A 57,671-nucleotide genomic window follows, 5' to 3' on the forward strand; every position below is an offset into this window, starting at 1 on the left:
AAAAAACACCAAACGCGAGGTTTCAATTGATTACATACAAAAAGTCGTTTCCGATTATTTTCAAATGGATATTGATACCTTACAGTCAAAAACCCGAAAGCGCCATATTGTTCAGGCACGCCAATTGGCCATGTTCTTTGCAAAAAAATTCACCAAGGCTTCCTTAGCAAGTATTGGTTCACAAATAGGAAAACGCGACCACGCTACGGTACTGCACGCATGCAAAACCGTTGACAACCTTACTTCAACAGACAAACAATTTAAAAAGTACGTTGAAGATATTACAAAAAAACTATCCGTTTAAACTAAATTAAAATGGTTAAAATCCTAATGGTTTGCTTGGGCAATATTTGTCGATCGCCATTAGCCGAGGGCATTTTAAGGTCGAAGCTTAGCACCAATACCATTGTTGTCGATTCTGCGGGCACTGGCAATTATCATATTGGAAAAAAACCCGATTTGCGTGCCATTTCCATAGCAAGAAAACACGCCTTGGATATTTCTAATTTGAAAGCGCGCCAATTTGAAGTGTCGGATTTTGACAACTTCGACCACATTTACGTTATGGACGAATCCAATTACAGAAACCTCATCCAACTTGCAAGAAACGATCAGGACAAACGCAAGATTAAATTTATTATGGACGAGGTATATCCCAACCAAAATTACAACGTTCCCGATCCATATTATGGAGGCAATGATGGGTTTGAAAGCGTTTTTAACATGCTGGATGAAGCCTGTACCCTTATTGCTGCAAAACTGCAATAGTAAATCTTCAGTATTTTTTTTGTAACTTAGGCTAGCGTAACCCCTTAATTATTAGTGAAATGAAAAGAATAATAACACTTATACTTTTTTGCGTGGTTTCTTATTTGCCTGCACAAAGCATCGACATCCAATTAATTGCAAACGGTTTTGATAGGCCTGTTAGCATAAAACACGCCAACGATTCCAAAATGTTTGTGGTTGAACAAAAAGGCATCATAAAAATTTTGAACGACGATAATTCAGTAAACAGCACCCCTTTTTTAGATATTGACAGCAAAGTGAGTAACTCTGGTGGCGAACGCGGACTTCTAGGTTTGGCATTTCACCCAAATTACGCATCAAACGGTTATTTTTATGTAAACTATGTTAATAATGATGGCAACACCGTAATAGCAAGGTACTCCAGAATAAACGAAACGACCGCCAACGCCACCTCTGAACTGGTTTTATTAACCATTACCCAACCCGCGGCAAACCATAATGGTGGCGATATGGCCTTTGGTAGCGATGGTTATTTATACATTGCCAGTGGCGATGGTGGAGGTAGTGGCGACCCCAATAACAATGCCCAAAATTTGAATTCGCTTTTAGGCAAACTATTGCGTATTGATGTTGATAATGCCAGCAACGGAAACAATTATGCCATTCCTGCAACCAACCCCTTTTTAAACGATGGAAATGCCAATACCCTACCTGAAATTTGGGCGTATGGATTAAGAAACCCATGGAAATTTTCGTTTGATAAATCTACTGGCGATTTATGGATTGCCGATGTAGGACAAAATGCCTATGAAGAAATTAATATGGTTAATGCGTCGTTGGCAGGCCTAAATTATGGGTGGCGCTGCTATGAAGGATTAAACCACATTTACAATACGAGCGGCGGATGCCCCAACCAAAACACCATAACCCAACCCATTGCGGAATATTCTCATTCTGGTAGCGGGCTTTCAAAATGTTCAATAACAGGCGGCTATAGATACAGGGGTACGCTATTCCCGAATTTAACGGGTCTCTATTTTTTTGCCGATTATTGTAGCGATGAAATTGGGGTGCTGACACAAAACGGCACGAATTGGAATATGACGTTTCCCAAGCAATACAGCAACAAAGGATGGACTTCCTTTGGCGAAGCAACTAATGGCGAACTCTACATTGCAGCTATAAAATCGGGGGAAATTTTTAAAATTATTGATAGCAGTTTGCATATTGAAGACCACAAGCAATTAAGTATTTCAATGTACCCAAATCCAACAAAAAACACTGTTAATTTTGATGTTTCATATCTTAAAAATCCGTTAGAATCTATTAAAATTTACGATATTCACGGCAAACAAATAAAACACATCACCGCAATAGAGCAACCGCTAACAACATTAAATATCAACACAATGGCAAGTGGCTTGTATTTCATTGAATTAACAGACCAAAAAGGCAATAAAGAACTAAAAAAACTTATAAAACAATAATGGCAAATCCGTTAGGAAAACTATTTTTAATACCAACAACCTTGGGCGACAACGACCCACTAGAAGTGCTTCCAATAAAAGTGAAACAAATAATTGATCAAATCGATACCTTTATTGTTGAAAACGACAAAACGGCACGCCATTTTATAAAACGTATTTCACCCGAAAAATCGCAACCTGCGCTGAAAATGTTCCATTTGAACAAACATACCGATGCTGCAGATCTGCCCACTTTTTTAGAACCCTGCCTTAACGGTGTAAATGTGGGTTTGCTATCGGAAGCTGGTTGCCCCGGCATTGCAGATCCGGGTGCCGATGTTGTTAAAATTGCCCACCAAAAAAACATAAAAGTTGTGCCATTGGTAGGCCCATCATCCATTTTAATGGCTTTGATGGGCTCTGGAATGAACGGACAGCGTTTTGCTTTTAATGGCTATTTACCCATAGATAAAGGCGAACGAAAAAGCGAAATTAAGCGGTTGGAACGGTTATCGTTCGAGCAAGATCAATCACAATTATTTATTGAAACGCCTTACAGAAACAACAAGATGTTAGAAGATTTATGCAGTGTACTAGACCAAAATACCAACATTTGCGTAGCCTGCGATATTACCTTGCCAACCGAATTCATAAAAACACAAACAGCGTCCCAATGGAAAAAAAATAGCGTCGATCTTCATAAAAGACCCACGCTATTTATACTTCATAAAAGCTAAAACTAGATGGCTTTTGCTTTTTTGTTGGCTTTAATAGAAGACGTGTCGTAGCCCGAAAAACGCTTCATATAATATTCGATGTTGGTGCCGAAGCTATCTTCAAAATTATCAATACCATAGCTTCTCAAATAATTTTTTACGCTGCCCGCACCCGCTAAATGTGCCGCTGCCAAAATGCCCGATTCGGTTATAAGAATACCATTAATAGTTTTTCCAACGAAATTTTTAATATCCCTGCGCAAAATCCATTTGTTACGTTCGGTATTTGCAATAAAAGCCTTTTCTTGGAGTTTTGGAGATTTTAAAAACAGCGTAGGATTATGGATACCTATCAATTTTAAGGTTTCGGTTCCAAATTGGTATTTCCCTAAATAGCCCAAGGCGTTCACCGTAAAATAATTGCCCCTGGATTCCTTGAAGGCCAAGGCCTCCTTAAAACCAACAAACGATTTTTCCAAAAAAGGTGAAAAGGTTTTTTTTACTTCATTGGACGCTAAAGCACCGTCCTTAATGCCCGCATCTGGCTTTACGGTGTAGTTTAAGGTAAGTCCATTGGTTGAATACTTACTTAAATCTACGGTTTCTTTAGATGAAAACAACACGAACAATAGAATACATATTGTTACAGTTAGTGTTAGATAACTTGCAATACTTTTTCTCATAGTTTCTAAATTTCTTCAACATTAATACATGGTAAAAACGTTTGAAAATTTGAGCCTGCAAAATTAGATATATTTTTAATTATATCAAAATTAATCGTTTATCTACTTTTTTTAATAGTAGAATAGATGAAATACACAGCCCTTTTTATTGATTTCCAAGGTTGGAAAAGGAATTTTTATCATATTAAAAACATCAAAAAACAACTTTAACACCTTAGAATTGGTTTCAATATTCGACAAATTTACATCGAAACTTAAATAGAATTGGCGCTGCCTGCTTATATTTGTTAACAACTGATTGTCAACATCTTTCAAACCCGTCAACATCCCGTCAGCCCCATATCCTACGGCAACATTCAGCCATTTGGGTAGGTCTTTTTCATTGAAAAAAGCGTGTAAATTTCCACTTAGCCAATACGTTTGTCCGTTGTAGTCCTTCAAAATCTGTTCCAAAAAACCGTTCCCGAGCTTATCAGGACGTTGGGAGGCATATTTTGTTTGATGAAACGAGAATTTCAATGCGATACGTTGTTCCTTCCAAAGTAATTCTTGCCCTATGTACAAACCTGTCCCTGATGCGTTTGCCAACATATCGCCCCACGAAAACCCCCATTCTTTGGAAAAACCATCTAAAACCTCGACGGTTGTTAAAAATGCGAAACCCAGGGTAGCTCCATAAATTAGCTGGTCTTTTTTATCAACACCACTCCAATTTAATAGATGTGCACCATGTTTACCGAGTTGGTAGGAAGAAAAGACATGGCCCATTTTATCCATTTGAAGCCATTCGTTGTTATCGTTAATGGTGTGGAATTTTGAACGCTCAAAATCGGCATACCAAATTTGGTTTAAACCTAGTAACGTTATACCAGCAACGGAAGACTCTGCAATAATTAGGGCTTGTCGCCTTGGTTTATTTAGGGTATCCGAAGGTGTTAAAAACGTATCAACCTTAGATTGGGAAGATGCTGCCAAAGCCCACAACATACAAAATAGCAGGTATTTTGATGAGGCCCACTTCACTTATTTATTAATTCCTTGTGAAGAAAGATATTGCTGATATTCCTGCGCATTGACGTTATGTTGCGACAGTGTTTTTGCAAACTTATGAAACCCGAAACGCTTTGCATCGGCGGCAAAATAAAGATATTGGTGCTTTTCGTAATTTAAAACCGCATCGACCGCCGAAATATCGGGCATGGCAATAAGCCCTGGTGGCAACCCAATATTTTTATAGGTGTTGTAAGGCGACACAATGTCTTTATGGATATTTAAAACGCGTTTAATAACAGTATTTTTATATTCTGGCAATTGATACGCTGCAAATTTCAAGGTTGGGTCTGCTTGCAATGGCATACCAATTTTTATGCGGTTCATATAAACACCGGCAATTCTGGGTTGTTCGGAGACTTGTTTGGATTCCTCATAAACGATGGATGCCAGTGCAATAACCTGGTCGCGCGATAAACCAATGGCTTTTGCTTTGGCGTTTCGTTCGCTGGTCCAGAACCGATTGTATTCCTTTAGCATGCGTGCCCGAAATTGTTGTGCGGATGTGTTCCAGAAAAACTCATAGCTATTGGGTAAGTACATACCTAAAGCAGTAGCATTAGTGAAACTATTCTGATTTAAGAATGATTCATCTTTCATAGCCTGTAACAACGATAAACTATCGGCCTCAATTTGGGCGCTAACCCTTCCTGCCAAACTTTCCAAAGATTCCTGATTGTTAAAAGACAACATGATAGGAAGATTATTACTTCTAATGGAATTGATAATATCGTTATTGTTCATCCCTTTTTTAATGGCATAACGACCGGCTTTAATGTTAGTTACATATTTTTTCTGTTTTGCCAAGGCATCAAAGGTGTTAATATCCTTCAAAAGTGGCTCTAATTGTTGCCTTACGTCGTTATAATCGGCATTGGTGGCAATATATACATAAGCGGTATCATTATTAAAAGCGGTATTTGAATGAATCATGATATTGTAAATATAATAGGCAAAGTAGGCAGCAATGGCCAACCCAATAAACACAATGGCAAGAAGTATTTTTTTTATATACATTTAATTATTTATAAGCTGAAAAAGGTATTCGTTTTTATAAGTGCCGTTGGAAAAAATCCACTCTTTTTTTAGACCGATGTTTTGAAAACCCTGGTTGGTAAAAAGTTTGAGGCTGGCTTCGTTGTCTTCTGAAATATTGCAATACAATTGATGCAATCCTAAATGCGTAAAACTATAATCAACCAATAACTTTAGGGCTTCTTTACCAACGCCCTTCAAACGGTCGGTTGGGTTTTTAACCAAAATGCCCACACCTGCCCTACTGTTCTTAAAATCGAAATCGAACAGATCGATCATGCCCAAGGCCACATGGCTATAACTTGAAATAACCAGCCGTAATTGTTTCACTTCAAAAATATCCTTGTGCGCCTGCTCCAAATATTGTTTGATCAAATATTTAGAATAGGGCGTTGTGGTATTGCTCATTTCCCAAACCGATTCGTCGTTTTCAATAGCGTGAATAAACTCCAAATCTTCAGGTTCCAAAGCGCGTAAATAGATGTAGTCTCCTTTTAGGGTTATCATATTGTTCCACTAAAAACATAAGTTGCTGGCCCTATTAGCCATACATTTTTATAGATGCCATTTTCAACATCAAACGAAACCTGCAGTTCGCCACCCTGTACCTTGAGGGTTATGAGGTTTTTATCGGTTTCTTTAAGGGCATGCATTGCCAAAGCTACTGCTGTTACACCTGTTCCGCAAGATAGGGTTTCATCTTCCACGCCACGTTCGTAAGTTCTAACGGCAAAAATTTGATTGGATAATTTCTTAACAAAATTCACATTGCTTCCCGCTTCATTATAAGGTGAACCATACCTTATTTTTGCACCTTTCGTTTTGATGTCGAAATTTTCAATGCTATCTTCAAATTGCACATGATGCGGCGAACCTGTATTTAAAAATACGTGGTTTTCATGCATTTCAACATGCGTAACATCTTGCATTTGAAGTTTCACGATGCCTTTTTCAATCGTTGCGTGGTGCAAACCATCAATCGCTTCAAAAACCGCTTTATTGCTAATTACGCTCAAGTGTTTCGCAAAGGCCACCAAACAGCGGCCGCCATTGCCGCACATGGTACTTTCATTGCCATCGGCATTGTAGTACACCATTCTAAAATCTAAATCGGGATGGTTTTCAAGCAATATTAACCCATCGGCTCCTATACCAAATCGTCGGTCGCATAAAAATGCAATGTGTTTGGTATCTTTTTTGTTGAACGTTTGCAGACGATTATCAATCATCACAAAATCGTTTCCTGTTCCTTGATATTTATAAAATTCCTGTTGCATCATAAAGCACAAATATATAAATATTAAACCGTTTTATAGAGTGTTAAATGGTCGTTAAAGTTCACGTTAAAAATAGTTAAAACAAAATATCGAATTCAATAAATATATAATTTTAGTCGTTCTTTAAAATAAAAACGTAATTAAAATATGAAGAAGTTATTATCATTAGTATTGGTTTCCGCATTGGGCGGTGCTTTAACCTTAGGTGCTTATAAACTTTTTTTAGAGCCAGAAAACAAATTTACTTTAACAACGTCGGGGGTTAGCGCCCCTTATTTGCCTACCAGCAACACAGGCACCGTATTGGGCACCAATGAAGCCCCAGACTTCACAATTGCTGCCGAAAATGCCGTAAATGCGGTGGTGCACGTAAAAAATGTGTCGATAAGCTCGGGGTCGATGACGTTTGAAGATTTATTTTTTGGCAGAAACCCACAACGTGCCCAAATGGGAACAGGTTCTGGCGTGATTATAAATGCCGATGGTTATATTATTACAAACAATCATGTTATCAATAATTCCGATCAATTAACCGTTACACTTAACAACAACAAAACATTTAATGCCAAAATAATTGGTTCCGACCCCAAAACCGACATTGCCCTTTTAAAAATTGATGCCGATGAGGACTTGCCTTTTGTGGCCTTTGCAGATTCCGATCAAGCAAAAATTGGCGAATGGGTGTTGGCAGTTGGCAACCCGTTCAACTTAACATCAACAGTAACAGCGGGCATCATAAGTGCCAAAGCGCGCGATCTATCTGGCACAAGTTCGCAGTCGTTTATCCAAACCGATGCTGCCGTAAACCCAGGTAACTCTGGAGGTGCCTTGGTAAACACCAGGGGCGAATTGATAGGGATAAACACAGCCATCTCTTCGCAAACAGGCTCCTATATTGGCTACTCTTTTGCGGTGCCCAGTAATATAGCACGTCGCGTTATTGAAGACATCATGGAATTTGGCAACGTACAAAACGGTATTTTGGGCATAAGCGGCGGTTCGTTAAATAGCGAATCGGCAGAGAAATTAGGTATTAACGATACCGAAGGTATTTATGTTGACAGCGTAGTTGAAGAATCGGGTGCTGAAAAAGCCGGTATAAAAAAGGGCGATATTATCAAGGAAATCGACCATGTTAAAGTTTCAAAATTTGCAGATTTAACAGGACATATTGGTGCAAAACGCGTGAACGATGTAGTAAACCTGAAAATTTCAAGAGATGGCACCATAAAGAACATTGCCGTAACCCTTACCCGCAACGAAATGCTTACCTTACCACTGGTAGGAAGAGTGAAAAATGCTAAGCTAGAAGATTTAAAACGGTTGAAAGCCCCTAATGGCATCAAAATTATTGAACTGGATGCCAAATACGCCGATTATTGGAAAAATAATGGTGTGAAAGTGGGCGCTATCATCACTGCCATTAACGACACTAAAATAAACTCGGTCGATGATGCGCAGGAAGCTCTAAAAAACAAATCGGATTACGAACCTTTGCGCATAGAGCTTATCAATTCCAACGGAGAAAAAGAGCGTTATAATTTTAGATAGACCAACTTACATTTAGTGAATTTTGTAAATTAAAAACAGAAATGAATTAAAAAGTCCAATCTATATTTTTAACCGTATATAAATTTAGCCTCACCATGTGAGGCTTTTTGTTAAAATTAAAGTGTTTTATTAACTATATTTTTTAACTTAGTGAGCCAAAAAAACTGAAAACCCATTCTATCATGATTTGCATCAAAAACTTAACCTTATTTTTATTCTTGTTTTCGCTATCAACTTTTTCACAAACACCTAATAATGAAGAAGATAACCTATCGTTAAATAGTGGCACCCTAAACAATCAATTTGAATATGTAATAAAAAAATCGAATGGTTGGAACGATGAGCGTGGACAAAATTACAGACTCATAAAAATTCAGTGGATTACCGAATTAAGAGCCCATACGCTCGATTCCATACAAGCCCTACGCAAAGATTTAGTCGCTACCGAAATTACGGTAAAAGCCCAAGCTAAGGAAATTGACAATTTAAAATCAACCCTCGCCACCACGCAAAACGACTTAAATACCACCAAAAACGAAAAAGAAAACATAGCGTTATTTGGTATTCAAATGAGCAAAGGCGGTTACAGCTTACTTTTGTGGAGCATCATCATTGTTTTATTGGCATTTTTGGCCTATTTCATTTATAAATTTAAAAATAGCCACGTTGTTACCAAAGATGCCAAACGTGCACTTGCAGAACTTGAGGAAGAGTTTGAGGAACACCGAAAAACCGCCGTAGAGCGCGAGCAAAAGGTAAGGCGCCAATTGCAGGATGAAATCAATAAACAGAAAATGACCAAAGGCAACCAATAGATTAACGTATTGCCCTAGTAGCGGTTTGAGGTATGTTTATAACCTTGGTGCTTCGTGCTTAACCCATTTTTCATGCACTTGAAAACATTTGTAATGGTAACGCTTAATTTTCAATAAGAAAAAACAGTGAAAACTTCCCAATCAAATCCATTATCTTTGCAAACTATTCCAAGACACCATGCGCATCGATATTATTACCGTTTTACCGGAATTACTTAAAAGCCCTTTTGAAGCCTCCATTTTAAAACGTGCCATTGAAGCCAATTTGGTGGAAGTGCATTTCCATAATTTACGCGATTACACCAGCGATAATTACAAATCGGTTGACGATACACAATTTGGTGGTGGCGCGGGCATGGTCATGATGATTGAACCCATAGACAAATGTATTTCGGCCCTTAAAAAAGAACGTACATACGACGAGATTATCTATATGACGCCCGATGGTGAAACCTTAAAACAAGGCATAGCAAACCAATTATCATTAAAGGAAAATATCATGATCCTTTGTGGCCATTATAAAGGGGTGGACCAACGTGTGCGCGACCATTTTATAACCCGCGAAATATCGATAGGAGACTATGTGCTTTCTGGTGGCGAACTGGGAGCAGCCGTACTTTGCGATGCCATAATCCGATTAATTCCAGGCGTTTTGGGAAACGAAACCTCTGCCCTAACCGATTCTTTTCAAGATAATTTATTGGCACCACCCATTTACACAAAACCCCGCGACTATAAAGGCTGGAAAGTACCCGAATTGCTGTTTAGCGGCAACTTGCCCAAAATTGAGCTATGGCGCGAAGAACAGGCCTATTTGCGAACCAAAGAACGCCGACCCGATTTGTTGGACGAATAAAGTAAGACATTCTTCTTTTTTAAACTAAATCTATTAAATGAATGTGGCAACTTTAATTAGTTAAGGCTTTGAACGATTTTAAGATGCTGAAAACCGAAGCCCTCAACAAAAGTGACCATTTTTAAATTTAGTGTCCTAAAAAACAAATCGAGCCCATTAATTTTTTTTTTGCACCATATTTTGTAACATATTTTGATGTGTGTGCGTATAACCAATGAATAACAAAAGTCATTTTAAAACTTACAGGAGACACTTTAGATGAGACAACTTAAAATTACGAAACAGGTTACCAACAGAGAAACCGCTTCGTTAGACAAATATCTTCAAGAAATTGGAAAAGTTGACTTAATTACCGCAGATGAAGAAGTAGAATTAGCACAACGCATCAAGGCAGGCGACCAAGCAGCTTTGGAAAAGTTGACAAAGGCCAATTTACGTTTCGTGGTATCGGTAGCTAAGCAATACCAAAACCAAGGCTTAACCCTGCCCGATTTAATCAACGAAGGCAATTTAGGCTTGATTAAGGCCGCACAACGTTTTGATGAAACACGTGGCTTTAAATTTATATCGTATGCCGTTTGGTGGATTCGTCAATCGATTCTACAAGCACTAGCCGAACAATCGCGTATTGTTCGCTTGCCGTTGAACAAAATTGGTTCTATCAACAAAATCAATAAAACCTTTGCTTTTTTAGAGCAAAGCCACGAGCGTCCGCCTTCAGCAGAAGAAATCGCCAAAGAACTGGACATGACCATTAACGATGTAAAAGAGTCTATGAAAAACTCGGGACGCCACGTAAGCATGGATGCCCCCTTAGTTGAAGGTGAAGACTCCAACTTATACGACGTTTTGAACAGTGGCGAATCGCCAAACCCAGACAGGGAGCTTTTACACGAATCATTGCGCACCGAAATTGAGCGTGCCCTAGAAACCTTAACACCTCGTGAAGCAGACGTCATCCGATTGTATTTTGGCTTGGGAAACCAACACCCCATGACCTTAGAAGAAATTGGTGAGACCTTCGACTTAACCCGTGAGCGCGTGCGCCAAATAAAGGAAAAAGCGATTAGAAGATTAAAACATACTTCTAGAAGTAAAATATTAAAAACGTATTTAGGCTAGTTTTTTTATAAATTACCACTAAATTACAGCAACAAACAGTTACGCATAACTGTTCGTTTTTTGATTGATGAAAGAACCCTCGGCTGATTACCGAGGGTTTATTTCTTGTTAAAAATCGCGCGTTTTCCTTCCAAAACCATCCTTTCTATATTTTTTTCATAACTTAGTAAACTTGAACAACCACAAAAAAACCCTAATGCTAAAAACTATTTGCTATATAAGTGATTCCATGCACAATGAATCGCTTAAAAATATTGAAGATTTATATTTAAAAGCCAGAACCAACAACGCAAAAAACAATATAACAGGAATTTTAATGTACACCGACCGAAATTTTTTACAGGTTCTGGAAGGTGAAGAAACCATAGTTGACGCAACCTTTAAAAAGATTTGTGCCGATATACGGCATAAAAACATTTTCAACATCATCGACTCACCTATTGAACAGCGCATATTTGAAGATTATAACTTTGGCTTTACCACCATAAACAACAAACAAGAACTTAACAATCTATTTGAGTATTTGAATTGGTTAAAAAATGCCGATTGCGATTGTGCCAACAAAGTGATTGCAATGGTGGAAAACTTTATTATGAAGAACAAACAATCGTAAACCAAAACCCTTATTTTTGCACAAAATCAATACTTAAAAATGAGTTCTAAACTAATTGCACCTTCATTGCTTGCGGCAGATTTTGCCAATTTACAACGTGACATTGAAATGGTTAACCAAAGTGAAGCAGATTGGTTCCATATTGATATTATGGATGGTGTTTTTGTGCCCAACATTTCTTTTGGAATGCCCGTGCTTCAAGCCATTACAAAACACACAAAAAAGCCCATTGATGTGCATTTGATGATTGTCGAACCAGACCGCTATATTAAAACCTTTGTAGATTTAGGAAGCGACATATTAACCGTTCATTATGAAGCCTGTACCCATTTGCACCGTACCCTACAAGCCATAAAGGCTGAAGGCATGAAGGCCGGCGTATCATTAAACCCGCATACCAACATAAACCTATTGGAAGACACTATCAATGATATTGATTTGGTTCTTATAATGAGCGTAAACCCTGGTTTTGGCGGACAAAGTTTTATAAACAACACCTATAATAAAATAGCACAATTAAAAGAATTGATTGTTCGCAAAGGCGCCTCAACACTTATTGAAATTGATGGTGGCGTTAACACCGAAAACGCCAAGGCACTTATTGATGCCGGTGCCGATGTTTTGGTTGCTGGCAGTTTTGTTTTTAAAAACAACAACCCGCTAGAAATTATTAAGGAACTAAAAACAGCTGCAAATTCTTAGTATTGCCGTATAAAGTAGTTTAGTAAATCGGTAGTGGTTACTATTCCTATTAGAACCCCGTCATCTACAATGGGTAGGGCATGAAATTCTTGTTTCGCGATAATTTCAGCAGCCTCCTTTATGGTTGTTTTACTAGAAACGCTTATCACGTTTTTGGTCATAACCTGTTCAATAGTAAACATATTATAGACTATTGAATCTACACTTTGTTCATCATCGTTTAGGTCGGATAGACTGATACGCAACAAATCGGAATAACTTAGCATGCCAATAACGTTTTCCGCACTTACCACAGGTATATGTCTTATTTTGTGTTTTTTGAAAAGTTTTTCGGCATATTCTAAATTGTCCGATCTGGTTAGTGCAATGATATTCTTTGTCATTATGGCTGAAATGGGCGTTATTTTTCTCATGGCAAGTTTTAAATTTTAATTAAAAAAGGCTTGTTTTTTTATAAATACCATTAAATCCAAAATAATTTTTTTTGAACCTAGAACTGCTTCAGCAAATATTTTATAAGGTCGGTAGTGGTTACAATTCCCACCAATTTATTATTGTCAACCACTGGCAAAGCATGAAACTCTTTCGATGCTAGAATTTCTGCCACTTCCTTTATGGAGTTTGATGAAGACACCGTAATAATGTTTCGTTTCATGACCTGTTTAATACTGAACATATTGTAAACCATGGCATCGGCATCGGTATCAACACTATCGGTTATATCGGCAAAACTAAGTCGAAGTAAATCGGTATAACTCAACATTCCTACCACCACATCATCAGAAACAACGGGGATATGCCTTATATGGTGCTTTTTAAAAAGTCGTTCAGCCTTCTCTAAGCTATCGTGTTTTTTTAATGTAATAACTGGTGCAGTCATTATCATTGATATAGGCGCTTTTCGTATCATGGCACATAGGTTTTAAACTTAACTTCACTAAAGTTACGAAACTAAAAGTCGAAAAAGCATGACAAAAATCATGGAGCAGTTCAATAATGCGCCAATAAGGTTTAAACCTATATTTTAAAGCAAATTCTGGCCGTAGCTTTTTTTATGCCAATTAATAAGTATCCTTTATCCAATTGTATGGTTTCCTTTTTACCCATAAACCACTTGGGCACCTTAGGAACGAAAACAGTAACGGAAGAAGATTTTTTTAAGGTTTAAAATATTTGATACAAATACAACATGATGGTTGTCAATTATTTATTTGCTTCCAGATTTTAGATGAAAAATCGTCTTCATACATTAATCTGTTAGTACGCGATGGATTTACGCGATTGGTAAGAATAATTAAAAACCTATCCGTAACCGGGTTCAGAAAGAAAAACGTTCCGGTAAAACCTGTATGTCCGAAATCATTTTTTTTATAATAGGCATTTGGTTTTCGCTTATCAAAACCTATACCCCGAAAAATACCTTTTTTTGCCAATGGCGATTTTGTAAACTTTTTAACAACCCGAGGCTTAAGAATCTGTTCGCCCCTGTAATACCCTTTGTTAAGTAACATTTGGCATATCACCGAAATGGATTCAGCATTTGCAAATAAACCCGCATTTCCAGAAACACCCCCTAAAATAGCAGCAGTTTCATCGTGTACAAACCCCCTTATGGTATCTTTTCTAAAAAAATTATCAATCTCGGTTGGAATAACATGCTCAATTGCGGTCCAATTTAACGGATTGTAACCAATGTTTGAAATACCTAATTTGTTGAAATTGCTATCAGCCAGTTTGTCCAATTTCATACCTGTTTTAGCCTCCATCATTTGTTGTACTAAAATCAAATTTAAGTCGCTGTACAAATAATTTCCACGAATATTGGTTTTGGCCATTGGTATTTGTCCATACATTTCTTGATAGAATTCAGGATTCAACCACATGTTTTTATAAATTTGAACATAGTTTTCCTTTGGTTCAAAAGAAAGGTATTTGGCGTTATATACTATATCTTTATGCACGTACATTGTGTTGAACTTTGTTGGATATTCTTCGGATGGTTGACTGCTTAACAACGGTGAACCATCGGGTGTTGAAAGCAAGCTTTGGTAGAACAAGATACTCGGTTTTAATCCCGTGGTGTGGGTAAGTAATTCAAAAAGCGTTATATCGCCAATGGGCGTATTTTTATATGCTGAAACAACATCGCCCAATTGCGCCTTTAATTGTAATTTCTTCTCTCCAACCAAACTCATGGCCACAAGGGTTGCCCCTAAAACCTTGGACATGGAAGCCACATCATACACGTCGCTTGTAGTTACTTTGCTTTTCTTTCTGCTGTCCTGAAAGCCATAATTTTTCAGTAAATAAATAGAATCCTTACTGCCCACCACGATTTGTGCTCCTGGAAAAAACCCTTTATCGAGTGCATTATTCATCATTGAATCGATGTACTTGCTGTTTTCGTTAGTATTAAAAGACTTTTTGGAATTTTTTAAAGTGCCACAACTTGCCGCTGAGAACATTAAAAAAATAATTGCTATGATAAGTACCGTTTTACTCATTTGTATTAAGTATAAATTTGTGTAAGCAGATCAAACATCGCCTCCTAAATTGGTAATTTGGATAATCAAAGCATCCATTACCAATTTGGAACTATAAGAATCCATCTAACATAAATATTGTCCCTTCAATAAGCGAAGTCCAAACATTCCCTTTAGCATCAACAGTAAAACCGTTGATACCTGAACTTCCTAATTTAATTTTATTTATTATCTCAAAAGTTTCGGCATCTACAATAACCACTTCGCCTTTACGGCTACCAATATAAATTTTACTTTTTTGCTCTAAAATAGGCGCAGGATTGTGCTCATAACCAATTTTTAAATCTAAAACACGGCTATTTTCAACCAAGTGCTCCTCGGTTAATTCTAGTGTATCGCTTAGCGGTAACCTTAAAAGTTCACCATCCATTGTTTTTGCATACAACCACTTCCCATCCCGACTCTTCCCCATCGATTCCCTAACTTTCCATTTAGAAGTCCTAAAAAGTGTTTCGCCTGTTTTAATGTTTAAAATGGTTAAAAAACGCTGAGGAGAAACAAAGTAGAGCCTATTTTTGGAAGCTGCCATATTTACGTTTCCTGCCGAATATAGAACCTGTTTGCTATTGCCGTTGTTCCATTTCCAAACAAGTGCGCCTGTACTTTTGTTTAAACAATACACGTAGGTATCCCATGCACCAAAAATAATATGGTCGCCATGAATGAGCGGCATGCCCTGTGAATAGGACGTTGGCAAGTTGTTCTCCCAAATTATACGGCCAGTAATGGCATCGATACAAATAAATTTTGTAGAACTTGCCATATAAACTTTATCTTTTTCAACAACTGGAGAACCTACCAGAACGCCTCCAACGGGCGTGTTCCACTTGATTTCACCAGAATTGGCATCATACCCCATAACATGGCCTTCAATGGTACCAACAACAAGGGTGTTTTTTACAGCTATTGGCGCAAAATAAATTGAATTTCCGGTTTCAATTTTCCATTTCAAGATGTTATTTTTCAAATTAACCGCCTGTATTTGGCCAATGGAATTTGCAAAATAAATGGTGTTTTTATGAATAGTAAGAACGCTATAAATGGACGCACTATCTTTAATTGAAGGATTTGAATTAATTTCGGTTTTTTCTAAATTAATTTTTGAAGGTTCAGATGGCACTGAAAACCTAAATACGCTAGGTTTTTCAATTTCTTTTTGATAAATACGGATACTATCGGCACTAACAACAACCTCGTTATAGCTTTTTGTTTTCCTGTCCAAAGAAGTAATGGAAATGCCCATGATGCCACTTAAGCCCGAAAAATCGTATTTTTTTAAAGTATGCCCATGACCACAAAAACTGGCGACCGTTGGGTATTTTTGCAAAACCGACAGTACTTCTTTATAATTGCTAACACTATTATCCAGCGGATAATGGGCAAAATTTAAAACTTTTTTTGTAGGGTCGTTAAGACGCTCGTTTAGTGTTTTATCCAACCAAAGCACATCCTCATGCTTTACAAAACCATCGCCCATTTTCATATAGGGCCCACAAGGAAAACCTATAAAGAGATAGTCGCCTTTTGAAAACACAAAGCGATCGGCTCCCCACAGTTTTTTATAGGTTAAACCGGCACTTTCGCTCCAATTGGTTTCATGGTTTCCAGAAATTACATGATAGGGAATTTTTAAGTTAGCTAGTATGGAGTGAACTTGTTTCAGTTCATCATCGGCACCTCGATTTGTTAAATCTCCTGTGATGATTACAAAATCGTGATCTGAATTGTTAATCTCCGTCACTATATTTTGCAATAAAAAATCATTTTCATTTCCTACGGATACGTGTAAATCGGTGAGATGGACAAACTTAATAGGGCCCGATTTTTCATTGTTTTGAGAAAAACCAAGTGCCATTAAAAAACCAAAGAAAATAAAAGTATATAGCTTTTGCATCATGAATAATTTAGCCCAATGGGTATTGATTTATATTAAAATTCCAATTTTTATTTCTCAGTTAACAGGAATTGCCGTTTTAAAGAACAACAAATTCCTTTTTCATTTTAGAAGCTAAAATTTAAAAAAAAATTATTTTAAGCATCCTTTCAAAATGGTTACGGGATGTTGCGATACCCTATGGGTGCCATCAAAAATTTGATGACGGCAACTGGTTCCCGCTGCCGCTATGATGGTAGTGGCTTCGGTGGAACGAATTTTAGGAAATAGGGTATCTTCCCCCATTTGCATGCTAATATCGTAGTGTTCCTTTTCATAGCCAAACGAACCCGCCATTCCGCAACATCCTGAATTAAAAATAGTTACAACATTATTTTTTGGGATATTTAACATGGTGAAAGTCGCTTCGGTGGTGCTTAAAGACTTTTGATGACAATGACCATGAATTTTTATGGTTTTTTTCTCCTCTGAAAATTGTTCGGCGCGAATGTTTCCTTTCTCTATTTCACGTTTGAAAAATTCTTCAATAGTAAAACAGTTTTTTGATAATGTGATGGCACTTTCCTTATCATCCGCCAATCGAAGATATTCATCCCGAAAGGTCAATATGGCAGACGGTTCGATACCAATCAATGGGGTGCTTTCGGAAATTAAATGCTTAAAAATGGCAATGTTTTTATTGGCTACCACCTGAGCTTCTTCAAGAAATCCTTTTGAGATAAACGCCCTTCCGCTTTCTTCATGTGCTACCAAAATAACCTCGTAACCTATGCTGGTCAATAATTCAAACGCATCAATTCCTACTGAAACATCATAAAAATTGGTAAATTCATCACAAAAAAGATACACCTTGCCATTTTGAAAAGCCTTAGTATGTGCACGGTTTTTGTTTTTTTCGTACCAATGCCTAAAGGTAGTTGCAGCCAGCAAAGGAACTTGGCGTTTATGGGCAATTCCCATAATTTTTTTAACCACCGATAGATTTGAGACAACATTGGTAACCGAGGGCACCATGCTTCCCAGCTTATTTAATCTGGCATTAAAAGCAAAAATCCTGTTGCGGACAGAAAAACGGTTTGCTTTTTGGTACTGATACAAAAATTCTGCCTTTAAGGCCGCCACATCCACATTGCTCGGGCACTCGCTCGCGCATGCCTTACAGCTCACGCACAGTTCAAAAACCTTGTATAGCTCGTCGTGGTTGAATTTATTAGCTTTATCGGAATGTGTTAAATATTCCCTTAGTGCATTGGCCCTGGCGCGGGTGGTATCTTTTTCGTTTCGGGTGGCACGGTAACTGGGGCATAATGTACCGCCTGCCGATGGCAGTTTCCTGCAATCGCCCGAGCCGTTGCATTTTTCGGCTGCCCGTAAAATGCCCATACTATCGGAAAAATCCTGTATTGTTTTTATGTCTGGTTCCATCCTTCCTGCTTCAAACCTTAGGTTTTCATCCATTTTTGAAGCGTTCACAATCTTGCCAACATTTAAAATTGCATTGGGGTCGAAAGCATTTTTAATCCGTTTCAACAACCCGTAATTTTTCTCCCCAATCATAAAAGGCAAAAATTCACCACGAACAATACCATCGCCATGTTCACCACTTAAAGAGCCTTTGTATTTTTTAACCAAAATGGCAACTTCGGTAGCAATGGTTCTAAATTGGCGCAATCCTTGAGTTGTCTTTAAATTTAAAACGGGACGCAAATGCAATTCGCCAGCCCCGGCATGCGCGTAATAAATGGCATTTTGGCCGTGGCGTTCCATCATGGCGGTAAAATCGGCTATGTAATTGGGCAAGTCGCTCAATTCCACTGCAGTGTCCTCAATGGAATCTGCTGCTTTATCATCGCCTACAATACTGCCCAGAAGCCCCAAACCTGCTTTTCGCAATTCGTTTATTTTATCAATATCGGCCCCATAAATTTTTGGCAATGCATAACCAAAATTGTTTGCCCGTAAGTCGTTAATCAATGCATCTGCCTGTAATTCGGCATCTTGCATACTTATATGCGATGCCACTTCAAACATCATTACAACTTTAGGGTTTCCTTGGATAAAAAACCTGTTTTTGGCCTGTTCCCTGTTCGTTTTGGTACAATTTAAAATGGTATCATCCATCATCTCACAAGTGTATAAATGATGGTTCATGGCGGTAACTACGGCTTCTAAACTTTCCTGAATGGTATGGAAATGCGCCACTACCATGATATTGTTTACGGGTGGCACATCATCAAGCCTTAAAGTAACTTCGGTTGTAAAAGCAAGGGTGCCTTCGCTGCCACAAAGCAGTTTTCCTATATTTATGGTTGGCTCGGTACCGCCAAAAAGCTCGGATTTTAACAATAAATCGACTGCATATCCTGTATTTCGCCTATGGATTTCAGGTTTTGGGAACTCCTTTAAAATTTCCTTTTGGTTATCTGTATCCGATAGTTCTTGATAAATTGTTCTGTAAATTTTATTTTCAAGCGTGTCGCCTTTGGTTTTTTCTATAAATGCTTCAGAAGTAAGGTCGTTAAAAATCGCTATGCTGCCATCGCTTAAAACAGCTTTAATTTCCACAATTTTGTCGCGGGTAACACCATATCTTATGGAAGTGGTACCCGATGAATTATTGCCCACCATACCACCAATCATGCAGCGATTGGATGTTGAGGTATTAGGGCCAAAAAACAAGCCATGGGGTTTGAGATACAAATTAAGTTCGTCGCGTATAACCCCTGGTTGCACTTTTACCGTTTTATTGATGGGATCGAAATCTAAAATTTTGGTGAAATGTTTTGAAACATCGACGATGATACCGTTTCCAACCGTTTGGCCTGCCAACGATGTACCTGCGGTTCTGGGGGTAATTGAAATTTTATGCTTTTCGGCAAATCGAATAATAGCAACAATATCTGCTTCCGATTTAGGAATTGCCACCGCCAGAGGCATCATTCTGTAAGCCGAAGCATCTGTGGCGTATAATTTTTTATGAAGTTCGTCAAAAAAAAGAGTGCCTTCTAATGATTGGGATAATTGTTTTAGTGGTAATAATTCAGACATCTCTCATTTATTGATATTGCTTATTTTTAGGGTTAAACCAATTTCTGTCCCTACTAAAGTTAAGTTACAACTGCTTTAGTTTTAATGTATAATGTTTACTTTTTATGCGGCTTTTTTATTTTGAAATAACATTATCAAACCAAACAACCCCAATTCTTATGAAACCCTAACTATGTTATTATCATAATTTATTTTGCGTTTTTTAAACAATCAAAATACAAATAACGCACAAAAACGCAAAAATACTGTCTGCTTAATTTCAAAAAAAAACTAAACAACGTTTACCCCTAACTTTTTATATTCTTCCAACCTTGGGTCATCGGTTTCCAATTCGGTAACGATAGTATCCAATTGACTTAGCTCACAAACAACATGAGGCATCCTGGTGTTCAACTTATTAGAAGAAAACATGGAAACCACTTTGTCTGACGCTTCAATCATTGCTTTTTTGACAATTGAAACCTCATATCCAATTTCCGTTAAACCTTGATTTATATTAATACTGCTGGCTCCTATAAAACAAATGTCTGCTTTAATTTTGGACAAAACCTGAACCACGTCCATCCCTATGGTAACCATTGCATTTTTTTGCATTTTTCCACCTATAAATATTAAATCGATATTTGGGTGCTGCGAAAGCTGCATGGCAATTGGCAAACTATACGTGTAAATGGTAACCTTCAAATCTTCTGGTATTAACCTTGCAAAGACGAGGTTTGTTGTTCCTCCGCTCATTATAATAACCTGCCCATCATGCAACAAAGGCAATGCCTTAGTAACAATTTTCTTCTTTTGTTCTTCAGCATTTATGTTTATACTGAAAATATTATCGGTTTTTTCCTGAATTGAAATAGCGCCACCATAAACTTTTTTGAGCAGTTTTTTGCTATCCAGTTCATTCAAATCCCTTCTTACGGTATCTTCGGATAAATCAAGAGCCAAAGCCAAATCGCTTGTAACCACTTTTTGTTCTTCAAGTAGTTTATCCATAATATATTGGTGTCGTTCAGCCTTTAACATTTTCAATAATTAATAATTCCAAACAAATATATTAAATAATTTAATTCAAAACCTGTTAGCACCATTAAAATTGCAATAGTTTGCGTTTTTTATTTTTCAAGACCCTGTTAAACATTTCAAAATATTAATTAACAAGCATCATTCTGCATTTTTTTGTATAATTTCAAAAAATAATTTTATAAAAAACGCATTATTAGGCATAAATTAAATATATTTGTTAGATAACTAAATAAAGATTTTAAATTATGAAGAAATTTCTCCTCTTTTCACTATTGGTTTTGTTCTTCCAAATAACGTTTGGGCAAACAAAAACAATTACTGGAACTGTAAAAAACAAAGCCGACGGAATTCCAATACCCGGAGTAAACGTAGTTATTAAAGGCACAACCAAGGGCAGTACGACCAATTTTGATGGAAATTACAGTATTGCCGCATCCTCGGGCGAAACGTTGGTTTTTAGCTACATAGGATATGAAACAGTACAAATCAAGCTTGAAGGTCAACAACTAATTAATGTAGATTTGGCTGAAGACACTTCAAAATTAGACGAAGTGGTAGTGGTTGGTTTCGCATCACAAAGAAAAGCCAACTTAACAGGTGCTGTGGCCAAAGTTGATGTAGAAAGAGCACTTGGAAGCAAACCCCTAACCGACTTAAGCAAAGGGCTGCAAGGCACCACGGCTGGATTAAACATAACATTTAACTCTGGAAACATTGGAAGATCTTCGAATATAAACATTCGAGGTGCTGGAACGATTGTAAATGGCGTTGCAACCGGCTCGCCATTGGTGCTGGTTGACGGCGTACCATCGGACATGTCGCTTATTAACCCCGAAGATGTTGCTTCAATGTCAGTGCTTAAAGATGCAGCTTCAGCTTCTATTTATGGGGCTCGTGCCGCTTTTGGCGTTATTTTAATAACCACTAAAAATGGAAAAAACGCCAAAGGAAAAGTATCGTTTTCATATAGCCACAATTATGGCTGGAGCAACCCAATTTCGTTAGTAGATTTCCTCGACCCTACCATTGAACTTCCTGCGATGATAGAGGCACAGGCCCGTGCGGGAAATGCAAATCCTGAATCGTTTGGAATGAATTACAAAACATTGCTCCCCGGCATCATAAATTGGAAGGCAAATTATGCCGCTACAAGGAGTAAAAATGACAAGAACATGATTTTAGGAGAGGATTTTGATGTCATTGGAGGAAAAGAATATTTTTATAGAATTTGGGACCCACACCAAGAAATGTTGAAGAAAAATGCTGTTCAATCCTATCATAATTTTTCAGCACAAGGTTCCTTGGGCGATAAAAGCTCGTTTATAGTTTCTCTGGGTGTTTCAAATCAAGAGGGCATAATGAATATAAGTACCGAAAGCAATGAAAGAATAAATTTAAACATGGGCATGACCACCCAGTTAACCAATTGGCTATCAGGCGATTTTAAAGTACTTTCTTCAGCTCAAGAATACAAATCGCCCTTTAACTATTACAATAGTGGTTTGGATACCGCTGGCAACGGTTATTTTGGTTATTACATGCGCTGGGGCTCGTATTTCCCTTACGGAACTTATAATGGCATCTCGTTCCGCCATGCACCTGGCTACATGAATAATGCATCCATGAACAAAAGAACGGAAAACGATATGCGCTTAAGTGCCAAGTTAACAGCGCAGATTACCCAAGACCTAAACATAATAGGCGAATATAGCATAAACAACAATTATTCTAGCTATAAAATGAATGGTGGCCAAATTCCATTGTGGGATTGGTGGACTGGTGCAGCCGATTTAGTTGCAGGAAAACCTACAATGATGGAATCTGGTAATGATTTTGTAGCGCAAGCAAAATCATCATACATAACAAATGTTGCTAACATATATGCCAACTATTCCAAAACCTTCAACAACATCCATAATTTCAAGGCCTTGGCTGGATTAAACTCTGAATGGCAATCTTTTGAAAGAACTTATGCACGCAGAAACACGCTTTTGGACAAAAACAAACCTGAATTTAATTTAGCTATTGGCGATCAATTTACATCACCTCTTTCCTCAAACTCTGTATTGAACCCTGGTTTATCAGAGTATGCCATTGCTGGATTTTTTGCACGTGTAAATTATGATTACAACGACACCTATTTATTGGAATTAAACGCACGTTATGATGGGTCCTCAAAATTTCCGTCGCAAGAGCAATGGGGATTTTTCCCATCGGCTTCAGCAGGTTATAGAATTTCAAATGAAAAATTCATGGAAGGCACCCGCAATTGGTTAAATGATTTAAAATTACGTGCGTCGATTGGTTCCATAGGAAATCAGAACATTGCAAACAATGCATTTTTATCGGTAATGAACAGGTCCAATCCTTGGTGGTTAGGAAGCGGCGCGTCCATACCTCCTTCAGTTTCTTTACCTAGCAATGTTGATGAAAATTTAACCTGGGAAAAGGTAACCACACAGGATATTGGGTTAGACTTAAGGATTTTTAATATGTTAGGAGTGACATTTGACTACTACCAACGCGACACCAAAGGAATGTTATCTCCGGGTAAAACACTTCCCGGGTCTTTTGGGCAATCTGCGGCAAACACAAACTCCGGTAATCTTAGAACCAAAGGCTGGGAGCTTGCCATTAATTTCAACAAAGAAATAAATAGCAACATTGCTGTATATGCAGATCTTACCTTGTCTGACTATACCACAGAGGTTACAGAATGGAACAACACCTCTAAATTATTAGGTTCATTTTATGCAGGCCAAAAAATTGGCGAGATTTGGGGATTAACTACCGAAAGACTTATTCAAGCAACAGACAATATTGATGCCACTGGGTTAATTGTTAATGGTGTCGATTTTAAAAATGTACGCTCAGGTGTTTTTAAATATGGCCCCGGCGATGTTCTGTACAAGGACTTGAATGACGACAAACAAATTTCTAGAGGCGCAGGAACAGCCGATGATTCGGGGGATTTAAGCGTAATAGGCAATACAACTCCTAGATATCAATATGGAATACGTCTTGGAGGAACTTTTTATGGGTTCGACCTTGATGCCTTTTTCCAAGGTGTTGGTGAGCGCCAATATTGGGCAACTTCCGATTTAATTTTACCATTTTACAACAGAACCGATGCCATGTACGCACACATGAACGATTACTGGACACCTGATAACACCGATGCCTATTACCCAAATCCGTATCCAAACCATGCAGGAAATGCTTTTGGTTCTTACGCACCAGGTTCAAATAATTTTGTAGCACAGTCAAGATATTTACAAAATATGGCCTATTTAAGATTAAAAAGCTTAACCGTGGGCTATACGGTACCTAAAAACTTCGTTGAAAAAATAGGCGTGGATAAAATACGGGCCTATATATCTGGTATCAATCTCTTAACCATTAAAGATGACAATTTACCGGTAGATCCTGAAATTAACGATTCTGAAGCAGCATGGGGAAGAACCTTCCCGTACTCAAAAACATGGTCTGTGGGTCTTCAACTTGCATTTTAATAATAATAAAAAATTTAAGAAAATGAGAAAATCAATAAAAAACTCCAAGATACAGCTAGTGGTACTTGTACTTACAATGGCAGGTCTGTCTTTTAGCTGCTCTGATTTTTTGGACACGCCTCCTAAAGACATCTTCACAGATGATAACTTCTGGACTTCTGAAAACAATGTTAGAACCTTTTCATGGTTGAATTACGATACTTTTTACGGATATGGAAACAATGCAGGAACAACTGCCGACTTCTATTTCCATAATTCATCAAATTTTGATGATAATTTAAGCATGAACGTTTTCACCACCTTCAGTACTACTGCCAATGCCACAAATTCAAACTGGAACGAATATTACACATTAATCCGTCGTTGTAATTTGATGCTGGAAAGGGTGCCCACAGTACCAATGGATGAAACAAAAAAGAATCATTTTATAGGGGTTGCCAAATTTTTCCGGGCCTTTACTTATTTCCGTTTAGCACAGCAATTCGGAGATGTTCCTTACACCGATGCCTATTTAAACCAAAACGACGTGAATGTTTATAAACCAGCTTTAAGCAGATCTGAAGTTATAAATAATGTTATTAAGGATTTAGAAGAAGCAACTACATTGCTGTTAACAATTGACGACAAGAATGTTACAGTTAATAAGTTTACAGCTTATGCGCTATTAAGCAGAGTGTGCCTATATGAAGGAACCCATAGAAAATACAATCTTTCACAACCAGCAAACGAATACCTTCAAAAAGCGAAAGATGCTTCACTAGCCGTTATGAATAATGCGGCCTATAAATTAAATCCTGATTGGAAATCACTTTACAACTCAGTTGAATTATTAGGCAATACCGAGGTTATATTGGCCAAAAGATATATTAGGGGTGTACTTGGAAACTCCATACAAGCATATACCAATACGTCAACCGTACAAAGTGGTTTAACAAAATTTGCGGCAGAAAGTTATACTACAATTAACGGATTACCCATTAAACAAGTTGGTGGTAATGGTCAATATTTAGGAGACAATACAATTACCAATGTTTTTGCCAATAGAGACCCGCGTTTTGCAAAAGCCTTTGGCAATGTTGACTATGCGTATTCTGATAAACCATTAAATGGATTGACCTCCATAACAGGATATGTATTTCAATTGTTTAACAACCCTGCAACCGTGGGCACAGAAGTAACCACAATAGGGCAAAATCAAATAGATACGCCCCTATTCACGCTAAGCGAGGTTTATTTGAATTATGCAGAAGCTTGTGCAGAACTTGGAACGATAACCAATGCAGATCTGGATCTATCCATAAACAAAGTACGGGCACGTGCAGGTATAGCAACACTTACCACTAACGGAACCAATGCCCTAGCTGGCGGCATACAAATTGACGACCCTCAAAGAGTTTCTAGCTTAGAACAGATTTCTGGAGTGGTTAGCCCAATTATTTGGGAAATACGTCGCGAACGTAGAATTGAGTTTATGAGTTGGACAACAATGCGTAAAGCAGATATTTACCGTTGGAAAAAAGGCGATTACTTAGATAGTACCAGCAATCCAGATGTTTTACTTGGCGCTAGAATTCCTTCATTAATTGGAACCAATTCGAAAACAAAGGTCAATGCAGATGGTTATGTTATTCCCTATACCGTTTCAAGAACCTTCATATCGCCTAAACATTATCTAACCGCTATTCCAACAAACGATATTAGCCTGTATTTGGTTGAAGGAGTGGAATTAAAACAAAACCCAGGGTGGTAATTAAAGTTTAGCAAAATTAATTAGATTACCTAAAAAAAACTGGCTCTGGGATAAAAAACACCCAGGGCCAGTATTTTAAAACTAGCTTTTATTATAAGAAGCTTTAAAATTGGATATTGATAGGGAATAATGTTGAAAACACAAAGAAAACCTATCTATTGTACAGTAAAAAAGTAACAGATAACGGTTATTATTTTGAATACTTTATAATGCTATTTATCAAATATTCATCAAAAAATTTCCGATTCCCCAAATGATTCCATTGTAACAATAAGTTTTACATCCATGTTATAAAAATTCTTAGAAATTTTTATTAAATAAGTGAACAAGATTGTCTCAAAATGTTCATAAACAAAAGAATCTACATGAAATTAAGTTCAAACTAATATCTAATTTATAATGAAAAAAAAATACATAAAAACTACATGCACTGGACTATTACTTTTCAGTATAGTCTTTATAAACGCTCAATGTTTAACTGATGCCGAATTTAGCAAAACAACCCCAAAACGTGATTTACGCGGTGTATTTGTGGCTTCTGTTTACAACTTAAATTGGCCTTCAAATCGTTTAGCGACTCCCGCAGTGCAACAATCAGAACTGATAACCATTTTAGATAATTTACAAGCCAATGGCTATAATAGTGTATTTTTTCAAGTGCGTTCAGAGTGTGATGCCATGTACAACTCTACTATTGAACCTTGGTCGCAATGGCTTACAGGAACCCAAGGATTAGCACCATCGCCATCATGGGACCCGCTTAGTTTTGTTATTAACGAGGCGCACCAAAGGGGCCTGGACCTACACGCTTGGTTAAATCCATATAGAGCCCAAACTTCAGCAACCGCAACCTATCCAAAAGCAACAAATCATGTAATGAATACAAACCCAAATTGGATAATCGACCCTGTTTTTTCACCAGACAGTCAACCGAATTTGAGAATTTTAAATCCAGGCTTACCAGCTGTAAAGGATTATATTATTTCAATTGTACAAGATATAGCAACACGCTATGATGTTGATGGTATTCATTTTGATGATTATTTTTATCCTAGTGGTGGCATGGTAACCAACCCCGACAACCAAACATTTATAGATAACAATCCAAATAATATTGCAAATATAGCAGACTGGCGACGCGATAACGTAAACCAAATGATTTCTGGAACTTATGATGCTATTCAAACTATCAATACAAATCTAAATAAAAACATTGTGTTTGGTGTAAGTCCAGCTGGAATTTGGAAAAGCGGAACACCTGCGGGTATTTCAGGAAATTCATCCTACTCAGCATTATATTGTGATCCAATAGCATGGTTAGATGCAGGAAAAGTAGATTATTTAGCACCTCAATTATATTGGAAAATAACCGGAGCTCAAGATTATGTAGCCCTATCACAATGGTGGAACGACCAAGCAAAACTTAAAAACAAACAGTTGTATTTAAGTCAGGCTTATTATAAAATGGAGGATAGTAATAATTGGGCTGTAACTGAAATACAAAGTCAAATAAATCAAAATAGAGCTACCACAATGGATGCAACTTTTGGGCAAATAGCTTATAGTTATGCTGCATTAAAAAATAATGCAAAAAATATAAATACTACGCTTACTGCAAACCAATTCAAGTACAAGTCCTTTGCTCCACCCATTGCGGGAAAAGACCCTATTTGCCCCAACCCTCCAATTAATATTCGATTTGTTGCCAACACCCTAACATGGGATATTCCAGCGGCGGCGGCAGATGGCGACCTACCCGTAAAATATGTTGTATATGCCTTTGATAATCCTGCTGAAGCAATTTCGAATAAAGATGATGGATCAAAAATAATAGATATTGTTTCAGGAAATCAATTGATTGTGGCCCAATCATTAATTGATACCAAATATTTTGTAGTAACATCCTTAGATAAAAACAATAATGAAGCTGGGGATTTCAATACCACATTAGAAAATCCTACATTCAAAATGCTTGCTAACAGCCCATTTAAAGTATATCCAAATCCATTTACTAACCAGTTTGAAGTTGATTTTAAAAACTCACTTTCAAACCACGCCATTGTTTCAATGTATGACGCTACAGGAAAGCAAGTTTGGAAACAGAAATATCTCGTTCAAAATTCAAAAATCTTAATAACTCCTGTTAAATTAACGAAAGGTTTGTATTATGTAAACGTCAATTTTGAAAATGGCAGCTGTGAACGTTTTAAAATGATTAAAAATTAGTCAATTCCAAAAATCAAATTAAATATGCAATGGTAAAATTAATAACAAAAATCACGTTTCTAATTTTTCTTTTATCGTACATCCCAACCAATATATATGCTTTCCAAAAAATTGCGCAAAATAAAGGGACTAAATACAATAGAAATGCTATAAAAACTGGAGCTGATAATTACGAAATGTATTTGCCGTTATTAAAAAACAAAAAGGTTGGAATCATTACAAATCAAACGGGAATTCTATCAAATAAAACACATCTGGTTGATTTTCTGTTAGAAAAAAAAATAGCACTACAAACTATTTTTGCTCCCGAACATGGGTTTAGGGGTACTGCAGATGCCGGCGAACGTATTGTTGATGGCAAGGATCCAAGAACAGGATTGCCTATCGTTTCTTTGTACGGAGACAATAAAAAGCCCAAAAACGAACAATTAGCAGGTATTGACATGTTGGTATTCGACCTGCAAGATGTTGGAGCACGTTTCTACACCTACATTTCTTCGTTGCATTATGTAATGGAAGCCTGTGCCGATAACAACATCCCGCTCTTAATACTCGATCGTCCTAACCCTAATGGCAGCATCGTTGATGGGCCGCTTTTAGAAACAGAATTTACCAGTTTTGTTGGCATGCACCCCATTCCGTTGCTTCATGGCATGACCATTGGCGAGTATGGCAAAATGATTAATGGCGAAAAATGGCTAAAAAACAGTATAAAATGTAAGTTAACCGTTATTCCATGCTCAAACTATACCCGCAACCTGCCCTATAGCTTGCCTGTAAAGCCTTCGCCAAATTTACCCAACGACCAGTCTATTAATCTGTACGCCAGTTTGTGCCTTTTTGAGGGCACAAACGTAAGTATGGGAAGAGGCACCGATAAGCAGTTTCAAATTTATGGTTCACCTTTTTTAGCCCAAACTCATTTTAATTTTAAGTTTACTCCCAAGCCTAATTTTGGTGCCAAAAACCCACTTTATAATGGAGAGGTATGTTTTGGTGAAGATTTAACAAATTACCCCAAATTAACAAAGTTAGAACTAAAATGGCTAATTAAAGCATACCAAAACACGAGCGATAAAACCAAATTTTTCAATCAGTTTTTCACAAAACTTGCAGGCACAAAAAAATTACAACAGCAAATAGAGAACGGAATTCCTGAAAGCAAAATCAGGGAAAGTTGGCAAAAAGATTTAGATGCATTTAAAAAAATGCGCTTAAAATACCTCATTTATTGATGCAATATCAGCGTGCCCTATTTTACACAGTACGTTATACCGAAAACCAACTATTTACCAATAAAATAGCAAAAAATTAAAAAATGGCAAAGAAAAATCCAGATACAGAACGAGAATCACTGTATTCCAATCTTGATAAAATGAGTACCAATGAATTACTTTCCAACATTAACAAAGAAGATAAGAAAGTAGCGGATATTATTGAAAAGCAAATTCCTAACATTGAAAAATTGGTGGACGTTATCGTTTCCAAAATGAAACTGGGCGGTCGATTATTTTACATTGGCGCGGGAACGTCGGGGCGTATTGGGATTCTTGACGCTTCGGAGTGCCCACCCACTTTTGGGGTACCCGACAATTGGATCATCGGTCTTATTGCAGGCGGCGACTCGGCCATTAGAAAAGCTGTTGAAAATGCCGAAGACGATATTGATCAAGCCTGGAGAGACTTATTGGCCTACGATATATCGCCTTTAGATGTTGTTATAGGCATTGCAGCCTCTGGTAACACGCCGTATGTAATTGGAGGGCTTAAAAAAGCCAGAGAGAACCATATTGTTACCGGAAGCATTGCCTGCAACAGCGATAGCTTAATTTCAAAGCAAGCAGAATATCCCATTGAGTTGATTGTTGGGCCAGAATTCCTTACCGGAAGCACCCGCATGAAAGCAGGCACTTCCCAAAAACTTGTTTTAAATATGATTTCAACATCGATAATGATAAAGCTTGGGCGCATTTATGGGAATAAAATGATTGATATGCAACTATCGAATAAAAAATTAGTGAAAAGAGGTGTGGAAATGATTGTAGAGGAATTACACGTTAGCAAAAAATTGGCTTCTGAACTTTTAAAAAAACACAAAAGCGTTCGAGCTGTATTATTGGCCGAAAACAAAAATTTACAAATTTAACCGAACAGCCACCACCGCTTAACAAATTCATGAACTCTAAACGCATCAAATGACACCAAGTGCCATCCTAATACTAATCATCACATATTTCGGAGTATTATTCCTCATCTCGCATATCGTTAGTCGGAAAGATAACGGCAACAAAGCGTTTTTTACTGCTAATAAGAACTCAAAATGGTATTTAGTGGCGTTTGGAATGATTGGTACCGCGCTTTCTGGCGTCACTTTTATTTCGGTTCCCGGTGAAGTGGGTGCTGCCAGTGGCGAACAATTTAAGTATTTTCAATTTGTATTGGGCAACGCCATTGGTTTTATTGTTATCGCTAAATTATTGTTACCACTGTATTACCGAATGAATTTAACTTCCATTTATGGCTATATTGAACAACGAATGGGTATTTACAGCTACAAAACAGCAGCCTCCATTTTCTTGATAAGCCGAACCATAAGCTCTGCATTCCGACTGTATTTGGTGGTTATCGTTTTGCAACGTTTTGTATTCGATTATTACAACATTCCGTTTATAATGACGGTATTAATATCCTTGCTTCTCATTTTTTCTTATACTTATAGGGGCGGTTTAAAAACAATTATCATTACCGATACCTTACAAACTTTTTTTCTGGTAACTTCTGTTTTTCTTACCATTTATTTTATTTGCAAAAGCATGGATTTAAGCGCTGTGGCTGCTTTTGAAGAAGTAAAAAACAGTAATTACTCCAAAATATTCTTCTTTGAAAATTTTATGGGCAACAAATTCCATTTTATAAAACAACTATTGGGTGGCATGTTTGTTACTATTGCCATGACAGGACTTGACCAAGATTTAATGCAAAAAAACCTGAGCTGTAAAAACATTGGGGAAGCACAAAAAAACATGTTTACCTTTACCGGAATTTTCGTTCTAATTAATATATTTTTCTTGAGTGTTGGCGCATTGCTTTATATTTATGCCAACAACAACGGCATTGAGGTTCCTGTTGATTTAATTACCGGGAAACCAAGAACCGACCTGCTTTTTCCTGAAATTGCCCTAAATCACCTTTCATTAGTTCCTGCCATTGTGTTTTTATTAGGAATTATTGCCGCAACATTCGCAACCACCGATTCTGCTTTAACCGCCCTTACCACCTCCTTTTGTGTCGATTTTTTAGGGATGGACAAAGCCGAAAATCTTCATAAAAAAAATACGGTTCGTAAAAGGCACATTGTGCATCTTGGTTTTTCAGCATTGGTGTTTTTTGTTATTTTGGTTTTCAATGCCATTAATGACAGTTCGGTTGTTAGCATGATATTTAGGGTCGCTTCCTACACCTATGGCCCATTATTGGGGCTATATGCATTTGGTCTGTTTAAAAAATCCAGAAACGTAAAAGACACGTTTGTTCCCTATATCTGTTTGTTATCACCGCTTATTACCTATGTGTTATACGAAAACTCCGCGATTCTGTTTTTTGGATATGTGTTTGACAATGAATTAATATTGATAAACGGAATGTTAACATATTTAGGGTTATGGATAACGAGTTCCCACAATAGCAACAAAGTATATTTCTAATCTATTTAAAAAACTTGAAAATTTGAATAACCGACTAAGTTTCACAAAAACATTCACTTGCTAAAATACATTTTACATGAAACATTCCTTCCTTAACATTGCCCTGTTCTTCGCATTCATATTTTTTATTTCCAATTGTGCTGTTTCTAAAAAAAGCAAAACAAATACAAAAGCAAATAGATTTACCGAAAACACCGCTCCGCCTATCGCTATTGATAAAGCCAATAGAAAAAACTTCTTTAAAAATTCAGATGCTGAAACCCAGTGGGTCGATAGCATTTACAGCACCATGTCTGTTGCCGAAAAAATAGGTCAATTATTTATGGTTTCCGCATACTCGAACAGGGATACCGTTCACGAAAACGAAGTAACGAAACTCGTTGAGGATTATAAGGTTGGCGGTATCATATTTTTTCAAGGCGGCCCAGTACGACAAGCGCGATTAACAAACAAATACCAAGCCCAGGCCAAAGTGCCTTTGTTCATAGGCCTTGATGCCGAATGGGGTTTAAGCATGCGGTTAGATTCTACCTATGTTTTTCCTTGGAACATGACCCTTGGGGCCATTCAAGATTTGGATCTTATAGAAACTTTAGGGAAACAATTGGGTGCTGAAAGCAAGCGTATGGGCATCCATTTTAATTTTGCGCCTGTTATAGACATCAATACCAATCCTAAAAATCCCGTTATTGGCAACCGGTCTTTTGGGGAAAACAAAATAAATGTAGCCAATAAAGCAATCGCCTTAATGAAAGGCGTCCAGGCGCAAGGTGTTTATTGCACGGGCAAGCATTTTCCTGGGCACGGAGACACTGCTACCGATTCACACTACACCCTGCCTCTGGTGGATTTTTCAAAAGAACGCATAGACTCTCTCGATTTGTACCCATATAAACGCATGTTCGATGAAGGGTTGGTTTCCGTTATGGTGGCGCATCTTAATATTCCAAGTTTAGAAACCAAAGAAAACTATCCGTCCTCGGCCTCCTACAATGTGGTTACCAATATCCTTCAACATGAATTGGGGTTTGATGGCTTAATATTTACCGATGGTTTGGCCATGAAGGGCGCTAGCGATTTTAAAGCTCCTGGCGATCTGGAATTATCTGTTTTTTTGGCAGGAAATGATATATTGCTTTGCCCTGTTGATGTTCCTGTTGCCATAAACAAACTGGTTAGTTCTTATAACGAAGGCGTTATTTCCGAAGCTCGTTTGGCCCAATCGGTAAAAAAAATACTGCACTATAAATTTAAGGCCGGTTTAAACACATACAAACCCTTGGATTTAACAAACCTGCACGCAGACATCAATCCTACCGAAAATGAAGCTCTGCACTATAAATTATACGAAAACGCTATTACGGTTTTGAAAAACGATAACGATATACTCCCAATAAAGAATTTGGATCAAAAAATAGCGTATGTAAAATTAGGCGACGATACAAACAGCACCTATCTATCAGCCTTAAAAAAATACGCCGCTGTAACCGAAGTAAAACATTCCGATATTGATAGTTTAAACAACGCCTTAAAAACATTCGATTTGGTAATTATTGGCTTTCATAAGTCGAATAAAGTGAGAGCAAACCAAGATTTTACGGAAACCGAATTGCTATGGTTAGAAAAAATAGCTGCGGAAAACAAAGTTATATTGAATATTTTCACAAAACCCTATACGCTGTTGCCAATAACAAATTTTGAAGCTATTGAAGGATTGGTGGTTTCGTACCAAAATTCTGAAATTAGCCAAGTTGTTTCAGCAGAATTATTATTTGGTACCATCGGGTCCAAAGGAAAATCACCAGTATCCATCAACAACTCGTTTTACGTTAATGAAGGTTTGTTAACCCAAAAATTAAATCGCACAGGCTTTACAGCGCCTACAAATGATGATGCAAATACCAACGATTAACCGTTTAGCACAAAAACGAGCCATTAATTTAGAACATGTTCGGTTTTAAACAATCGGCGTTTTGTGAAAGTTGTTCAAAAAAAAGGCAGTTGTTATTATTAACCAAAAAACAATTGATACATTTAAAAGTTGAAAAATAACATCAAACGAATTAAATAAAACATGAACGCGAACCTAGAGAAACTTTACAGGATAGCGCAAAAACCGATACGAACCATCATTGGCCTAATGTCTGGCACCTCCCTGGATGGTTTGGATGTGGCCTTATGCAAGATTTCTGGTTCGGGCGAAAACACTCAGGTTCAACTCATCCATTTTGAAACAATTGATTATTCGGAAGCTGAAAAACTAGAAATCCGGAACATTTTTGCTAAAAAAAACATCGATTTTCAAAAATTAGTGATGTTGAACGAATGGATTGGCACACGTCACGCAACCATGGTACTAGCTTGCCTGAAACGTTGGAATATACCTCCTAACAACGTAGATCTTATAGCTTCGCACGGGCAAACCGTTTTTCACGCCCCAAAGATTTTACACCAACAGGATGAATTTCCCAATGCCACGCTACAAATTGGCGATGGAGACCATATAGCCGTTAAAACCGGCATCATCACGCTCTCCGATTTTAGGCAAAAACACCTCGCTGCTGGTGGTGAAGGTGCGCCGTTGGCCATTTATGGCGATTATTTTCTTTTTAAAAAAAAGGGTGAAAATCGTATCATGCTCAACATGGGCGGTATTGCCAATTTCACGTATTTACCGGCAAGTGGCAACCCAAAGGAGGTGTTTGTAACCGATACGGGTACAGGAAACACGTTGATTGATGCATTTACCCGACTCCTTTTTCCGGAGAAGGCTTACGACAAAAATGCGGAAATTGCAAAAACGGGAACTCCCAACCCACGTCTTCTAAAAGCATTAAAAACCAATGATTTCTTTTTGAAACCCTTCCCAAAAACTACCGGTCCAGAACTTTTTAATATCGATTATGTGGTAAATGCCCAAAAAGCAAGCGGAACAGAAACTGTTTCAATTCCAGACGTTTTGGCAACATTAACCCGTTTTAGCGCAGAAACTATTGCCGAAGCCATAAATACAACCATCGTAAAAACCACCTACCCCGTTAGCGATTTTATTATTTACATGTCGGGTGGCGGTGCTCATAATCCGTTATTAGTGAATTGGTTAAAAGAATTAATACCTTGTGATTTTTTACCAACCGAAACTTTGGGACTCTCGGGCGATGCCAAGGAAGCGTTGTTGTTTGCTGTTTTGGCAAATGAAACGGTTGCAGGTGGAACCTCAGATTTTGGCTCCAAAACAGGCATCCCATCGCTATCGATGGGTAAAATTTCATTTCCAACATAAAAAAATCAACCTTTAAAACCAAAGTACATGGTTAAAGAACGCTTAATTTCGCTTGATGTGTTTCGAGGATTTACAATCCTATTAATGACTATTGTTAACAACCCCGGAAGTTGGGCTAGCATTTATCCTCCTTTAAAGCATGCACCTTGGCATGGTTGCACGCCTACCGACCTGGTTTTCCCTTTTTTCATTTTTATAATGGGTACGGCCATCCCTTTTGCTTTGCCAACAAAACACTTTGACAGGTTCGTTTTTAACAAAATAATCGTGCGTTCTTTACGGATTTTCTGCCTCGGACTCTTTTTGAATTTTTTTGGTCGCATTGAAGTGTTTGGATTAGAAGGCATTTATTTATTGCTTTTTAAATTGGCACTAACATTTGCAGTTGCTTATGCCCTTTTAGGGAATTTCAGTTTAAAAATAAAAACCTACACCGCTTTTGGTATTGTTACGATACTATTATTTTTGGCTTATAGCGGCCTCCCCTCCTACCAAAACGTTAGGATTCCGGGGGTTTTACAACGGATAGCCCTTGTTTATTTCTTTGCCGCTATATTATATTTAAAAACAACACTAAAAACGCAACTTCTCGTATTGGCAACTCTATTAATAGGATATTGGCTGGTAATGGCCTTTGTTCCCGTTCCCGGATTTGGACCTGCCAATTTTGAAGAAGGCACCAACTTAGCTGCATGGTTGGACAATTTACTATTAAACGGTCATTTATGGGCTTCCACAAAAACTTGGGACCCCGAAGGCATATTAAGCACATTACCAGCCCTAGGAACTGGTATTTTAGGCATGTACATTGGCCAAATTTTGAATACTAAAATTTCAAAAATAGAAATTTTGAAAAAAATAGCCTTAATGGGTTGTGCCATGCTCTCTTTAGGCCTCATTTGGAGCCTCTTTTTTCCTATAAATAAATCACTTTGGACAAGTTCTTATGTACTGTACACGGGGGGTATTGCCACGGTTAGTCTAGCAATACTGTACTATATTATAGATGTAGCACACTTAAAAAAATGGACCAAGTTGCTATTAGTTTGGGGCGTAAACCCTATGATTGTTTTTTTCTTCTCTGGAATTATTCCTAGGGTTTTAAGTTCCATAACCATTCAAGACCCAAATACAGCTTCCGAACAAATCAATCTCCATAATTTAATCTATAACCATTGGTTGGTCCCTTTTTTTGAAAACCCTTTAAATTCGTCGTTAGCATTCGCAATGGCTTACGGCATCATTTGGACCTTGATATTATGGTGGTTTTATGAAAACAAACTCATTTTTAAGGTTTAAAAGAATTTAGGTTTAACTACTAAGTCTGACAAAAACAAAAACAAAAAAAATAAGTCTTTGATTTATAGTTATTTACAGTACAACTGAAGGTTCCTTTTTGGCAACCTACTTAAATTGTGCGTTATGTAACCGTCTTGATATTCAGCTTAATAAGCCTTCAACAGTAAACAACCTTTTGTTAATTATAAATGAGTACCAAACATGCTCTTGTAGGACATATAATTATGAAGAACGAGCCGAAAAACATAAAACAACCATCTTTCTTACAACAAAATTATGTGAATCTATACACTTTGGTTTTATAAAAAAGTCTAAATTTGATTTCTAACCAATTACTAAATAACCTATGGCACTAAAATGGATTAAATTTTTTGATTTACGGTTTTTTTGTAATGTGCTTGTTTTTGTAGTAATTGGTACCCAGCAACTTTATAGCCAAAACCTAGACCTAAAAGACCATTTCACAAAGGAAGGCATCCACCTATCGCCCGTAAAGATTGATGGCAACACATTGTTTGAGGTAGGTGGTATTTCATCTTACCCATCTGAGACAAGAGCCGAAGCCATAGTTAAGAACATTAAAAAAGTTGCCGAGAACAAAAACATCTCGATTAGTGATATTAAAAAAAAAAATGACACTTTATTTTCAGCCATTATTGCTGGAAAAACGGTGTTAATTCGCGTTTTCGATACCGATGCGGCCATAGAAGGTGTTAATAGAAATATCCTTGCGGAAGCCACCTTATTTAAAATCAAGACTACCATTGAAAAATATAGAAATGACAGGCTACCAGAAGTTATAAAGAAAAACACCATCATTGCGGTTATCTCGCTTGTTATTTTGATAGTAGTTCTTTTGTTGGTATTTTGGGTTTTCAGGATGATTAGGAGGTTTGTACAAAAACGAATTGACCGAAGGCTTAATTCTGTTGAAAACATCTCTTACAAGCTCATCAAATCAAACGATATTTGGAGAGTTATAAATTTATTTTTTATCACCCTTCGTTTTCTTTTAGTGGCGTCGTTAGTAATTTATGGGGCTTATTATATTTTGGGGCTGTTTCCCTGGACCAACGAGCTTTCTATTTCCATTTTTAATGCCGTAGCAGACCCCTTATCGAATATTGGAAGTTCCATTGTCAATTACATACCGAAGTTGATATTTTTGGTTATTCTGTTCATTTTAACCAAATATTTGCTCAAATTAATTGAGCTGTTTTTTGTGGGCATTCAGGAAGAACGCATCAAGCTTAACGATTTTAGGCCCGAATGGGCAATGTCCACCTACAAAATTATACGAACTGTGGTGATTATTTTCGCCATCGTGATTGCCTATCCCTATATTCCCGGTTCAGATTCGGTGGCGTTTAAAGGCGTTTCTGTTTTTGTGGGTATTTTAATTTCTTTGGGGTCGTCGGCGTTTATAGGAAACGTGGTGGCAGGATATTCCATGATTTATCGCAATGCCTTCAGAAATGGCGATTTAATTGAAGTGGATGGACAGAGGGGTTTTGTGGTTGAACAAAAACTCTTGGTTACCCGCTTGCGTTCACCAAAAAATGAAGAGATTGTCATCCCTAATTCCATTCTTTTGAATAATAAAATCGTGAATTATTCCAACTTGAAAAGTGATAAGGGCATCATCCTTCATACCAACGTAGGCATAGGTTACGAAACACCGTGGCGACAAGTGGATGCGATGTTGAAACTTGCCGCAAATCGCACCGACGGACTTCTTAAAGAACCGCAGCCTTTTGTGCTCAAAAAATTGTTGGGCGACTATGCGGTTACCTACGAAATAAATGCCTATTGTGTGGACGTGGAACGCATCAATACCATTTATTCTGAATTGAACCAACATATCCTAGATGTTTTCAACGAAAATAAGGTTCAAATTATGACACCTTCTTATGTGAGCGACCCAGACATTGAAAAAATGGTACCGGAAGATAAATGGGATATTCCTTTAGCTAAGAACAAATAAGTTTTAGTGCTTCATTCAACCAAAATTTTCTGTGCCATGAATGGAGGTAACCCACCATTTCAAAACACAAATAAATTCAATATTAATAAAAAAACATATATTTAAAAAACTAACCAAAACCAATAAACATGAGTATGTTCCATCATTATGATTTGAAGGGCGCCAAGATTTTTATTTTTGATGAATTTTTGGTGAACCAAATCGAGGAAGGTGTAACCGTAACACCAAAAGACAATGCGATTTTAATTGAAATTATTGACAAACATTTTACAAATAAACCAGTAATCTATATTTCCAACCGGCATTTTTCATATTCAGTGGACCCGTTGACCTATTTGGCCACTTCTGAAATACATAATTTGTTGGCCATTGCGATTGTTTCCGATAAACCTGTGGCGCGCGACAATGCCCTGTATGAAAGTAATTTTTATTCCAGACCGTTCAAGATATTTGACACATTAAGTCTGGCTATGGAATGGGTGCACAAGGTGATTCTTCAAGAATATGATGCTTACAGAAAATAGGGTTGGGCTAATTAAAGCCTGTTGTTTTATCTCTAAATGAATCTTCACTTTCAGAAAAAATAATTGGTAAAATAGTGTAATGATTTTTCAAATAAAAAAGCCTTTCGATTTCTCGAAAGGCTTTAACACTTAAAAAATTGAGTTGATTAATAGCAAATAATTTAATAACGAAAGACGTGTTTAATTTTCAAAAGGAAAAATGGTGTTCCAATCGTTTTTCATATCTGCAATGGTCCAGTTTTTGGCAATGGCTTCGTCCAGGCCTTCGTTAAGCCCACCAATTGGGGAATTGCGGTCATAGGCCCATTCACGAACCTCATCCGTATGATGGACGAACATCTTTATACTTGGGTATTTGTTGGAGTCTGTGTACTGCAACATCTGTAAGTCGCCATCAGAATTTCCTGCTGCCAAAATGGGTTTTTTACCAATGTGCTTGGAAATGGCGATAGGCTTACCATCGCCCCTATCTGCAAACTCTTCAGCGGGAAGTCTTATAATGGACGCTTTAGCATCTGTATTGTCGAATGCTGACTTTAGTGAGCTTCCTACAATTTGGTAGGACGGAATCCCGTAGGTTTCGGTGGCCCACGCCCGCATAAAGTCGATGTCGCCGCCCGAGACAATAAAGTTTGTAAACCCGTTGGCCTTTAAGTAATCCAATAATTCCAACATAGGTTGATAGACCACTTTGCTGTAAGGCTGGTCAAACCGAGGATGTTTTGCAGTGGCCATCCATTGTTTTACAGATTCTTTAAACGTTTCAACATCTACATTGGTGCTGCTCACAATTCCAATTTTTACAAGACCTTCCTTTCCGGATTTCAAAACGCCTTCCATATCATTCTCCAAAACAGATTTGAAAGGTTCGGTCGTTTTCCATTCGGGATGCTCGGGAGCCATTACCTTAATTTGGTCCAGCGCATAAAACAATTGAAAATATAGGGGTTGCTCTGCCCAAAGCGTGCCGTCGTTATCAAACGTTGCAATACGGTCTTCCACGGGTACAAAATCCTCCGTGCCTTCGGTAGTTACTTTTTTTACAAAGGCTATAATGTCGTTTTTCGTTTTACCGTCATTCCAGGAAGGAAGTGGGTCTGAAACGGTAAGGGCTTTAGGTTGTACAGGCAATGATTTTAAATCCTCTTTACAACTTATTATGCCTACAAAAACGAATAGTGCTAATAGAATACGATATTTTTTCATCTTTATGGTTTTTAAAATATTAGCTGTGAATTTTTTAATGGATTAATTTCTATTTTGAAGTTTTTTTAATGAGATAATAGCTTCCCGAAAGCGCGAGCAACAACGCACCGATTCCTATATAGGAAATAGGATCCAAATGCAAGTCCAAATCGATAATGTGTCTTGCCAGCCCAATCAATGCCACAAGCAAGACTACTTCGGCATTTACCGTATTTTCCTTGAGATAAATTTTCACGGTATGCAGCAGTTCAATGCCGATCAATACCAGCATAAACCCTCCAAAGATGGTATGTAAATACACCAAAATGTTATTCTCTTGGGTTATATCCGTTCTTAAGGTGTAGCTAATGCCGTCATAAAGCAAAATCAGGAAAACGACAGTAGCGTAAATCACCACGGCCAAAAGGGCAAATAGCAGCACAATCACCACGATGCGTTCTATGTGGCCCACAATGTTGAGTATTTTGGAATTTTTGGTGGTTTCTTTTTCCATCTTATTTTTCGCTTTAATTGCCTATATTTTTTATGAAGGTTTTTAACTTATGGGAAAAATGCTATAAGAATATTCGGGAACGAAGTCCAAATACGCCTATAAAATCGGAATTTGGGTTCAAGGCAGGATTGGCAACTAACTGCACACTTGGCGACAATTGGAATTGATGCGCCACTTGCCATCTAAAGAAAATCTCTGAAGTATATTGGTCATCCAGTTTTCCACCAAAGGTGGTCTCGTTCGGTTGTCCCCAATTAAGGCCGATACCCAACACGTTACTTCCCATATAATACCCAAGACCCGCACTAACCGATGTCTGGTAAAGACTTCCGCCGTCTTTGGCCCAACCGCCGCGTAAAAAAGGTTCATATTTACCGCCCACAAAAACCGTTGCAGCGGCATTGATGCCCCAGCCACTTGGCGAGCCGTAATAATTGCTCTCGTCAATCTGCCAAAATGTAAGGTGAAAATTATTGACAAAAGCCGTTTCCTTGCTTTTTATCACACCCAGCTCCACGGTTTTAAAAGTCTGGAAATCATTGAAAAACGTGTCAAAACCTTTAAAAATGTCGGTTGCCCTTGCGTTGGCATCTGTGATACTCGCAATGGCATACACCTTATCGGTCAACCAAGCGCTTGCCATCACTCCCAAGGTGCCATCGGGCAAACCGCCAATGGTAGCAGAACCCACGGAAAATGCCAGATTGTTGAAACTTTCCCAAGGACTTGCCAAGGCATAGACATCGGTCCAGTCCGAAGAATCCAAAAAGCCTGCATAGGCTACAATTTTTCCTTTTGAAAACGATTGTCGCCAGTACAAATTGGTGGTTCTAAAACCTTGGTCGCTATACAAAGGATGCAGAGAGCCAGCGTAGCCAATTTCAAAACCCAGTTGCGAAGGTGTGAGTTCCGTATAGGCGTGTCTGTGCTCAATTTTATAGACCAATCCGCCCGTGCTGTTTGTTCCCCGGCCTATTAAATCCCATCGCCCGTACACTCTTGCAATACCGCTTGCGGTGTGATTGTTGTTGCCCAAACTTTCGGTAGCGCCCATATATAGGGAATTGTAATCGAACCCAATCTTAAAGCCGGTTTTTTGGTAGAAGGCTTCTTTTGCTGCCACGGTTCTGTCAATAAAATCCAGTGCTACGGTGGCATTTTTATCTTCGGAATCACTTTTTAACTGATTGTTGGCATCGGACGGTGCAACCAACGAAGGTCTTTGATCAATTTTCAGAGTGTCCTGTTCCGTTTTGACTTGACCGAATACATCTGAATTATTTCCTATAAAAAAAAGAAGCATTCCGGAAAGTACGATGCGATGCACATTGCCTTTGGAATTGAGTGATTTAATAGTTTCAGGTATTTGTATTTTTTGCTTCATTAGAAATAAATTAAAAGAACCAGTGAAACGATGGAGGGATAGCACTAATTCAGTGCTCATGTTCCACTGGCCTAACTATTTTTTATAAAGTGTTTTTATACACTTTACCGTCTTTCATAATAAGCTTGATGTTCTTTTCCGGTTCAGCCAAAATTGCGATGTCCTTTAAGGGATTTCCTTCCACTACAATCACATCGGCATACGCGCCAACTTTCACGACACCAATCTTTCCTTCTTGATAGGGATGGCGCTTCCCTGCACGCTCAAAAAGTTCAGCATTTAGTGATGTTGCCTGTACCAAGATCTCATAAGGTGTGTAGTATTTTAAACGGGCTACAAATTCTTGCGGCTGATAGGTGTTCATTTCCAATCCGCCTACAAGGTCGGTCCCAAATGCCATTTTAACACCTACTTTCTTTGATAATCTATAGCCATTGTCTGCGCCTTCTTTTGCCTGTAAATATTTTGGTCTTGCCACAGCATTCATTCCTGCTTCTTCAGGTGTAGCACTGAATGCCATAAATTGGGTTGAGAAAAATGCATCTTTTTCCTTCATCAATTTAAAAGCCTCTTCGGAAGCAAATAGACCGTGTTCAATACTTTGAACACCTGCATTAAGCGCATTCATAACTGATTCTGACGTATAGGCGTGGATAGCAGTATAAGTGCCCCATTTTTCAGCTTCCTTAACGATGGCTCTTAATTCCTCAATCGTATATTCAGTCACGTCCATCGGGTCTTGTGCACCCAAAATACTACCACTTCCCATAATTTTAATTTGTGAAGCACCGGAACGCAATGTTTCTCTTGTGGCCTTTTGAACTTCGGCAATTCCATCGGCAATGGTCGTCCAGCCTCTGATGTAAGCTGGGTCTATTTGTCCCGCAAAATATTGGGACCAATTAATTTGTCGTGCATTGAAATCGCCGTGACCTGATGATTGGGAAATCATACTGCCCGTAGGAAGTATCCGTGGCCCTATAACCGCGCCTTCATCGATGGCCATTTTGAGACCGATGGTCGGTCCGCCAATGTCACGAACGGTTGTAAAACCGCGCATCAGCATTTGGGTAGCGTTGGTTGCCGCCTTTGCGCCCATATATCCCTCGGGGGCACTGTAAATAAGGTAATCAACTTCGCTATGCAAAGCCAAATGCGTGTGGGCATCAGTTAAACCTGGCAGTAATATTTTTCCATTAATATCAATAAGTTGAGCATCTTTTGGTGGCTTAATTCCCTTTGCGATTTGCGTGATAAGGTTGTTTTCAATCAAGATGTCGGTATTCTCGATTAGCTTTTCATTGACGCCATCAAAAACATTGGCGTTCTTGATTACAATAACTGTCTTTGCTTTCTCTTGGGCAAAACCTTGAAAACTCAATGCTACGAAAGCAACAGCAATGCAAACGGATTTTATTAGTTTTTTCATAATTTGATTATTTAAGTGATTTGTGAATTATTGGTTTAAAGTGTTTTTATAGATTTTACCATCTTTCATAATGATTTTTAGATTCTTTGCAGGATTTCCCAATAAGGAAATATCCTGTAACGGGTTGCCATCCACGACCACAATATCTGCGTAGGCACCTTCCTTTACTACCCCAAGCGCCCCTTCCTGATACGGATGGCGCCTGCCGCTTCGTTCAAAAAGTTCTGCGTTGTTGGAGGTGGCCTGCTTAAGGATTTCGTAGCCTGAAAAGTATTTTGCACGCGCCAAAAATTCTAGATTTTGTGCGGCAGCTATTTCCAAACCTCCCAAAAGATCAGTGCCGAACGACATCTTAACGCCAATTTTCTTTGCATTCTCGTAGCCTTTGGTAGCTCCCGCTTTGGCTTCGTTGTATTTTGGAATGGATTCTCCGGTCATTCCAGCTTCCTCCGGGGTTGCGCTGTAGGATAGGAATTGTGTTGAAAAGAAAATGTCCTTCTCTTTCATCATTTTCATCGCTTCTTCGGAAGCAAACAGCCCGTGTTCAATACTTTTTACACCTGCCTCTATCGCATTCATTATAGATTCTGAACTATAACCGTGAATGGTAGCATACGTACCCCATTTTTCGGCCTCCTTTACGATGGCTTTCAGTTCGTCCAAGGTATATTCGGTAACATCCAGCGGATCGTGTGCCCCTGTGATGCTCCCGCTTCCCATAATTTTCAGTTGGGTTGCTCCGGCTCGAAGAATTTCCCTTGAAGCCTTTTGAACTTCCGATACACCATCGGCAATAATGGTCCATCCACGTGAGTACGCCAAATCTGTTTGTCCTGTAAAATGGTTGGATTGGTATTGCATACGTGTATCAAAATCGCCGTGGCCAGCAGTCTGTGAAATAAAAGCACCGCTTGGAAGAATGCGTGGCCCTGGGATGGCACCGTCATCAATAGCCTTCTTTAAACCAAATGCTGGGCCACCAAGATCCCTAACCGTAGTAAAACCCCGCATTAGCATATTTTCGGCATTCTTTGCGGCCATAGCTCCGAGATAACCGTCTTTGGAACTGTAAATAAGGTATTCAATATTGTCATTCCACATAATGTGCACGTGCGAATCCGTCAAACCTGGAATCAGGGTTTTCCCTGCTACGTCAATCACTTCTGCATTTTGGGGTGCTTTTATGCCTTTCCCGATTTTTTTGATGAGATTGCCTTCCACCAAAACATCGGTAGCTGTCATTAGTTTTTCGTTGACACCATCAAAAACGGTTGCATTCGTAAACAGAACAACGGTTGGTTCTTTTTTTTGGGCTGTACTGTTAAAGCTGAAAGCTATAAGCGCAAAGGCCAAAAATGTTAGTTTAAGTAAATTTTTTATTTTTTTTATTTTTTTTATTTTTTTCATTTTTATAGTGTATTTGATTTATCAGGTTGATTATTTTGAACTATCGATTTTTTCATATACCACGTTGCCTTCTTTTATTGTTTTAAGAACGGTGATGTCCTTTATCCCATCGGTTTCAGTTTTAAGTGGATTTTTTGAAAGAATGACCAAATCGGCAAGTTTTCCTTGACTTAAAGTTCCTTTTTTATCTTCCTCGAAGTGCTGATAGGCTGACCATTCGGTTAAACATTTCATGGCTTCGTAAGGAGTCAATCTTTCATTTTCACCTATTATTTTGCCGCTACGGGAAGTGCGGCTTACGGCTGTCCATACCATTCGCATTAAATTTGGTAATGCTACAGGCGCATCTGTATGTACCGTAATCCTTACACCTTTGTTTAAAGCTGTACGGGTTGGACTGATTTTTTGACCTAATTCCTCACCAATAAGTTGTTCGTGCCAATCGCCCCAATAGAAGGTATGTAAGGGAAATAAAGAAGCGATAACGTTGAGTTGCTTTAGGGAATCCAATTGATCTTCACGCACATATTGACCGTGAATCATCACATTGCGCCGATCTTTGATGCCGTATTCATTGGAAGCTGTATGCATTCCTTTGATCATTTGATCTACTGCGGCATCCCCATTTGCATGACTTAAAATTTGCCAATCGTTTTTAAAAGCCATACGATATACATCGGCAACGTCTTCGTCTTTGGGTATTGCCGGATAGCCTTTATAATCTTTGGGAGCACCTTCCGGTGGAATGAGATAGGGCAGGGTGCGCCACGCAGTTCTTCCTTGAGGGGAACCGTCCAATGTTATTTTTAAGCCGCCAATTCTGTAATTATTTATATACTCTTTGGAATACCATTTTGTTTTTAAATAATCTGCTTTAGTGTAGTCAATGTATGATATAATATCAATGTCAAATATGCCTTGTTCTGCAAAAGCGGCCAAAAGCTCGTGTTGTTCCATTGCTTTTCCTTCTTGGGCAGTAGTATAGCCATAGCTTTTTGCCATTTCAATTCCTGACTTTGCTTGTTTTGCCATATTTTCAGGCGTTTTAGGCGTAATGGCATTGGCGATATAAGGAATGGCCGCCATTTCTTCCAAGACTCCATTGGGTTTATTGCTGTTGGGCATTCTTCGGATCATTCCACCTTCAGGATTGGGTGTATTTTCCGTAATGCCTACAAGCTCCAAAGCTTTGCTGTTCATCACACAAAAATGTGCTGAAATGTGCAAAATTAAAATGGGATGCTCTGTTGAAACTTTATCCAAATCCTCTTTGGTCGGAAATCGCTTTTCTTGCAACTGCGAGTCATCAAAACCCAATCCATAAATCCAACCAGTAAGGGCAATATTTTCTGGGGTAGCCCAATGGGATAATTCTGTTATTAAATCATCAATACTGGCTACTCCGCCGTCTGGTGGCGGTAGTAAGTTGGCTCCAGAGGCCTGCGGTCCAAAACCAAAAACGTGCGAATGTGCATCAATAAATCCAGGAAATAGTGCTTTGCCCTGTAAATCAACTAAAACGGTGCCCTCTCCCTGAAGCTTCATTACTTCTTCTTTAGTCCCTACTTTTGATATAAGACCATCTGTTACGGCAAGAGCTTCCACATACACGGGACTATCGCTCTCCATAGTAACAATGTCACCATTATAGTAGATGGTGGTAGCCGCGGCGTTCGATGTTGCTTTTTTGGATGCTTCCTTACAATTGCTAAAAAGAGCAAAGCACAGAACACAAATAGCGAAGTTTCTAAAAATTATTTTAGAGTACATTATATTTATTTTTTATTAAAAATCGCCAACATCGACGTTATAGCCACCTTTGACCCATAAGGAATGGCGGCAAGGTCTATTTCAAAATTGCCATTGTGGTTTGCAAACGGCAATTGGCCTTTTTTCATCGCTTCGGCAAATCGCTTTGGCTCTGCAACGCCCACATTGATGAACACACAATCTTTTTTCTCATTATCGATAACCAAATGATGCAGGTCTTCAGAACCCATCACAGAGGGTAATGCGCTTTCATCCAAAAGCATTTTTTTATCACTTACCAATGGATATAAAGCTTCTCTTACAACTTCAGTAATTTTGGGTTCGTTTTCAAGTGGGTAAGACCAGCCCTTGAATTCGATCGTTGGCTTTTTTTCTTCAGAAATACCATAAGCATGGGCAATGCCTTCGTTGATACGCTTGATACCTTCAATCATCAGATTTCTATCCTTTTCATTGAACCATCTTAAGTTGATTTTCAAAAGTGCTTTTTCAGGAATCACATTATTGTCTTTTCCTGCTTCAATAGCGCCAACGGTCAATACTGCCGAATTTTTTGGGTCAATGGCCCTGCTTACGATGGTCTGGTACTGCATTATGGCCGAGGCCGCCATCACAATGGGGTCTTTGGTCAACTGCGGATTGGAACCGTGTCCGCCCACGCCATAAAAAGTTACGTCAAGCTGGTCTGTACCTGCCATACGCACTCCAGAAGCCGCCGTCAGCATTCCAACAGGCAAGGGAAACGCGTGGATGCCGAATAAATAATCTGGTTTTGGAATGTTATATTTTGTGTAAAGACCATCGTCCACCATAGCTTGTGCACCGAGAATCAATTCTTCCGCCGGTTGTGCAATGAAGACTACGGTGCCTTTCCAGATATCTTTATGTTCAGCCAAAAATTTTGCAGTGGACATCAACCAAGTGGTGTGCGAGTCGTGTCCGCAGGCGTGTGCCACAGGGGTTTCACTTCCGTCTGCCAGTTTTGCAATGGTTGTGGATTTATAGGGCAATTTGGTGAGCTCTTCAACTGCATTGGCGTCCATATCGGCTCTGTACATCACGATGGGGCCGTTCCCGTTTTTGAGCACTCCCGCTACTCCTGTTTTTGCGATGCCCTCCGTTACCTGATAGCCATAGGCCTTTAATTCTTTTGCTACAATGGCAGAGGTTCTTGTTTCGCTAAAACCCAATTCCGGATTTTGGTGTAGGTCTTTGAAGATGGCCAAAAACTTATCAGTATCCTTTTTAACCGCATCTTCAATAACTGCGCTTTGTGATTGGGCAAAACTGTTAAGACCCATTGTAATCAGTGCGATTATACTTAAATGTAATCTCATTTGTCTTTTCATTGGTATTTGATTTAAATCGTTTTCTTATAATTTTTATAGAAAAAAGGTCGCTCCCAAACGTAGGGTGTGTATTTCCGCAGTTAAGTTTGGATAGTAGCCTATGTTTGCCTTTAGTTTGTTTTGCACAATCATATGGTTAAGATTGAATTCACCCGTCCATTGTTCGTTCCAATCGCCATCGGTATTGAGCATTGTAAGGATTGGGTTTACAAAAAGAAACCACTTATCATTAAATCGAATACTCACGTTGGCCTGCGCCGCAAATCCGGTACTGGAAGCTTTTAACTCGTCCGGGATAAGGTCAGTTCCCGGTTTGGTAACGTGCACTACGCTTAAACCTGGAAACATCAATACTTTCTGTGAAATGGCGAACCCATATACAGATCCCGCGGAAATCACAAAACTGCTGGTGCCCAAGCCGTCTTCAAATGAGCCAGTTGGCAGGGTTACATCCACAAAGGGCGCGATTACCGAAAACTTTTCGGCGGTCATCACACGGCTTACCACTGTAAAATAACGTAGGCGAATATCGCTTAACCCAAATTTGTTGGTAGCATCGTTATATAAAACGGGCACTTCTGCCAATACTAAATTGTTTGGGTCAAACGTATAGATGACGTTCCCGCGAAAACCATAAAGATTAGTGCCATCTTTTCTGCTGGTGTATTCGAACAGCGTGTTTACTTGGGTGTAAAAATTGGTCGGGTTTGACGCATCTACCTCTTGCGTCTGTGTCTGGACTTCCTCGTTTTCCTGGGCCTGAATTGCGAAGACAGACATTAAAGTAATTGCCAATGTAAGTTTTAAAGATTTCATATTTATTCGGATTTGGTTTTAAATTTCTCTTGTTATCAGATTAATTATGTCTTTAGGCGTGTGTACGGATGAATTGATTTTTTCGATAATGGAAACCGTGGTCCCAAATTCAGAATTTATAAGCTGTTCCAAATAGACCAAATAGCTTAAGGTCTTAAAATCGGTATCGAGTTGTTCCAAGGGCACATCCCAACTAAATTGCGATTCTTCTATATTAAAATTGTTTACAAACATCTGTTTGACCAAAACGTGTACATCCATAGCTGACAGCATCCTAAAAGACTGCGTAATTATTGGTTACAAAGGTGCGGCCACTGGCTTAAAAGCAGTTGCACCTGTGTTACCAATATGTGTCGTGGTGTTACATTTGGGAAGGCGATTTCCCGTATTTTTCCTTGAAGGAACGCGAGAAGTGACTGGGCGAAGTAAAGCCTATTTCGTAAGCAATTTCTGAAATGTTCAGTTGTTTTTGGGACAGCAATTCAAGGCCTTTTTCCAAACGGATGTCCTTTACAAATTCTGAAATGGACATATTGGTAAGGGCTTTTAGTTTTCGGTACAGATGGATTCGGCTCAATGCGAAATGCTGGCCTATAATGTCGCCGTTCAAATCGGTTTGCTGAAGATTTTCGAGTATGTATTCTTTCAAACGAAGTATAAAAGCGTCTTCTTTTTCAAACGCATCATCAAGACCCATTTCCTTTTGGCTGTACCTATTTTGAAGGCGCTGCCGAATTTCAATAAGATTTTTTACGCGAACATCGAGCTCCTTTGGGTTGAAAGGTTTCGTTAAATAATCATCCGCACCGCGTTTCAATCCTTGTAACTTACTGTCTATATTGGTTTTGGCAGTAAGTAAAATGATAGGGATGTGCGAGGTGCTGATGTGGTTTCTAATGGCCTCCACCAATTCAAAACCGTTCTTTTTGGGCATCATCACATCTGAAATGATAAGATCCGGAATTAGGGACAGCGCTTTTTCCAACCCTTCTTCGCCATCTTTTGCGGTAGCGATGTTGTAGGCCTTCTGCCCAAGGCATTGCACGATATAATCGCGAATATCCTCATTGTCCTCCACGACCAGAATATCGAGTTTTTCAGCGGTTTCGTCCTCCGAAGGCATCAAATTTTCCTCATATTTCACAGCGGGAATCAAAAACTCGTTCTGGCGGTTTGGGATATAAGTTGTAACAACGGCATCTTCCGAGATGGGCAGCAACACCCTAAAAGTGGCGCCTTCGTTTATTTCACTTTTTACCGAAATAGTTCCCCCCTGCAATTCCACCAGTTCGCGCACCAACGCCAAGCCAATACCGGTACCGTCATTGGCGCGCGTAGAGGAAAGATCTACTTGATAGAATCGATTGAAAATGGCTTCTTTGTTTTTTTCGTCTATGCCAACGCCCGAATCTATCACCAGTAATTCCACCGCCGTTTTATCATTCTGTTCGCAACGGTTCAAAACTACCTCGATTCGTCCGTTTTTGGGCGTAAATTTAAGCGCGTTCGAGATTAGGTTATAGGCAATTTTGTCCCATTTGTCGCTATCAAAATTAATGGGCCATTCGGCTTCGTTGCTTTTAAAGGACAATTGTTGGTTGTTCTGATTGGCCAAACTTTGGAAACGGTTTACCAATTCCTTTGTATGCGCAACAATATCGGCATTTACCAATTCAATGGGCATTTGCTTGCTCTCCAATTTGGTGAGGTCCAGCAATTGATTGATGAGCCCTAAAATGTGTTTTGCATTGTTCAGAATACCGGTGGCGCGTCTTTTCAGAATGGCGGAAGGCGGCGGATTGTCTATTATCTGCTCCAACGGGCCCACAATGAGGGTAAGCGGCGTTCGGAATTCGTGGGTAAGGTTTGCGAAGAAACGTCCCTTGGCAACATCCAATGCCTTTAACTCTTCGGCCTGTAATTCTATGGTTTGTTTATCCGCTTCAATTTGTTGCGTTCTGCTCGCCACTTCGGCTTCCAGTCGCACCGTTGCCCTGTTCAGGTTTCTAATGCGCCATTTAAAATAAAAATAGGCGCAGCCCATCAGAAAGAGGAAGAAAATGGCAATGTACTGCCATTTCAAATAAAATGGTTTGTCAACATTTATGGGAATGAGCAATTCATTATCTGTCCAAAGGTCTGAATCTCCCTTCGCCTTTACGCGTATGGTGTGATTACCGTACGGAAAATTGAATATCGAAATTTTATTGTCCCTAGTGTAAATCCACTGGTTATGGTAGCCTTCGATTTTATAGGCGTATTGGTGGTTCGCCCTATATTTATAGTCCAATAGACTCACTTCAAATTCAAGGATTTGGTCATCATAGCTTAACTGAATGGGATTTTTTGGGATGGCTTTTATATCCAAATTCTCGAATTCTTTGGCATTTTTTTTAAGTATCCGCAATTCTGAAAGATAGATAGGATTGGCCTCGCTCGTGTTTTCCACAAAATCTTTGGGATGGAAAGCGGTTACGCCGTTTATGCCTCCAAAATAAAACGTGCCGTCTGAATCCTTAAAATGCGCATAAGTATTGAACTCGTTATCGGCTATACCGTTTTCCACGGTGAATATCTGTGTTTCGGAAGACATCTTGTCAAAACGCATCAAGCCGTAATTACTCGGAAGCCATAAATTGTTGTAATCGTCTTCATATACGGCATAAATGGTGTTGTTTGAAAGGCCGTCCTCCTTTGAAAAGGTTGTAAACGTGTTGGCATCGCGATTCCATTTGATCAAGCCTTTTGTTTTGGTGGCCAACCAAAAAATACCGTCACTGTCTATGTATAGATGGTTTATGTTGCTTGTAGGCAGCCCATCGGCCATTGTATAGCTTTTCACTACGGCATCCTTGGCAACATCCATTAAAAAAAGACCTCTGTTGGTTATTAGCCAAATGCCTTCCGTGGTATAAAGAAATTGTCGTACCTGTGCTTCCGATAGGTCGTTGGAAAAGCTGTAAACCACTAGATTATCAGAACTGTTTATATAGGACAGCCCACTGCCCATTCCCAGCCAGACCCGCCGCGTAACGGGGTTGACAAAAGGCAGGTACAACACATTGTAAGGTTCTTTCTTGTAGAACTTGAACTCATCTTTTTCAATATCATATTTGAAGAGATAATTAACCGTGGTACCCATCCAAAACTGCTTCCTTTCGTCTTTTACAAAACTTGAAAAGGTGTATTTGGGCAATTCAACCTTCGTCGGTTTTCGGCTTTTTAGGTCATAAACCTTACTGCCCTCATACCCGCCAAGCCATATTTTGCCATCGCTCACATAAATACCGCGAATGCTATTGTTTTCGCCAAAAATGGTAAACGGATTCTTTTTGGAAACAATTTTATGGATACCCGTAGCCGAAGTAATCCATAAAATGCCCTGCCTGTCCCTAAATGCCGAATTGTACCGCAAATTCGGAATTGTGCCTACTACCGTAACCTTTTCAGACCCATTTGCAAGCTTGGGATTGCCGTTGAAAATGGTATCGTTTCTCGCGAAGAATTGTTCCTCATCATCAAGGTATAAAAGCTGATAATTGTTTTTAACGCCTTCGCCAAGACGTTGCACCGTGTTGTTCTTAATCTGGACATAATCCTTTCGCAGTCGCAGATTATAGCCTTCCACGATCAGTTTGGATGGCTGCACCATAAAATTGCGGACATAAAAATCGGGCACTTCAATTTTGAACGAATCGATTTCCTTTCCTTGGGCATTCACTCGCACCACAAAGTCGTAATCGTACGCAATCCAATAATTGCCCTTTCCGTCCAATTCACACACTATGCGCCTGTTTTTGAAATCCGGAACGGTAAAGATCTGTTCAAACTTGCCGTCATATTTATAGACCCTTCCCTTTTGGTCGGCAATAAAAATCACATTTTTATCGATACGCGACGGGTTGAGCGAGAGCACTTCCCCCGATTTAATAAGCCCCTTTGAAATTTTCCCAATGGGAATTATGGAATCGGTCTCGGTATCCAAAACCCCACTCTGGAGCGTTGTGGCATAGGCCAGATCCTCACAGAACCAAATCCGGTTTTTAGTGTCCAAGGCCAGATGAAGCGTAGAACCCTCATTAATATTGAAAAAAGAAGCATCATAATTTTTGATGTTGTATCCGTCATACCTGATCAGCCCTCCAATGGTGCTGGCCCAGAGAAAGTTATTTTTGTCCTGTAAAATGCTGAAAATATTACTATTAGGAAGACCTTCCTTTACGCTAATGGACTGGATTTCATAAACAGCGTTTTGGGCATTTGCATTGAAAACGTTAAGCCAGAAAAAAAAAAGAATAAAAAAAATATTGGCTTTAAACATTTGATAAAATATTAACCCAAAACAATTTGATTAAACGACGGTTTTAATGATAGTTGCTAAAATAGTGTTTTAAATTATATTAAATAATGTATTTGATTTTTAAGCTGTTTTTTTTTGTTTATTAGTTTTAATTGCAATAATTGGATTTACCTAAAAAACTAAAAGGGTTAACTTAGTCAATCCATGCAGGCTTAAAGAAAATGGGACGCATTAATATAAACTGCCCAACAATATAAATTTATTGAGCGTTTTAGCATCTCGTTTTTACTACTATTGTTTTCATCTATACTAAAAGTACACTTTGAACCCTAATTATAAAAAGGCATTAAAACATAAAATCCCGCTCGTTGGCGGGATTTTTGTGTCTTAAAAAAATTAAATAGTATTTATTAAATTACCTTTACATTTACTGCGTTTAATCCTTTTTTACCTTCTTTTAGTTCAAATTCAACGGTATCGCCTTCACGAATTTCGTCTATTAAACCTGAAATGTGAACAAAATGTTCTTTTTTCGAACCGTCTTCAACAATAAATCCAAAGCCTTTGGCATCGTTGAAAAATTTAACTGTTCCTTTACTCATACTTGAAATGATATTAAATTGTTTAATATAAAAGTAATATAAAATATTTAAAAAAATAAAATTTTTTTTGAAGAAAAAATGGCAATAAAAAAAGTCTATCAAAATGATTGATAGACTTTTACTGTAACTGTTAAAGTATATGTATTAGATTACTTTTACGTTTACGGCGTTTAATCCTTTTCTACCTTCTTGTAGATCGAATTCAACTGCGTCACCTTCACGAATTTCATCGATAAGTCCTGAAATGTGAACGAAATGTTCTTTGTTGTTGTCATCTTCAGTGATGAATCCAAATCCTTTTGAATCATTGAAGAATTTTACGGTACCTTTACTCATTGTGTTTATTTATAAAAAATTTAAGTGCCAAAGGTAGTATAATTATTCAGACAATCTTACTTTTTATTGTTTTTTTTATTTTTGGAGCATAAACTAATTATCGGAGAACCAGTTTTTTAATAATTTCTTTGCCCAATTCCTCATTAATCATGGTTATTATTTTTTCTTTTCCATAGCTTAATTCTTCGCGCAAAACGCTCGAACTAAGCTGTACATATAGGGTATCGCGCTCCAGGGTTATGGAGGTTGTGTAGTTGTTAACGCCATTGCCCATAAGGTTTGCCCAAGCATCGGCAACGTTTACTTTGTTTAGGCCCTTTTCCAGTTTATTGGTTTCAACAAATTCTTTAAGGGCATCGGCTATACTTATATGTTCGTTATTGCGTTTTGCCATTTTTGTATAGTGTGTGTTTCGTTATTGGTTTTTTTATTTTTGTGCTTTAATCTCCCGGCTTTGGCCTTCAGTCGTTCTCGTGCCGCTTTTGCAAAATTTAAAGTCTAAATACTTCATACGATTGATGCACCTGTTTCACCGCATTTTCGGTGCGTTCGGCATGGGTATCGCTAATAAATAGTTGCCCAAAATGCTCATCATCCACTAATTTAATAATTTGTGCCACACGATTTTCATCTAATTTATCAAAAATATCGTCAAGTAATAAAATAGGGTTTACGTTGCTTTGTGCTTTTATAAAATCGAATTGTGCCAATTTCAAGGCGATTAAAAACGATTTTTGCTGCCCTTGGCTCCCAAATTTTTTAATGGGATGGGTTGCGATGTTAAAATGCAAATCGTCCTTGTGAATACCTACATTGGTGTATTGCAAGGTCTTATCTTTATTGAGGTTTTTTTGCAACAAACTGTTTAGGTTGTCTTCAAATAAGTCGCTGTGATAGTGTAGTTCAACAACTTCATTACCGTTGCTAATGGCTTGGTAACGCGCTTTAAAAATAGGAATGTACGCTTCTAAAAAGGCGTTCCGTTTTTCAAAAATAACAGTTCCAAAATCGTTCAATTGGGTGTTGTAAACCTCTAAGGTGTCTTTGTTAAAGGTGTGGTTTAGGGCAAAATATTTTAATAGTGCATTACGCTGTGCCAGTATTTTGTTGTAATTAATTAAGGTACTTAAATAGGTTTTGTCGCTTTGCGAAATCACGCTATCTATAAATTTTCGGCGGGTATCGCTGCCTTCAATAATTAAATCCCTATCGGCTGGCGAAATAATAACTAAGGGCAAAAACCCAATGTGCTCGCTAAATTTCTCATACGCTTTTCCGTTGCGCTTTATCACTTTGGTTTGTCCGCGTTTTAAGCTTATTACTACTTTTTCGGTTTTATTTTCTTTTTCATAATCGCCATGAATTACAAAAAACTCGGCATCGTGTTTTATGTTTTGTGTCGCAACCGGATTAAAATAGCTTTTTCCAAACGATAGGTGGTAAATGGCATCTAAAATATTTGTTTTTCCAATGCCATTGTTGCCAACTATACAGTTAATTTTATTGTTGAAAATGAACGACTTGCTGTCGAAATTCTTATAATTTAATAATGAAAGTGATTTTAAAATCATGCAAAAAGTAACTTAAAGCGTGTTGAGAAGCGGTAACTTCCTTAAGGATGTGCAAATTATTGAAAAATATCAAATAAATAACCTTTTAATTATGAAGAAAAATTATATTTTTGCGGCGCATTAATTTTAGACAAGATACATGGCGACTTACAGTAAAAAAGGTGATAAACCAAAAACCAAAGTAGAAAAGGAACATAATATTGAAGCAGGATCAACCACTGCGGAAGTTTTCAATACCCTAGACCAAACAGCATCAAAAACCGAGGCGTTTGTTGAAAAGAACCAAAAATACATTTTCATCATCATTGGTGTAGTTGCTGCCGTTGTACTAGGTTATCTTGGCTATAAAGAATTTATCGCAAAACCAAAGCAAGTAACGGCCATGAACGACATGTTCCAAGCTCAAAAATATTTTAACGATGCTGTAAATGGCACTGCCAAAGATTCACTTTACACCTTAGCGTTAAAAGGTGGCGAAGGCAAATTTGGTATGTTGGATATTATTAAGGAATACAGTGGCACGCCAACAGCCAATTTAGCAAGCTATTATGCAGGTACCGCCTATTTAAGGTTGAAAGACTACAAAAATGCCATTGAACATTTAAGCAATTTTGAAAGTGACGATGAAATATTGGCACCCTTGGCTAAAGGCAATATTGGCGATGCCTTTGCACAATTAAACCAACCAGAAGATGCCTTGGATTATTATGAGCAAGCAGCCAAATTGCGCAATAATGACTATACAACGCCCATGTATTTGTATAAAGCAGGCGCTTTAGCCTTGGATTTAGGTAAAGCAGACAAGGCACTTACTTATTTTAACCGAATTAAAGACGAATTTCCAAACTCCTCGGAAGCTGCCACCATCGAGGTGTTTATTGGTAAAGCCCAAGTATTGGCTAACAAATAATATGGCTACGGTACATAAAAACCTATCCGATTACGATAAAAACACCATCCCAAATGCGAGCAAGTTTCGGTTTGGGATTGTTGTTTCAGAGTGGAATGATGCCATTACCGAAAACCTGTTCCAAGGGGCTTATGATACGTTGCTTTCCCATGGGGCGTTGCCAAGTAACATCATCCGTTGGGATGTACCGGGAAGCTTCGAGCTTATTTACGGAAGCAAAAAAATGCAGCAGCAAATGGTAAACGCCGTTATAGCCATTGGCTGTGTTATCCAAGGCGAAACCAAGCATTTCGATTTTGTGTGCGAAGGTGTCACACAAGGAATTAAAGACTTAAACGTGCTGCACGAAACCCCCGTAATTTTTTGCTTGCTTACCGATAATACCATGCAGCAATCCATCGATCGTTCTGGTGGAAAGCACGGAAACAAAGGCACGGAAGCTGCTATTGCCGCTATTAAAATGGCAGAATTAAGAAAAAATAGCTAACAAAATAATTCAATTTTTAAATTCCAAATTCCAATAATGCTGTTTTAAAAGCATTTGGAATTTGGAATTTAATTTTTGTCATTTCTTTTTGTTATTTTGAACTTGCTTATTTGGGTATTTTCCATTAGGTTTTTTGTTAACAATTTTTGGCAATTCAATTTCTGCTTTCTCCCTATTTTTAAGTACTT

Annotated in this window: 48 protein-coding genes (1 of these 48 only partly in view); 23 read left to right on the forward strand and 25 right to left on the reverse strand. The window is 38.3% G+C overall.

The window, feature by feature from the left end; translation table 11 throughout:
* The 4 genes in view from dnaA to GQO80_RS12820 are tightly spaced (at most 59 nt apart) and all read left to right on the forward strand, a layout consistent with a single transcriptional unit that may run on beyond the window.
* Positions 1 to 304, forward strand: the final stretch of a protein-coding gene (dnaA, locus tag GQO80_RS12805; protein ID WP_157208762.1) for a chromosomal replication initiator protein DnaA. Its footprint begins 1,124 nt before the window's first position; 304 of the gene's 1,428 nt are visible here — the last part of the coding sequence; its start codon lies beyond the left edge, outside the window; it ends in the stop codon at positions 302 to 304.
* An 11-nt stretch (positions 305 to 315) separates the two neighbouring features.
* Positions 316 to 768, forward strand: coding sequence for a low molecular weight protein-tyrosine-phosphatase (locus GQO80_RS12810; RefSeq protein WP_157208763.1), 453 nt, complete (start codon positions 316 to 318; stop codon positions 766 to 768).
* Positions 769 to 827: 59 nt separating this feature from the next.
* Positions 828 to 2,237 carry a PQQ-dependent sugar dehydrogenase gene (locus GQO80_RS12815; protein ID WP_157208764.1) on the forward strand — a complete coding sequence of 470 codons (1,410 nt, stop codon included), beginning with the start codon at positions 828 to 830 and terminating at the stop codon, positions 2,235 to 2,237.
* Positions 2,237 to 2,953: an SAM-dependent methyltransferase gene (locus GQO80_RS12820; protein ID WP_157208765.1), complete on the forward strand. Its 717-nt coding sequence runs from the start codon at positions 2,237 to 2,239 to the stop codon at positions 2,951 to 2,953. The genes GQO80_RS12815 and GQO80_RS12820 overlap by 1 nt, the downstream gene beginning before the upstream one ends.
* Before the next feature lie 2 nt (positions 2,954 to 2,955).
* Here the strand turns inward: GQO80_RS12820 and GQO80_RS12825 are convergent, their stop codons facing one another.
* The 5 genes from GQO80_RS12825 to dapF form a co-directional block, all read right to left on the reverse strand.
* Complete coding sequence (locus tag GQO80_RS12825) at positions 2,956 to 3,615, reverse strand: peptidoglycan-binding protein LysM (RefSeq protein WP_157208766.1); 660 nt, start codon at positions 3,613 to 3,615, stop codon at positions 2,956 to 2,958.
* A gap of 111 nt (positions 3,616 to 3,726) precedes the next feature.
* Positions 3,727 to 4,602 (reverse strand): DUF2279 domain-containing protein, encoded by an 876-nt coding sequence (locus tag GQO80_RS12830; protein WP_157208828.1) that lies wholly within the window; start codon positions 4,600 to 4,602, stop codon positions 3,727 to 3,729.
* A 36-nt stretch (positions 4,603 to 4,638) separates the two neighbouring features.
* Positions 4,639 to 5,682 carry an endolytic transglycosylase MltG gene (gene mltG / locus GQO80_RS12835; protein WP_157208767.1) on the reverse strand — a complete coding sequence of 348 codons (1,044 nt, stop codon included), beginning with the start codon at positions 5,680 to 5,682 and terminating at the stop codon, positions 4,639 to 4,641.
* Complete coding sequence (locus tag GQO80_RS12840) at positions 5,683 to 6,207, reverse strand: GNAT family N-acetyltransferase (protein ID WP_157208768.1); 525 nt, start codon at positions 6,205 to 6,207, stop codon at positions 5,683 to 5,685.
* Positions 6,204 to 6,977 carry a diaminopimelate epimerase gene (dapF, locus tag GQO80_RS12845; protein WP_157208829.1) on the reverse strand — a complete coding sequence of 258 codons (774 nt, stop codon included), beginning with the start codon at positions 6,975 to 6,977 and terminating at the stop codon, positions 6,204 to 6,206. The genes GQO80_RS12840 and dapF overlap by 4 nt, the downstream gene beginning before the upstream one ends.
* A gap of 147 nt (positions 6,978 to 7,124) precedes the next feature.
* Here dapF and GQO80_RS12850 point away from each other — a divergent pair, with 147 nt between their 5' ends.
* From GQO80_RS12850 to rpe, 6 genes are all read left to right on the forward strand, one after another.
* Positions 7,125 to 8,528 (forward strand): trypsin-like peptidase domain-containing protein, encoded by a 1,404-nt coding sequence (locus GQO80_RS12850; protein ID WP_157208769.1) that lies wholly within the window; start codon positions 7,125 to 7,127, stop codon positions 8,526 to 8,528.
* A 182-nt stretch (positions 8,529 to 8,710) separates the two neighbouring features.
* On the forward strand, positions 8,711 to 9,343 hold the full coding sequence (locus GQO80_RS12855) for a tRNA (guanine-N1)-methyltransferase (RefSeq protein ID WP_157208770.1): 633 nt from the start codon (positions 8,711 to 8,713) through the stop codon (positions 9,341 to 9,343).
* Positions 9,344 to 9,521: 178 nt separating this feature from the next.
* Positions 9,522 to 10,199 (forward strand): tRNA (guanosine(37)-N1)-methyltransferase TrmD, encoded by a 678-nt coding sequence (trmD, locus tag GQO80_RS12860; RefSeq protein ID WP_157208771.1) that lies wholly within the window; start codon positions 9,522 to 9,524, stop codon positions 10,197 to 10,199.
* A gap of 258 nt (positions 10,200 to 10,457) precedes the next feature.
* A complete protein-coding gene (locus tag GQO80_RS12865) occupies positions 10,458 to 11,321 on the forward strand; it encodes a sigma-70 family RNA polymerase sigma factor (protein WP_100610046.1) in 864 nt (287 codons plus the stop codon).
* Between the two features lie 196 nt (positions 11,322 to 11,517).
* The gene (locus GQO80_RS12870) at positions 11,518 to 11,934 is read left to right on the forward strand and encodes a BLUF domain-containing protein (protein ID WP_157208772.1); all 417 of its coding nucleotides are present in this window, start codon (positions 11,518 to 11,520) and stop codon (positions 11,932 to 11,934) included.
* Between the two features lie 39 nt (positions 11,935 to 11,973).
* Positions 11,974 to 12,636 (forward strand): ribulose-phosphate 3-epimerase, encoded by a 663-nt coding sequence (gene rpe / locus GQO80_RS12875; protein WP_157208773.1) that lies wholly within the window; start codon positions 11,974 to 11,976, stop codon positions 12,634 to 12,636.
* On the opposite strand, the gene GQO80_RS12880 is transcribed toward rpe, so the two are convergent.
* The 6 genes from GQO80_RS12880 to GQO80_RS12905 form a co-directional block, all read right to left on the reverse strand.
* Positions 12,633 to 13,049: a CBS domain-containing protein gene (locus GQO80_RS12880; protein WP_157208774.1), complete on the reverse strand. Its 417-nt coding sequence runs from the start codon at positions 13,047 to 13,049 to the stop codon at positions 12,633 to 12,635. The genes rpe and GQO80_RS12880 overlap by 4 nt on opposite strands.
* 77 nt (positions 13,050 to 13,126) lie before the next feature.
* Positions 13,127 to 13,546: a CBS domain-containing protein gene (locus GQO80_RS12885; RefSeq protein WP_157208775.1), complete on the reverse strand. Its 420-nt coding sequence runs from the start codon at positions 13,544 to 13,546 to the stop codon at positions 13,127 to 13,129.
* A gap of 289 nt (positions 13,547 to 13,835) precedes the next feature.
* Complete coding sequence (locus GQO80_RS12890; protein ID WP_157208776.1) at positions 13,836 to 15,140, reverse strand: serine hydrolase domain-containing protein; 1,305 nt, start codon at positions 15,138 to 15,140, stop codon at positions 13,836 to 13,838.
* Between the two features lie 91 nt (positions 15,141 to 15,231).
* A complete protein-coding gene (locus tag GQO80_RS12895; RefSeq protein WP_157208777.1) occupies positions 15,232 to 17,076 on the reverse strand; it encodes an outer membrane protein assembly factor BamB family protein in 1,845 nt (614 codons plus the stop codon).
* 129 nt (positions 17,077 to 17,205) lie between these two features.
* A complete protein-coding gene (locus GQO80_RS12900; protein ID WP_157208778.1) occupies positions 17,206 to 20,121 on the reverse strand; it encodes an FAD-binding and (Fe-S)-binding domain-containing protein in 2,916 nt (971 codons plus the stop codon).
* Positions 20,122 to 20,391: 270 nt separating this feature from the next.
* On the reverse strand, positions 20,392 to 21,141 hold the full coding sequence (locus tag GQO80_RS12905; protein WP_157208779.1) for a DeoR/GlpR family DNA-binding transcription regulator: 750 nt from the start codon (positions 21,139 to 21,141) through the stop codon (positions 20,392 to 20,394).
* A gap of 245 nt (positions 21,142 to 21,386) precedes the next feature.
* Between GQO80_RS12905 and GQO80_RS12910 the strand changes: the two genes are divergently transcribed.
* The 11 genes from GQO80_RS12910 to GQO80_RS12960 all read left to right on the forward strand — a co-directional run bounded on the left by GQO80_RS12910 (position 21,387) and on the right by GQO80_RS12960 (position 39,423).
* A complete protein-coding gene (locus GQO80_RS12910; RefSeq protein WP_157208780.1) occupies positions 21,387 to 24,653 on the forward strand; it encodes a SusC/RagA family TonB-linked outer membrane protein in 3,267 nt (1,088 codons plus the stop codon).
* A gap of 22 nt (positions 24,654 to 24,675) precedes the next feature.
* A complete protein-coding gene (locus GQO80_RS12915) occupies positions 24,676 to 26,403 on the forward strand; it encodes a RagB/SusD family nutrient uptake outer membrane protein (protein WP_157208781.1) in 1,728 nt (575 codons plus the stop codon).
* Positions 26,404 to 26,802: 399 nt separating this feature from the next.
* Positions 26,803 to 28,629: a family 10 glycosylhydrolase gene (locus GQO80_RS12920; RefSeq protein WP_157208782.1), complete on the forward strand. Its 1,827-nt coding sequence runs from the start codon at positions 26,803 to 26,805 to the stop codon at positions 28,627 to 28,629.
* Between the two features lie 29 nt (positions 28,630 to 28,658).
* Entirely contained in the window at positions 28,659 to 29,864 is a 1,206-nt protein-coding gene (locus GQO80_RS12925; RefSeq protein WP_157208783.1) for an exo-beta-N-acetylmuramidase NamZ family protein, read from the forward strand.
* An 83-nt stretch (positions 29,865 to 29,947) separates the two neighbouring features.
* Positions 29,948 to 30,775: an N-acetylmuramic acid 6-phosphate etherase gene (gene murQ / locus GQO80_RS12930; RefSeq protein WP_157208784.1), complete on the forward strand. Its 828-nt coding sequence runs from the start codon at positions 29,948 to 29,950 to the stop codon at positions 30,773 to 30,775.
* 49 nt (positions 30,776 to 30,824) lie between these two features.
* Positions 30,825 to 32,333, forward strand: a complete 1,509-nt coding sequence (locus GQO80_RS12935; protein ID WP_157208785.1) for a sodium:solute symporter — start codon at positions 30,825 to 30,827, stop codon at positions 32,331 to 32,333.
* A gap of 76 nt (positions 32,334 to 32,409) precedes the next feature.
* On the forward strand, positions 32,410 to 34,245 hold the full coding sequence (locus tag GQO80_RS12940; RefSeq protein WP_157208786.1) for a glycoside hydrolase family 3 protein: 1,836 nt from the start codon (positions 32,410 to 32,412) through the stop codon (positions 34,243 to 34,245).
* Between the two features lie 162 nt (positions 34,246 to 34,407).
* A complete protein-coding gene (locus GQO80_RS12945; protein WP_157208787.1) occupies positions 34,408 to 35,616 on the forward strand; it encodes an anhydro-N-acetylmuramic acid kinase in 1,209 nt (402 codons plus the stop codon).
* Positions 35,617 to 35,643: 27 nt separating this feature from the next.
* The gene (locus GQO80_RS12950) at positions 35,644 to 36,915 is read left to right on the forward strand and encodes an acyltransferase family protein (protein ID WP_157208788.1); all 1,272 of its coding nucleotides are present in this window, start codon (positions 35,644 to 35,646) and stop codon (positions 36,913 to 36,915) included.
* 346 nt (positions 36,916 to 37,261) lie between these two features.
* Positions 37,262 to 38,899: a mechanosensitive ion channel family protein gene (locus GQO80_RS12955; RefSeq protein ID WP_157208789.1), complete on the forward strand. Its 1,638-nt coding sequence runs from the start codon at positions 37,262 to 37,264 to the stop codon at positions 38,897 to 38,899.
* A gap of 128 nt (positions 38,900 to 39,027) precedes the next feature.
* Positions 39,028 to 39,423, forward strand: a complete 396-nt coding sequence (locus GQO80_RS12960; RefSeq protein WP_157208790.1) for a hypothetical protein — start codon at positions 39,028 to 39,030, stop codon at positions 39,421 to 39,423.
* 180 nt (positions 39,424 to 39,603) lie between these two features.
* Here the strand turns inward: GQO80_RS12960 and GQO80_RS12965 are convergent, their stop codons facing one another.
* From GQO80_RS12965 to recF, 14 genes are all read right to left on the reverse strand, one after another.
* Positions 39,604 to 40,629: an HAD family hydrolase gene (locus GQO80_RS12965; RefSeq protein ID WP_157208791.1), complete on the reverse strand. Its 1,026-nt coding sequence runs from the start codon at positions 40,627 to 40,629 to the stop codon at positions 39,604 to 39,606.
* 49 nt (positions 40,630 to 40,678) lie between these two features.
* On the reverse strand, positions 40,679 to 41,122 hold the full coding sequence (locus GQO80_RS12970) for a phosphate-starvation-inducible PsiE family protein (protein ID WP_157208792.1): 444 nt from the start codon (positions 41,120 to 41,122) through the stop codon (positions 40,679 to 40,681).
* Between the two features lie 61 nt (positions 41,123 to 41,183).
* Entirely contained in the window at positions 41,184 to 42,506 is a 1,323-nt protein-coding gene (locus tag GQO80_RS12975; protein WP_198037783.1) for a carbohydrate porin, read from the reverse strand.
* An 82-nt stretch (positions 42,507 to 42,588) separates the two neighbouring features.
* Positions 42,589 to 43,935: a metal-dependent hydrolase family protein gene (locus GQO80_RS12980; RefSeq protein ID WP_157208794.1), complete on the reverse strand. Its 1,347-nt coding sequence runs from the start codon at positions 43,933 to 43,935 to the stop codon at positions 42,589 to 42,591.
* A gap of 27 nt (positions 43,936 to 43,962) precedes the next feature.
* The gene (locus GQO80_RS12985) at positions 43,963 to 45,342 is read right to left on the reverse strand and encodes a metal-dependent hydrolase family protein (protein ID WP_157208795.1); all 1,380 of its coding nucleotides are present in this window, start codon (positions 45,340 to 45,342) and stop codon (positions 43,963 to 43,965) included.
* Between the two features lie 30 nt (positions 45,343 to 45,372).
* Positions 45,373 to 47,112 (reverse strand): amidohydrolase, encoded by a 1,740-nt coding sequence (locus GQO80_RS12990; RefSeq protein WP_157208796.1) that lies wholly within the window; start codon positions 47,110 to 47,112, stop codon positions 45,373 to 45,375.
* Positions 47,113 to 47,117: 5 nt separating this feature from the next.
* A complete protein-coding gene (locus GQO80_RS12995; RefSeq protein ID WP_198037784.1) occupies positions 47,118 to 48,449 on the reverse strand; it encodes an amidohydrolase in 1,332 nt (443 codons plus the stop codon).
* A 45-nt stretch (positions 48,450 to 48,494) separates the two neighbouring features.
* Positions 48,495 to 49,277 carry a hypothetical protein gene (locus GQO80_RS13000; RefSeq protein ID WP_157208798.1) on the reverse strand — a complete coding sequence of 261 codons (783 nt, stop codon included), beginning with the start codon at positions 49,275 to 49,277 and terminating at the stop codon, positions 48,495 to 48,497.
* An 18-nt stretch (positions 49,278 to 49,295) separates the two neighbouring features.
* Positions 49,296 to 49,511, reverse strand: a complete 216-nt coding sequence (locus GQO80_RS13005) for a hypothetical protein (protein WP_157208799.1) — start codon at positions 49,509 to 49,511, stop codon at positions 49,296 to 49,298.
* Positions 49,512 to 49,638: 127 nt separating this feature from the next.
* Positions 49,639 to 53,598, reverse strand: coding sequence for a hybrid sensor histidine kinase/response regulator transcription factor (locus GQO80_RS13010; protein ID WP_157208800.1), 3,960 nt, complete (start codon positions 53,596 to 53,598; stop codon positions 49,639 to 49,641).
* A 389-nt stretch (positions 53,599 to 53,987) separates the two neighbouring features.
* Entirely contained in the window at positions 53,988 to 54,179 is a 192-nt protein-coding gene (locus tag GQO80_RS13015) for a cold-shock protein (protein ID WP_157208801.1), read from the reverse strand.
* A 144-nt stretch (positions 54,180 to 54,323) separates the two neighbouring features.
* A complete protein-coding gene (locus GQO80_RS13020) occupies positions 54,324 to 54,515 on the reverse strand; it encodes a cold-shock protein (protein WP_034044451.1) in 192 nt (63 codons plus the stop codon).
* A 97-nt stretch (positions 54,516 to 54,612) separates the two neighbouring features.
* Positions 54,613 to 54,909 carry a DUF721 domain-containing protein gene (locus GQO80_RS13025; RefSeq protein WP_157208802.1) on the reverse strand — a complete coding sequence of 99 codons (297 nt, stop codon included), beginning with the start codon at positions 54,907 to 54,909 and terminating at the stop codon, positions 54,613 to 54,615.
* A gap of 97 nt (positions 54,910 to 55,006) precedes the next feature.
* Positions 55,007 to 56,086 (reverse strand): DNA replication/repair protein RecF, encoded by a 1,080-nt coding sequence (recF, locus tag GQO80_RS13030; protein WP_157208803.1) that lies wholly within the window; start codon positions 56,084 to 56,086, stop codon positions 55,007 to 55,009.
* Between the two features lie 139 nt (positions 56,087 to 56,225).
* Here recF and GQO80_RS13035 point away from each other — a divergent pair, with 139 nt between their 5' ends.
* Positions 56,226 to 56,996: a tetratricopeptide repeat protein gene (locus GQO80_RS13035; protein WP_157208804.1), complete on the forward strand. Its 771-nt coding sequence runs from the start codon at positions 56,226 to 56,228 to the stop codon at positions 56,994 to 56,996.
* A 1-nt stretch (position 56,997) separates the two neighbouring features.
* A complete protein-coding gene (gene ribH, locus GQO80_RS13040) occupies positions 56,998 to 57,483 on the forward strand; it encodes a 6,7-dimethyl-8-ribityllumazine synthase (RefSeq protein WP_157208805.1) in 486 nt (161 codons plus the stop codon).
* The last annotated feature ends 188 nt before the right edge of the window (positions 57,484 to 57,671 follow it).

The organism is Mariniflexile maritimum, from assembly GCF_009746565.1.
Lineage (GTDB): Bacteria > Bacteroidota > Bacteroidia > Flavobacteriales > Flavobacteriaceae > Mariniflexile > Mariniflexile maritimum.

Excerpts from the sequence above, each read along its gene's own strand:
- GQO80_RS12810 (WP_157208763.1), top strand. The coding sequence starts at position 316 with ATGGTTAAAATCCTAATGGTTTGCTTGGGCAATATTTGTCGATCGCCA.
- GQO80_RS12815 (WP_157208764.1), top strand. The coding sequence starts at position 828 with ATGAAAAGAATAATAACACTTATACTTTTTTGCGTGGTTTCTTATTTG.
- GQO80_RS12820 (WP_157208765.1), top strand. The coding sequence starts at position 2,237 with ATGGCAAATCCGTTAGGAAAACTATTTTTAATACCAACAACCTTGGGC.
- GQO80_RS12825 (WP_157208766.1), bottom strand. The coding sequence starts at position 3,615 with ATGAGAAAAAGTATTGCAAGTTATCTAACACTAACTGTAACAATATGT.
- GQO80_RS12830 (WP_157208828.1), bottom strand. The coding sequence starts at position 4,602 with ATGTTGTGGGCTTTGGCAGCATCTTCCCAATCTAAGGTTGATACGTTT.
- mltG (WP_157208767.1), bottom strand. The coding sequence starts at position 5,682 with ATGTATATAAAAAAAATACTTCTTGCCATTGTGTTTATTGGGTTGGCC.
- GQO80_RS12840 (WP_157208768.1), bottom strand. The coding sequence starts at position 6,207 with ATGATAACCCTAAAAGGAGACTACATCTATTTACGCGCTTTGGAACCT.
- dapF (WP_157208829.1), bottom strand. The coding sequence starts at position 6,977 with ATGCAACAGGAATTTTATAAATATCAAGGAACAGGAAACGATTTTGTG.
- GQO80_RS12850 (WP_157208769.1), top strand. The coding sequence starts at position 7,125 with ATGAAGAAGTTATTATCATTAGTATTGGTTTCCGCATTGGGCGGTGCT.
- GQO80_RS12855 (WP_157208770.1), top strand. The coding sequence starts at position 8,711 with ATGATTTGCATCAAAAACTTAACCTTATTTTTATTCTTGTTTTCGCTA.
- trmD (WP_157208771.1), top strand. The coding sequence starts at position 9,522 with ATGCGCATCGATATTATTACCGTTTTACCGGAATTACTTAAAAGCCCT.
- GQO80_RS12865 (WP_100610046.1), top strand. The coding sequence starts at position 10,458 with ATGAGACAACTTAAAATTACGAAACAGGTTACCAACAGAGAAACCGCT.
- GQO80_RS12870 (WP_157208772.1), top strand. The coding sequence starts at position 11,518 with ATGCTAAAAACTATTTGCTATATAAGTGATTCCATGCACAATGAATCG.
- rpe (WP_157208773.1), top strand. The coding sequence starts at position 11,974 with ATGAGTTCTAAACTAATTGCACCTTCATTGCTTGCGGCAGATTTTGCC.
- GQO80_RS12880 (WP_157208774.1), bottom strand. The coding sequence starts at position 13,049 with ATGAGAAAAATAACGCCCATTTCAGCCATAATGACAAAGAATATCATT.
- GQO80_RS12885 (WP_157208775.1), bottom strand. The coding sequence starts at position 13,546 with ATGATACGAAAAGCGCCTATATCAATGATAATGACTGCACCAGTTATT.
- GQO80_RS12890 (WP_157208776.1), bottom strand. The coding sequence starts at position 15,140 with ATGAGTAAAACGGTACTTATCATAGCAATTATTTTTTTAATGTTCTCA.
- GQO80_RS12895 (WP_157208777.1), bottom strand. The coding sequence starts at position 17,076 with ATGATGCAAAAGCTATATACTTTTATTTTCTTTGGTTTTTTAATGGCA.
- GQO80_RS12900 (WP_157208778.1), bottom strand. The coding sequence starts at position 20,121 with ATGTCTGAATTATTACCACTAAAACAATTATCCCAATCATTAGAAGGC.
- GQO80_RS12905 (WP_157208779.1), bottom strand. The coding sequence starts at position 21,141 with ATGTTAAAGGCTGAACGACACCAATATATTATGGATAAACTACTTGAA.
- GQO80_RS12910 (WP_157208780.1), top strand. The coding sequence starts at position 21,387 with ATGAAGAAATTTCTCCTCTTTTCACTATTGGTTTTGTTCTTCCAAATA.
- GQO80_RS12915 (WP_157208781.1), top strand. The coding sequence starts at position 24,676 with ATGAGAAAATCAATAAAAAACTCCAAGATACAGCTAGTGGTACTTGTA.
- GQO80_RS12920 (WP_157208782.1), top strand. The coding sequence starts at position 26,803 with ATGAAAAAAAAATACATAAAAACTACATGCACTGGACTATTACTTTTC.
- GQO80_RS12925 (WP_157208783.1), top strand. The coding sequence starts at position 28,659 with ATGGTAAAATTAATAACAAAAATCACGTTTCTAATTTTTCTTTTATCG.
- murQ (WP_157208784.1), top strand. The coding sequence starts at position 29,948 with ATGGCAAAGAAAAATCCAGATACAGAACGAGAATCACTGTATTCCAAT.
- GQO80_RS12935 (WP_157208785.1), top strand. The coding sequence starts at position 30,825 with ATGACACCAAGTGCCATCCTAATACTAATCATCACATATTTCGGAGTA.
- GQO80_RS12940 (WP_157208786.1), top strand. The coding sequence starts at position 32,410 with ATGAAACATTCCTTCCTTAACATTGCCCTGTTCTTCGCATTCATATTT.
- GQO80_RS12945 (WP_157208787.1), top strand. The coding sequence starts at position 34,408 with ATGAACGCGAACCTAGAGAAACTTTACAGGATAGCGCAAAAACCGATA.
- GQO80_RS12950 (WP_157208788.1), top strand. The coding sequence starts at position 35,644 with ATGGTTAAAGAACGCTTAATTTCGCTTGATGTGTTTCGAGGATTTACA.
- GQO80_RS12955 (WP_157208789.1), top strand. The coding sequence starts at position 37,262 with ATGGCACTAAAATGGATTAAATTTTTTGATTTACGGTTTTTTTGTAAT.
- GQO80_RS12960 (WP_157208790.1), top strand. The coding sequence starts at position 39,028 with ATGAGTATGTTCCATCATTATGATTTGAAGGGCGCCAAGATTTTTATT.
- GQO80_RS12965 (WP_157208791.1), bottom strand. The coding sequence starts at position 40,629 with ATGAAAAAATATCGTATTCTATTAGCACTATTCGTTTTTGTAGGCATA.
- GQO80_RS12970 (WP_157208792.1), bottom strand. The coding sequence starts at position 41,122 with ATGGAAAAAGAAACCACCAAAAATTCCAAAATACTCAACATTGTGGGC.
- GQO80_RS12975 (WP_198037783.1), bottom strand. The coding sequence starts at position 42,506 with ATGAAGCAAAAAATACAAATACCTGAAACTATTAAATCACTCAATTCC.
- GQO80_RS12980 (WP_157208794.1), bottom strand. The coding sequence starts at position 43,935 with ATGAAAAAACTAATAAAATCCGTTTGCATTGCTGTTGCTTTCGTAGCA.
- GQO80_RS12985 (WP_157208795.1), bottom strand. The coding sequence starts at position 45,342 with ATGAAAAAAATAAAAAAAATAAAAAAAATAAAAAATTTACTTAAACTA.
- GQO80_RS12990 (WP_157208796.1), bottom strand. The coding sequence starts at position 47,112 with ATGTACTCTAAAATAATTTTTAGAAACTTCGCTATTTGTGTTCTGTGC.
- GQO80_RS12995 (WP_198037784.1), bottom strand. The coding sequence starts at position 48,449 with ATGAGATTACATTTAAGTATAATCGCACTGATTACAATGGGTCTTAAC.
- GQO80_RS13000 (WP_157208798.1), bottom strand. The coding sequence starts at position 49,277 with ATGAAATCTTTAAAACTTACATTGGCAATTACTTTAATGTCTGTCTTC.
- GQO80_RS13005 (WP_157208799.1), bottom strand. The coding sequence starts at position 49,511 with ATGTTTGTAAACAATTTTAATATAGAAGAATCGCAATTTAGTTGGGAT.
- GQO80_RS13010 (WP_157208800.1), bottom strand. The coding sequence starts at position 53,598 with ATGTTTAAAGCCAATATTTTTTTTATTCTTTTTTTTTTCTGGCTTAAC.
- GQO80_RS13015 (WP_157208801.1), bottom strand. The coding sequence starts at position 54,179 with ATGAGTAAAGGAACAGTTAAATTTTTCAACGATGCCAAAGGCTTTGGA.
- GQO80_RS13020 (WP_034044451.1), bottom strand. The coding sequence starts at position 54,515 with ATGAGTAAAGGTACCGTAAAATTCTTCAATGATTCAAAAGGATTTGGA.
- GQO80_RS13025 (WP_157208802.1), bottom strand. The coding sequence starts at position 54,909 with ATGGCAAAACGCAATAACGAACATATAAGTATAGCCGATGCCCTTAAA.
- recF (WP_157208803.1), bottom strand. The coding sequence starts at position 56,086 with ATGATTTTAAAATCACTTTCATTATTAAATTATAAGAATTTCGACAGC.
- GQO80_RS13035 (WP_157208804.1), top strand. The coding sequence starts at position 56,226 with ATGGCGACTTACAGTAAAAAAGGTGATAAACCAAAAACCAAAGTAGAA.
- ribH (WP_157208805.1), top strand. The coding sequence starts at position 56,998 with ATGGCTACGGTACATAAAAACCTATCCGATTACGATAAAAACACCATC.